Raw genomic sequence first — 51,790 nt, forward strand, 5'->3', positions numbered from 1 at the left:
TGAAAGGTTTGGCTCCTGAGGCCGTGGTGGTTGGCGAGGTCTGGTCACCTTCGGAACAGACCGCCCCTTACGTGCAAAACGGTGAGCTGGACCTGGCGTTTAACTTTCCGCTGGCCGATGAGATGATCTCAGCAGTCAGCTTTTACGACGGGCGGCGGATGAGCACAGCCTTGATGCAGCAGGCGCGAATTTACGGAGATGCCCCCTACGCGCCTTTCCTTTCCAACCATGATCAGCCCCGGGTGATGACCCGCCTGCTCGGAGATGAAGATCGGGCGCGGGGGGCCGCCAGCCTTCTGCTTACCGCTCCCGGAGTGCCTTTCCTTTACTACGGAGAAGAAATTGGGATGAGCGGCGGGAAACCCGACCCTTCCATTCGTACCCCCATGCAGTGGTCTGCTGATGAGCAGGCTGGTTTTACCACCGGTGTACCCTGGGAGCCGGTCAACCCGGACTACCCGCAGAAGAATGTAGCCGTGCAGAGCAGGGATAACGCGTCTCTGCTTGCCCATTACCGCCAGCTCATTGCCATTCGGAACCAGCATTATGCCCTGCGTAGCGGAGCCTATGTGCCCGTGAAGGCCAGCAACAGCCGCCTGTTCGCCTCGCTCCGCACCGCCGAAAAAGAAACCATCCTGGTGCTGGTTAACCTGGGGAAAGAGCCTGTCTCAGCTGCAGCGTTGAGCTGGGAAGAAAGCCCTCTGCGCGGGGAATACAGGCCAGCTCTGTTGCTGGGGAAGGGCACACCCGCCCGGCTCAGGGTGGGAGCGAAGGGAGAGGTCAGCGAGTTTCGCCCTGTTGAAGAGATCGCCCCTTTTTCAACGATCATCATCCAGTACCGTCCGTCCGAGTGATCGGGCCGGGCCTGAGGTGGCCCTTTGCACGCTGGGCGAAGGATCGGCTTTGAGGAAGTTTTGTTCAGAAAGAACATTCAACTGGAAAAAGTTGACTCATTAAGTTATGATTGACCCCGTCGTCTTTTGATCCGAAAGGGGTCTCCTGTGCCAAATCTTTCACGACGATCTTCCATTTTTATCCTCTTCTCCGTCCTCTTGCTGGTGGGGCAGGCCTGTGTGCTGGGCTCTCAGGCTTCTACCCCTGACTCTGCCGCGCCTGCAAGCCCCCGCGCTGGAACTGCCACACCGGTGATCAGGACTTTGCCCTCAGCGACAACCGATCCGGCATCGCGCTGTCCTACGCCCTCCGGTGCAACCAGCCTGTTCCTCAGCCGGGAAAACGGATTTTGTTTTCTTTACCCATCGGATTATCCCATTCAGCCCGATGGATTACGCCCTGAAGAAGCTTTTTCCATCCTTGGGCCGCACGAGCCGGGAGATTTTATGGAGCCGGTCGCACTGGTTCTGGGTATTTCTTATAATGGCCCTGCCGATGGCCTGACCAGTGCGGCGTATGCCGAACGCTGGTTTCAGCTCTATACCGCCGGGAGCGAAGCTTCTTATGAACCCTCCTCTGCCCGCATGGATGGTCAGGAGGCGGTCATCCTGTCCAACCTGCCGGGCTTTCCCGCCAGAAAAGCGGCTTTTGTGGTGGCCAACGGCATAAAGTATCAGATTTCTCTCTCCCCCCAGCCCGAGGCCTCAGCCATTCTGGCCGAAGACGCCACGCATTTATGGGAGACCGTCACCGGTTCGCTGGTGTTTTTCCCGCCTGAAAATGACCGTGTAACCGTGCGCGCCGATGAGGTGTGTCCGTCTCCAACGGCGGATACAGCGCTTTACCGCAATGATCTGGAGGGCTACTGTTTCCTTTATCCGGCAAGCTTTCAACCCGATCCGGCTTTGCCCGGCAGGGTAGAGGGTGGGCCGGTGGTGCTCAATCACCCGGACTTCGGTGAAGTGCGCATCTCGCTGACTCTGGGAACGATGGGGGTTTTCCCCGGTAAGACCCCCCGCCAGGTGATCGAAATGCGCGATGGTGGGATTGAATCGCTCAGCGAAATAACCATCGGGGGGTACCCGGCGGTGACCTTCCGCAACACCGAGGGGCCCTGGGCATCGCGGCAGGCGCTGATCCTGGTGCATGACGCGGCTTACACCATTGTGGCGCAACCCGATGAACCGGCGGCCTACGCTACGGAGTTCCCTTATTTCAATCAATTGTGGGATACGGTGGTGGGATCGCTGGCTTTTTTCACGCCCTGGCGCTAGGTGCGGAGGGTTCGGCCCCCTGCTGAAGGGCATCCCACTCGTGCAGGCGGGCATCAATGGTGGCCTGCAGTTGCACATATTGCTGGCCCAGCTCCTGCACCCTGGCGGGGTCGGGCGGGGGAGTTTCTAACAGGCGCCCTACCTGCGCCAGTTGTTTTTCCAGGGTTTCAATCTCCTGTTCGAGCTGTTGAATTCGCTGCTGGCGCTGGCGTTCGCGGTTGGTCGAGCGTCCTTCGGTGCGGCGGGTGGGAGGGGCAACCGGACGGGCGGGTTTTTCAGCGGTGGTTCGCGCGGCTTCTTCTTCGGCCAGCGTCTGTTTGTACTGGCTGTAACTCCCTTCGAACAGGCGCAGCGTGCCTGCTTCGGGGAGTACTTCCCAGATCTGCGTGGCCAGTGCATCGATCAGGTAGCGATCGTGAGACACGAGCAAAATCGTGCCTGAGAACGCCGCCAGTACGGCCTGGAGCACCTCCTGTGAGGGCAGGTCGAGGTGGTTGGTTGGCTCATCCAGGAGGAGCAGGTTGGCGTTGCTGAGCGCCAGAATGGCCAGCGCCAGGCGGCCCCGTTCACCGCCTGAAAGCACCTCCACCTTTTTAAAGACGTCTTCGCCGGTGAAAAGGAATTTTGCCAGGTAGTCACGAATTTCAGCCGGGCGCATTTGCGGGGCCGCGGCGCCAATTTCTTCCATGAGGGTTCGCTCGGGGCGTAAACCTTCGTGGGCCTGAGCGAAATAACCGATTTCCAGGCTCGAGCCGAGCAGCACCTCACCCTGCAGGGGTGGAATTTGCCCCAGAATGGTCTTCAGGAAGGTGGTCTTACCGGCGCCGTTCGGGCCAATGACTGCGGCGCATTCGCCGCGCCGCAGGGTGAGATCGGGCACGCGGAAAAGGATACGTCCCTCATCCTGATACCCCACCCCCAACCCTGAGGTGCGTAACACCAGATCTCCGGAACGCATGGCCGGGGTAAGGCGGAACTTCAGACTGCGCGGCTGAACGGGCGGGGTGATGAGCGCGGTTTCGAGCAGGCGCTCCAACCGCTTGAGGCGTCCCCGCGCCTGTTGCGTGTTTTGCCCGGCGATGTTCCGCCGGATAAATTCGTCCTCTTTTTCGATCAGTGCCTGCTGGGCTTCGTATTCTTCCATGCGCCGTCGATACCGTTCTTCTCGCTGGCGGAGGTAGGCGCTGTAGTTGCCGTTGTACTGTTCCAGCGCGGGGGTCATCTCCCAGATTTCGTGGACTACCTGGTCGAGGAAGTACCGGTCATGAGAAACGACCACCACCGCACCGGGCCAGTCGCGCAGGTAATTCTCCAGCCATTCTACGGCCTGAATATCCAGGTGATTGGTTGGCTCGTCGAGAAGGAGCAGGTCGGGCTCGCTGAGCAACAGGCGCGCCAGAAAAGCCCGGGTGCGTTCCCCGCCCGAAGCCCGGCTGAGCGGACGGTGGTAGTCGGCTTCGTCGAATCCCAGACCGGTGAGTGCCTGGCGGATGCGCGCTTCAAAGGTGTACCCTCCTGCCCGCTCAAAGGCTTCCTGCAGCCGCCCATAAGACTCGATCAGTTCATGATCGCCGGGGCGCTGGCTCATGGCGTGCTCCAGCCGGGCCAGCTCTGCCTGTTGATTAAGCAGGGAGCGGAAGGCGCTCAGGCATTCATCCCAGATGGTGCGGGTGCTCTCCAGAGTAGGGTTCTGCGGCAGATAGCCGATCTGCACCCCTCTGGCAAGGTGAACCTTTCCCTCCGAAGGCTCTTCTTCTCCGGCCAGCACGCGCAGCAGGGTGGTTTTACCCACCCCGTTGGCCCCCACCAGGCCGATGCGCGCCTGCCGGGGGATCGAGAGGTTGAGGTCTTTGAAAATATCCAGAGGGCCGTAGGATTTCCCCAGACCGGTGGCAGTTAAAAGGGACATAACAACCGACGTTGAAGGCGGGGGTTAGAAATCACGCAGGAGCACTGCTTCAGGGCCACGCCTGACCTCCCACGGGTAAACGATGTGAGCGTCGGTCACGGCGGCGTAATAATCAGGGCGCAGGGTTCCAAACAGACTGCGGTAGGGGTTGAAGTGGAGCACGCAGGTATAGGCGATCCCGGCGCTGCCGGTAATGCGATTCTTGACAGCGGTCATGGTGCGCCCCGAACCCCAGACGTCATCGACCACCAGAATGCGCCGACCACGCAGCAGGGTTTCATCGGGGAATTGCAGGAATTTAGGCCAGGCCAGCAGACGGGTTTTTTCGCGCTGTTTTTCCAGTTCCATCTCTGCCGGGAAATCTACTGAAGCCATGAAAAGATCGTTGATCTTAAGCGCTTCGGCCAGGATACCTCCGGGCACAATACCGCCATGGGTGATCACCACCATGGCTTCAAATTCCACCTCGAACTGCGGGATGAGATGATCGATTAATTGATCTACATCGTTCCAGGTTAAGATTTCTCGCCGCATGAACCGATCCTGTATGGATTGGATAAACAAATAATGGCTTTCGCAATTATAGCTTATAACAACGAAAGCGGGTCAACCTGAACATACCACTCGCCCAGGGGACGCCCGCGCAGTACCGAGGCCGGGTCGGGGCCGCGGAGGATGATTTGCCAGCGGTATTCTCCTCCCCGGCGGCTGAAGAAGCACGGCGCCGGGCCGATGATCTCGGTGGCGCGGAAGTCGCCCTCGTCGAGCCAGGTCTGAATCTGCTGGCTCATCCGGCGGGCTTCCTGCTCCAGGCGGCGTTCATCTCGATCACGCAGTTCCAGGCGCACCAGGCGCGCGAAGGGCGGATACCCCAGCTTTCGGCGGTAGGCCAGCTCTTGCCGCATGAAGCCCTCAAAGTCGTATCGGCTGGCGGCCTGGATGGCGTAGTGGTCGGGCAGGTAGGTCTGGAGCACTACCTTGCCCCCCAGCGGGCTGCGTCCGGCGCGCCCGGCCACCTGAGTGAGCAGTTGAAAACCGCGTTCCGCGGCGCGGTAATCGGGCAGTTGCAGGCCCACATCCGCGAGGATCACCCCCACCAGGGTGACGAGGGGCAAATCCAGACCTTTGGCCACCATCTGGGTGCCGATGAGCACATCGGCGCGGTGAGCGGTGAAGTGGGAGAGGATGAGGTCGTGGCTGTCTTTCTGGCGGGTGGTTTCCCAGTCCCAGCGCAGGGTGCGCACACCGGGGAAGCGCGCCTGCACCTCGGCTTCAACCCGTTCAGTGCCCAGACCCATCTGCCGAATGGAGGTGCTGTTGCAGGCGGGGCAGCGTTCGGGGAGCTTTCGGCGGTAATTGCAGGAATGGCAGATGAGGGCTTCTGGCCCGCTATGGTAGGTGAGGGGCAGGTCACAGCGGGGGCACTTCAACACGGCGCCGCACGCCCGGCAGAAAACATAGGTGGCCGCTCCTCGCCGGTTGAGGAAAAGGATGGCCTGCTGACCGTTTTCCAGCACCTGCTCCAGCTCTTTTTGCAGGATGCGGCTGAAGATGGTGCGGTTGCCGGCCTTCAACTCCTGGCGCATATCCACCACCTGCACGGGGGGAAGGTCGAGAATGGCGCGCTCCCCTTCCCGGGTTAACTCTGGCAGGGGGCGCCCCAGCTGCCGGAACTGGTGTGCCACAGCCTGGCGATGAGCCAGGATGCGCGTGGGCAGAGAAAGTACCGGCCACTGGCGTTGACGGGCACGGTAGAGCAGGTTAAGGTCTGGGGTGGCTGAACCCAGCAACACCACTGCGCGCGCCAGCCGCCCCAGCGCCAGGGCGGCTTCGACCGCGGAGTAGGCAGGGGGGAAGTCTTCCTGGTAATAGGATTCGTCGTGAAATTCATCCAGCACGATCAGCCCGGGATGAGGCAGAGGCATGAAAAGGGCACTGCGCGGCCCGATGATGATGGGGAGCTCACCTGAGCGCGCCCTGCGCCAGGTATCGTAACGTTCACCGGGGGAGAGGCGTGAGTGCACCAGCCCCACCTTGCCCGGGAAGCGGGCGGCGAAGCGCCGTACGGTTTGTGGGGTGAGGGCAATTTCAGGCACAAGCACCAGGGCCTGGCGGCCCTGCCGCAGGGTTTCGCCCACGGCCTGCAGGTAGATTTCTGTTTTTCCCGAACCGGTGATGCCGTGAAGAATGTGCGGGGGGGGCGCTTCTCCCTGCGCCGCCCGTTGAATGGCCGCTAGCACTGCTTCCCAGGCGGCTCCCTGGTCGCGCGTCAGATCGGGGGCTTCGTTGAGTACAAATTCAACCCTTTCCAGAGGGTCTCGCCAGATTTCCACTTCCTCGTAGGCGATCAGTCCGGCTTCAGCCAGGCGCTGAAGGTCAGTCGCGTTGCCGCCGCCTGCACTGGCAAACACCCAGGCTGGTTGCACCGGCTCATTCTGCCCGGCCAGAAAAGTCAAAATAGCCTTCCGGCGTGCCAGGACATGGGGCTTTTGACGGGGAATGGCCGCCAGACGGGTATCGATCTCTTCGGGAGGGATGGCCAGGCGCACCGCACGCGCCTGTTTGGGACGTGCAGTGGGCGGCAGTAACACCGCGTGAGCCACCAGCCAGCCGCGGCGCACCATGGCCTGGGCCACTGGCCGCCAGTTGACTCTGGGCAGGTGGGCATCAATCTGCCTTCTCCGCAGAGGGCCGCGTTCGCGCAGTAGAGCCACCAGGCGCGCCTGCACGGGGGTAAGCCCTTCTGAGGGGAGAGCCGGTTCGTTAAGGCGGTAAAGCAGGTCCACCTGCTGGCTGAGCCCCGGCGGGAGCATGAGGTCGAAACAGGTGGCCAGCGGGTAGAGCGTTTCATGCGCCATCCATTCGGCCAGTGCCAGCTGGATGGGGGTGAGCACGGGGGAGGGGTCGAGCAATTGCAGTACCGGGCGGGTTTCGGCCACTTCGGGATGTTCCAGGGTGCGCCAGACGATGCCCTGCACCTGTTTGTTTCCCAGAGGCACCACCACCAGACTGCCCGGGGCAACATGGTGCGCCCAGTCCTCCTCAGGCAGGTGATAGTGAAACATCCCGACGGTCACCGGCAGGTTTACCGCCACTTCAACATACACGGCCATACCTTCATTGTAATCGAAACCGCACCCTGTATTTACCCGGGATCTTCTCTGCCGGTGTTTGTCTGGCCGAATGTTTTGCAATTCCTGGTGGAGCCGTTCCACATCCATCCCATCTCCGCACCAGTGCAAGACATGGCGGCGGCTTAGTCCTGAGCCTTGTTCAATTCACCGAGCCGAAAAGGTCGGTCTTCACTGGCCGACCTTTTCGGAAGAGAGCCTGCTGAGTGATACCCGCGCAATGCGCAGGCGATCCATGCTCTCGACTCGCAGGCGCACATTTTCTTCGGGCACTTCCACCACCTCGCCCGGTTGAGGGATGTGCCCCAGTTTTCCCAGAATATAACCGGCGATGGTGTCGTAGTTGGGGTCTTCGAGGTGCAGGCCGAAGGTAGCATTGACTTCTTCGATGAGCATCAGACCGTCGAGAAGCGCCGAGCCATCGGGTTGCGGCTGAATCTCCGGCAGTTCGTGATCGAAGGGATCCTGCACCACGCCGACGATTTCTTCCAGCAAGTCTTCCAGCGTCACCAGCCCGGCGGTGCCGCCGTATTCATCCAGCACGATGGCAATGTGCTGGTGCCCTTGCCTGAATTGCACCAGTAGATCGTTGACGGGCAGGCTGTCGGGGATGAAAAGCACCTCACGGACGAGGTCACGGGCCACGCCTGAGCGTAATTCGTCCTGAAGCCAGCGCGCCATCAGGTCACGCAGGTGGATTACTCCGGTCACCTGGTCGAGGTTTTCTTCGTAAACCGGAATTTTCGTTACCCCTTCCTGTACTGCCAGGCGGATGACCTCACTGAGGGGGGTGTTCGCTTCAGCCGCCACGATCTCCGTGCGGGGAATCATCACCTGGCGCACCAGCAGACCGCTGAAGTCGATCACCGCCGAGAGCATCTCTCGTTCGGGCGGCTCAACGATTTTTTCGACTTCAGGAGAGGACACAATCTGACGCAACTCTTCCAGCGAGCTGACCGCCGCGTGGGCATTGCCATCCTGCGGCATGCCGATCAACCGCAGGATGCTCCGCGTGGCCCAGTCCAGCAGGTCGATAAACCCGCGAAAAACGACGGTAAAGACGTGCATGGGCCCGGAAGCGAGCAGGGCAAAACGTTCGGGGTTGCGGATGACGGCCACTTTGGGAACCTGCTCACCCAGCACCACATGCAGGCTGGTAATTACCACCAGCGAGAGCACGAGGGGAAGAGCCTGAATGATCCCCTGGAGGAAACGCAGTTGCGCTGGCAGGAGCAAGTTATGAAAGAAAGGGGCGAGCCAGGCTTCAAAGGCATTTTCGCCCACCGCACCCAGCGCCAGGCTGACCAGGGTGACGCCGAGCTGAGACGCGGCAATAAGCCGGTCACGTGAGGCGTCGTTTTCCAGCCATTGAGCCACCCGCCGGGCGGCGGGACTGTTGGCGTCGCTCAGCACTTCCAGCCGGGTGCGCCGTGAGGTGACCGCGGCAAATTCTACCCCTACGAAAAATCCGTTCAGGGCGATGAGGACAAGAATTAATAAAATTTGGCCTGGAGTCATTCAGTTTTTATCGAAGCACTGCGGCGGCACCGTAGCCAACCACAGAAGAGTCATCTCCGGTTTCTTCTCCGGAGTGGCTGTAATGTAAGACAACCACCTGCTTTCCCCCCAGTTCGCGGCAGGCCCAGAGTACGGCGGCCACCGCCGCCACGCCGCAGGCAAAGCCCTTTCCCTGGCGCTCGGCCTCAAAGAGAGCCTCTGGGGTGAAGCTCTCGAAGCGGCGGAGCATCTCGGCATCGAGCTGGCGGGCCACTTCGGCAGGGTAAAAATGAGAGAGATCGGTGCTTGCCACCAGCAGCGTGCGCCGCCTGCCCGCAACCCGTGCCAGGGCCTGCCCGGTGAGCTGTGCCACCCGGGGCGACTGACTGCGCAGCATCACCGGTAGCAGGCGGAAATCTCCCGTCAGCGCCGCCTGCAGGAAGGGGATTTCAATTTCCAGCGAATGCTCGGTGTCGTAGGCGACGTGCGTCAGGTCGATTTCCAGGTCACTCAGGGCTTGCTCCAGCTCGGTGCGCGCGGGCTCATCCACCCAAACCGGCCCCAGCGGTGTGGCGTAGGCGCGGTGCGCGGTGGTCAACACGGCACCAGGGTAAGGCGCGTGCATGGGCGAAACAATGATTACCAGCTCCGGGGCTTGCCCGCGCACCGCTGCGAAGGCATGCCCGGCGGTGCGCCCCGAATAACGATGCCCGGCGTGAGGAGCAATGACAGCCAGAACTTCCCCTTCCAGTGCGGGTAGCCGGGCGCCATCGAGGTAACGCTGTACCTCGCGGCGCAGGCGAGTGGCATCGCCGCTGTACCAGGTTCCGGCAATCGGTGAGGGTCGAATCTCAGCGATCGTGCTCATCGTTTTTATTTCTGCAAATAATTGTGCGGATTGACGCGTACCCCTGAGGCGTTCATCAGCTCGAAGTGCAGGTGCGGCCCCGAAGAGCGCCCGGTGCTTCCCATCGCACCGATGGTTTCGCCCTGAGATACACTCGCTCCGCAGCCGGTGTAAATTTGACTGAGATGGGCATAGAGGGTTTGCCAGCCATTGCCATGATCAATGACCACCACATAGCCATATCCCCAGTCATTCCATCCAGAATAGACCACCACACCCGAATCGGCGGCGTAAATGGGGTTGCCCAGCGCGCCGGCAATATCGATGCCCCAGTGGTTGGTTTCGGGAGAATAGTCATAGCCAGAGAGCCAGGTCTGGGTGGTCGGCCAGACGAAAGTGCCCTGCCCGATGTACCCGTCGTATTGCGTGCCACAATAACCGGGGCCGAAGATTTTCGCCTTGGCGGGGTCTGTCCGGCTGATCAGCGGGGCGCTCCAGGAAATGAAATCTCGTTTGCCACCCGGCACAAAAATGGGGGTGTCGGGAGGAATGTTGGGCTTGGAGAGATCGCCCAGGGTTTCACGGTTCAGGCGGTTGCCTGGCCAATCGATGATCACGTCCGGGGTGACGCTGAAGAATTCCGCGACCTTGTTAAGGCTATCTCCGGCATGCCATTTATAAAGCACACCATCCATGGGCAGGATGTTCAGCTTCATGCCGGGTTGGAGGCGGTGGGGGTCGTCGGCGAGCGCGTCAAAGTTACCCCAGAGGATGGTTTGCGGTTTGAGACCAAATTTTTCGGCGATGGCAAAGACGGAATCGCCTTTCTGGACTTCGTAAGTGGTGATCTCGAAGCGCGGCCGGCTCGGTCGCGAAGTGTGAATCTGCGCCAGGCGTGGAATGCCTTGATCGTATGCCAGCTCCGCCAGAAGGGTCAGCGGAGGCGCCGGGACGGTGGGGGTGGCGGTGGGCAGGGCCGCCGCCAGGGCAGCAGAGTCATGGTCATTTTCGATTTGCCCGTTTAAATACAAACTTCCCATCACCCAGATGACCAGCAGCACCAGGATAATGGAAGCCACTACGGTACCGACGCGCAGAGCCATTTCGCCGAGCCCCAGCCGCAGCAACCTTTCCCAGATTTCATTCCAACGGTTTTTGTTTTCGGCCGCTGGTTCCTGCTCGTCAGGAAGCTGGGCGGGGGAAAGACTCGAATCCTCGCTCATTGTTCTATTGAATACCTCTTTGAGCATGATAACACAGGCCGCATGAGTGGTCAAGCCGGGTTCGGTATGTTTGGATACAGGCTTCTCTCAGAAAGGGTGGAAGGTTCAGGGGAACAACCGCCTGGCTTTGATTTCGGCCACGGCATCGGGGCGGTAGCGATAAAGGCGCGCGGGGCGACCTTCGCCGGTGCGGAGGGTGCCCGTAGGCTCGATAATCTGCGCTTCAAGGATGCGCCGCCGGAAGTTGCGCTTATCCAGCTGTTCGCCAAGGATCATTTCGTAGGTCTGCTGAAGGTCGCTGAGGGTGAAGGCTTCGGGGAGCAGTTGAAACCCGACGGCGGTATATTCCAGCTTGTAACGCAACCGGCGCAGAGCGTAGGCCAGCACTTCACGGTGATCTTCAACCAGGGGCGGGAGAGCATCCACAGGGAACCATCGAATCGAAACGTCGTCTTTAACTGCAGGAGAGGCTACTGCCCCTGCGGGGAGCAGAGCGAAATACACCACCGAAATGACCCGATCCTTGCCGCCGCGCCCGGCCTCGCCGTAGGTGTAGAGTTGTTCGAGATAGGTTTCACGCAAACCGGTCAGACCATTCAATTGCTGACTGGCAGCTTCTTCGAGGGATTGATCCTTCAGAATGCGCCCGCCGGGAATTTCCCACAGCGGGGAGGGCGTGCTTCCTGCCGAAACCAGCAAGACGTGCAAGCGCTCCTCGCGCAGGCTGAAGGCGATCACCCGCACCTCAAGGTTGGGGAGAAAGCTATCCTGATCGATCATTCCTGTTCGTTTTCCCGCTTTCATTATATCCGAACTCTTCTTCCGGCGCCCCGCCCTGTCATGAGGGCGGATGTATTTGGGAGAGTATCCGCCGGGGTTGCCCATTTTCACGTATTTCGAGTTATGATACAGAAGATGCACCCTGTTTGGGGAAGGAGGATGGCATGAAGAGATCACGTCTCATGATTCCGCTGGTGGTTCTGCTGATGGCCGCCCTGGCCTGTAATTTTCCCGCTCAGGCTACGCCAACGCCGGGGGTGCTCCCCCTGGAGCTGACCGTGACCGCCCTGTTCCGTACGGCTGCCGCCCTGCCCCCCACCCAAACGCCGCTTCCACTGGTGAGTACGGCTACCCAGCCGCCCCGTGACCGCCCTGTTCCGTACGGCTGCCGCCCTGCCCCCCACCCAAACGCCGCTTCCACTGGTGAGTACGGCTACCCAGCCGCCCCCTACCCAGCCCGCTCCTACCCAGCCGCCGCCCACCCAGCCTCTTCCTACCGCTACCCAGCCGCCAGCTCCCACGGCCACCCAGGTGCCGGTGCGCCCGGGGGCCAGGGTGGAGGCGACCTTCATGAGCACTCCGCCAGTGATCGATGGCGACTGGAGTGAGTGGAAAAAGGTGGCCAGGGAGTACCCGGCCACGCATGTGGTCTTTGGAAAAGCGAACTGGAAAAATGAGGACGACCTGGCCGGGTCTTATTATGTGGGCTGGGACCTCTCCTATCTTTATCTGGCGGCCAAGGTGCGCGATGATCAATACGTGCAGGTTGCCCAGGGGCAGGATCTGTACAAAGGGGATAGCCTTGAGCTTCTGATCGACCTGGACCTGCTGGGCGATTTTTATTCTGCTCAGCTGAACGGTGATGATTATCAGATCGGTATTTCACCTGGCCGTCCCACGATTGGCGACAACAACCCTGAAGCCTATCTCTGGTATCCATCGAGCAAAGCGGGCAAGTTGAACCATGTGGCGATCGCCGCGCGGTATGAAGGGGCCATCTACCGCGTGGAGGCCGCCATCCCGTGGAGTGTTTTCGGGGTCATTCCCTATAAAGGGATGCGCATGGGCTTTGCCTTTTCGGTCTCTGATGATGACCGGCCCGGAAATGCCGTTCAGGAAAGTATGGTCTCCAGCGCAGCCGGACGCACCCTGACCGACCCAACCAGCTGGGGTGAGGTGACGCTGAAATGACCCTTTATCATATTGCTTCTGAAGCTGACTGGGCACGTGCCCGGATGGAGGGCGAATACACCGCCGACTCATTGAAAACGCAGGGTTTTATCCATTGCTCCACCCGGGCACAGGTGATCGACGTGGCCAATGCGCTTTTTAGAGGGCGCACCGACCTGGTGTTACTGCTCATTGATGAGAGCCGCCTCCACGCACCGGTGCGCTACGAAAACCTGGAAGGCGGCACCCGGCTTTTTCCGCATCTTTATGGTGCGCTTAACCTTGATGCCGTGGTGCAGGTGCTGCCCTTCCGGCCCGATGCGGAGGGGAGGTTTTTGGTAAATTCATAAGGATAGAGCAAATCAAGCGACTCTTTTTAACTTTTGGAAAAAAAGATTGTTGCGTTTATGTCTTAAAAGGGCTACTTTAGTGGTTAATGCTATTCGTGATCATTTATGGTTTGATGGTTATTTTCTTGTTGATGAAAAGTCTGCTGGCAACTTTGAAATGCACTTGGTGAGATCCAGATTCCTGGTTCTACCTTGATGTAATGAGTATCAAGATAATTAATCAGAGTTGATAAATAAGTTTTAACTGGGTAACCCCAGATTACGCCATCCAAACCTATTATAACTACTGCTTTTTTGGTAATAGATAAATCATTTATAACCTCATTCTGACCAATTTCGGCTACCCAGGGGGTCATAAAGTGGTATTTCGAAGCAGGATATCGATTTGCTATAAAATAAAATAATGGGTCAAGTGGGTAAATCAAGTAATCAAACCTATGCCCTTCACATTCATACTTAAGATAGTTATTTTTTCGTTCATAATAACTTTGAAGTTGATCTTCAAAATTTTTTTTATTTTCCTCGAAATCAAAAACAATAGTTCGTGCTGCACTGAATAAAAGAGCAATTAAAAACCATAGTAAAGTGAACTGCATTCCAATATATATAATCTGTGGAGAGAATTTACGCTTCTTGGTTTCCCAATTAGAAAATGTGAATATTGTAATTGTTGATATAGCGACCATAATAAAAGCCAAAGCTTGAAATCCTACACCTGTCCTAGGAAATAAAGTACAGGTAATGAGATATAAAAAGAAGCCTCTAAAGTCTTTCTTGATGATTACGAGTGCAATTGAAATAATAATGATTCCGAGGCGAAAATAGAACCCTCCAAATAGCCAATGATCAATCGTGGTTTGAATTGGGAGCGATAGGTCTCTTACTAATTCGTTATAATTTCTGAAATTAGGATTTAGAACAAATAACCCATTTACAAATTGGCGCAGTGCAGAGGAAAATGGGTTAAGTGAACTAATTCTTGTATAGTGGGAATATATATTAACATTAAAGAGTATTGCCTCGTTTATAAAGTCATTTAATGAACCATTTATAATAAAAACCAAGGATTGAATTCCAATAACGAGGATGAATGGGAAGAAAAGTATCGTGACGAATTTAAAGATTTCCTTTTTCGATAATGGTCTGAAATTAAAAATTATAAAAAAAGCGCTGCCTAAAAGTAAAATTCCTGATGCTGGTAAAGCTTGAGGGTCTGAAAGAGTTGTCAACCCACATAATAGACTTATCCAAAGGATTGGTGCTACAGATAATTTTTTGGACAATGATAAAAACGTAATTACTGATGCAGCCAGGAAAGTACCCGTGATAGCATGATATAAAACCAGATTCCCTAAGTAAAAAAAACTTAATCCACTCCATATAAAGACAAAAAGAGCAACGGGCAAAAAATTTTTTATTAGAAAAGCGGTGATTAAAAATATTATTATCCAAAGACCGACAATCGACATTCTGATAGCAACAAAATCATTACCAAGTAATTTAACCATACCAGCTACCCAGTAGTAAACCAAAGGTGGATGGTGAGAAAAAATGTCTGAATATAATTTAAATCCTTGGGTTATTAACCATCCAGTAGTGATATGATCTCCCTCATCAACGAATAAGATGGAATATTTAGTCAAAAGTGAAATAAAGATACCTAAAACAAATAGGACGATTCCCAAAATAGTTTTCGCAGTTTTAATTTGAGGTGACGATGATTGGGGTAAATTGCTTTGTACTTTGATATATTCAGAAAGCAGGTATAGTTCGAATAGAAAAATACTTACCCAAGAAAGAAAGGGCCATAACTTTGAAATATAAAGTGGTGATATTGAGTAGAGATAGAGAGAAGTTATTTCGGTTAATACAAATAGGGACAAACTAACAACTTTAATTAGATGATGTTTATTAAGAAGAATCTTTTGAATATTATTTTCAAATATAGAATGGTATTTAAACTGAACAAACAGCGTTAGCCCTAAAATAAGAATAGATAAAAAACAAAAGATTAATAGGGAGAATTTTTCGATCGAATATCCTAGAATAATTGGTTTCTCAATAGATTGTTCGGATAGTAATAGTCCTATACTAGCCAGGCCTTGAAGGATATTCATTATTACAAAGAGGGTTATTGCATTAGTGTTTTTTCTCATGAGTTTTCAAGTCGGGTCCAATATTTACTTTGCAATTTTACTTCGCCTTTCCAGTCTTGATCTAATGTTCCTCTCCTGAAATATGTCATGCAATTTACTGATAATTCACCAATCCGTTCAGCTCATCAGCAGAAAGTTTGATCGTTTTTAGTTTCCACTTTACTCGGCCTTTATCTCAAATATTACTATGGTGGTTGTTTTCGGAATATTAAATTCTGCTTTGTGTCATTATTCACCAATCCATTCATAAAAGTGGAATTTTTCCCAAGATTTTTAGGGCAAATACGGTCGTTGGTTCATAGGTTGACACATCAATATAACTTTTGTAAATGAAGCATAGAATTGCAAGCTCCGGGTATCACCTGTGATTGGGATTTTTCTCATACCACGGAGCTTGCAAAGTTTGGGTCGAGATTGTGTTTTGGGTTTAAAAAGTGTAAATTAATAACTCGTTAGCTTTTCCACCTTCACCACCCGGGTTGCGGTACGCCCTTCGGTGCAGACCAGTCCCACGGCGCCGCTGTGCAGGGGGTGTTCAGGGTCTTCCGCTTCGAAGAGCTTTTCGCCGTTCACCCAGGCGCTCAGATGGTTGCCGTTGCCTTCCAGGGCCAGCAGGTAGGTTTGCCCGTATTCCCACGCGAAGGGGGCTTCGGCGAGAACGCTGGTCTGGTCGTACCACTGTTTGATGAGGCGTGCCCTGCCCCCCGGAGCGAGCAGGAGGGCATAATAGCGCCGCAGGCCCTGAACGCGGATCGCCAGCCCCGCCGCATTGACCATGTGCGGGGTTACATCGGCTTCTGCGCGGTAGTTCTCCCAGTCCAGTGTGCCCTGAATAAGCAGACCGGTGCCTTCGTTCTGGATCAGCCGGAAAGGTTCATCCCAGCTCATAAAATCGGTCACGGCATTTACCCAGGCCAGTCGCCAGGCGGGGTTGGTACCCTCGGGGCGGGTGAAGAGCACCGTTGGGGCGCCTTTCCAGTCCAGATAGTCAAGATACAGTGTGCCGCGAGCTCCCTGGGGTGATTGAATTTCCAGCCCAATTTCGGCGATGGGCCAGCCACCGGTTTCGGGAATGGGCCAGGTGAAGGTATATTCCTCTCCGGCGACCAGGGTGGTTTCGGGGCCGTAGAGGCGTGTCAGCCCGCCTTCTGGTGCGTGGCATTGCAGGTAGAGCCGGCAGACGGCCGGCTGGGCGTTGTTGGCATCTGCCACTATCCCGGCGCTCACTACCTGCCCCGGGTAGAGGGTGGGGCTGGCAAAGAGTGAGTAACTGCGCATCTGAAGCGCTTCAGCGGGGAGGAAAGTTGGGGTAGCCACCCGTGCTGGCTGTCCGGGGGCTGTGTGTGCATAATGGATCGCCAGGCTGTGACGTCCGAGCCGGCTGTGGCCGATGACATTTTCGATCTGGGCCGGGCCGCGCCCCTCGACCAGTGGCTCAACGCGAAAGCCCTGCACCGCCCCGGGTAACTCAAAGTGAAAGCGTGCCCCGCGCTTGGGGTGCACCGGGGGCAGGCCAGCCAGCGTGCGGCCAATATTGGCCACCCGGAAGGCCACCTGAACAGCATCGGTAATGCATGAGCCGCCTTCAGCCGTGGGCAGGTAAAGCCTGTCAGCCACCGGGCCGCGCCAGTCGGGGCCGGCATGGATGCCCTGCAGACCATTCTTGATGCCCATCAGGCACCCCACATTCCCGCTGTTGCAATCGGTGTCCCACCCGGCGGTGTTGGTGATCATGAGCGTCTTCTGGAAATCATCTTCTCCGTAGAGCAGTCCCAGAAGGATGAGCGCATGGTTGGGTACCATGTGGCAGTTTCCACCATAACGGTCATAACCGTAATGTTGCACAATGAGCTTTCGGGCTTCACGCCAGTCGGGGGTTTTCTCACGCCAGTCACGCAGGTCGGCGATCAGGCGGTAGATGAGCGAGTCGCGGGGGATGAGAGAGGTAGCCACATCCAGCAGGCGGTTGAGGCTGGGTTCAATGAAGGCCTGGGATTCCATGGCGGCCAGCACTTGCGCACCGTAAATGGCTTCACCATCATGGCTGACCGAAGCAGCGCGGCGCGCCAGGTCGGCGGCCAGGTCGGGCTGGCCCGGGGCCACCATGGCCCAGCCATCGATGAAAATCTGTGCGCCGATTTGCTCCGCAACCACCTTGCCGTTCAAGGCTATCGACCCGCTTTGCGGGGCTGGAATGCCCTTCTTCAGGCGCAGATAGGCTGTATGCTCGGTGGAGTTACCCAGCCCACCCCACCAGAGCACGGTGCGCCCTTCGATCAGATAGTTCAGCCAGGTTTGACCGATTTGCGCCGGGGTGATGTTTCGGTCGTGGTCAAAGTCTGGCAGGGCGCGCAAGAAGGTGAAGGTGCCGGAGATATCATCATCGGTAACGACCAGGGGAACACCGCGCTTCTCGTGGACGTAATACCACACCTCGCCCAGCTCAGCCATAATTTTGTCGTACGTCCAGCCTTCAAATGGCCGGCCCAGATAGACGCCGATAATCTTTCCCAGCACACCGGCGTAGACTTTTTCTTCGTAATTTGCAGGAAGAGCCATAGTATTACTCCTTTTACCCCTTCAAGCCACCTTGGGTCAATCCTTCGATGAACCTTCTTTGCATTAACAAGAATAACACCACAAGAGGAAAGATCATCATCACTGCACCTGCGCTTGTGAGACCCCAATCACGCCCCCCGTACGCGGTGGAAAAATTATAGTAGCTGGTTACTACCGTAAAGAGTTCCTGCTTGGTTAAAAAGACCGTCGCCAACAGGTATTCATTCCAGACGCTGAGCCCTACGACCAGTCCCACAGTCAGGAAGGCCGGCCAGGCGAGTGGTACGACCACCCTTTGAAAAACATCCCACTCACCGGCCCCATCGACCCTGGCAGCATCTTCAAAATCGCTGGGTATCTGAATCATGTATGAGCGAAGCAAAAAAATGGAGAAGGGAGCATTTGTTGCTACATAAATGATGATCAACCCAAGCAGGTTGTTTACCAAACCAAGTTTTCTCCACAGGAAAAAGAGCGGCACGAGGAAGAGCTGGATGGGTAAGCTGGAAGAGATCAGCATATACATGGTAAGAATTCCTGAGCCGGGTAAATTCAATTTAGCAATGCTGTAAGCAGCCATCCCACTCAAGATGAGTGTGGCAACAACGGTACCGGCCACTAAAATTAACGTATTGGGCAGAGTCTTTCCAAACTGGCCGACAACCCACGCTCGTGGATAGTTTGAGAGGATGATCTCTCTGGGAAACCCTATGAGGTTTCGGCCAGCATCGGCAGGGGTTTTCAGTGAATTAAATACCAGGATGACAAGCGGCCCAATAGCAAAGATTACCAAGAGGAGTACAATAATGTAATTGGGTACCAAACTGGAAGTTCGGCGTGGGAACAAAAATCGCATCATATTTCCCACCCTCTCTTTCTAAGGATTTGGAATATTCCAATAATAATACCTGCGAAAAAGCTCATGGTCAGGCCGATCGCTGCGGCATAACCTGCGTTGAAACGCTGGAAGGCATTTTTGAATACAAGAATGCTCAATAACTCTGAAGCGCCTGCCGGGCCTCCTTGGGTTGTAATCCATACGTAGTCAAAGGCCAGGAAAGACCAGATTCCGGTCATGAGTAACATGAATACAAGGGTGGGGCGAATACCAGGTAATGTTACATGGATAAATTCATTCCATCGATTCGCGCCATCAATCTTTGCCGCGTCGTACAGTTCCTGCGGAACGCTTTGCATTGCGGTCAGGAACAGCACCATTAAAAATCCCCACCAGTGCCAGTTATCCACAAAGGCAGCCGCTAATAATGCTGTGTCGGTACGGCCAAAATACGCAATGTTTAAGAAAGGCATTCCCAGGCGAGCCGCCACTCCTCCCAACCCAATATCAATGTGAAGCAAATCTTTCCAAATACTTGCCGTGATCACACTGGGCAAAATATAAGGAATAAATAGGATGGCCCGGAAGAAGAGCCCTCCCTTTTTCAGGGGCGCAATCAGACTGGCTGCAATGAGAGCCATTGCAATGGGAATGGTCAGGAAGAATAATAACCAGATCAGATTATTCTGGAAAGCGTGGATATATTGCCTGTCAGTGGTAATTTTTTGGAAATTCGCGAGCCCGATAAATTTAGCGGGTCCAATTCCATTCCACTCTGTTAATGAGAAGTAAATTGAACTGATGGATGGACCAAGTACCACCGTCATGTGAATGAGGAGAATAGGCAGTACAAATAATACAGGAATTACTTTTCGATAAAAAAACTGCTTGGTTATCTTCGGTCTTGTGGGTGAGGAAAGGTCTTTCTTAATTAAGGTTCCCATAAAAGCCCCTTATCAATTTCTGTGGGCGGATATCGAAAGGATACCCGCCCACAGAAGGTTTCTCAAGTTACAGGTTACTTTCGTTCGGGAATAGGCGGGATGTTCCCTGCCTTGAGTTCTTCCTGGAAAAGATCGTTCAGGCCTTTGAGGTAATCCTGTACGGTTACCTGTTTTGCCCAAACCTTCTCGATCTCATCGTAAATATATACGTCCGATTTCGGCGGCCAGAACGTCCAGGTAGTATACCCATACTGCCCATTTGCAGCTGCTTTACTGAGCTCTTCGATCAGGCGGGCGCGTCGTGGATCAATACCCTTCAGCTGTTGGGTGGTAAGGTTAATGGGGGCTGGAGCGATACCGCATTGAGTGATGCTAATAGATTGGGCTTCAGGAGAGAAGTAATAGGTAAGGAACTGGGCTGATTCTTTAGGGTATTTGGTCGCTGCATTGATCGAGTATGTAGAACCGATCCCTAAGGTGAATAGGGGAGAGCCATCTGTGGTTGGGAAGGGCACCCAATCCCAGTCATTGGAATTGTTGGCTTTTTCACCAAAATAGTTGCCGATGGTTCCCATCCACCAGGTTCCAGATGGCGCCATGGCAGCTTTTCCATCACCCAGAGCTGTTAGGAATTCAGTGGATTTTGTTGTGTAGTATCGGTCCAGGCTTCCCATGAAATCGCCATTCATAAACAGTTGATTCATGGTATCGATTGCTTTTTCAAAATCTGGATCCGTCCATGGGATTTTTCCGGTCAGAGCATCATAGACTTTCTGGGGACCAGCCATGTGATTGACGAAGATACTCCAGTAGTGTTCATCAGCGGGTTTCCAATCGGAGTTACCCGCAGCATTGGGGATTAAACCGGCCGCTTTGATATCTTCGACGAGTTTGAGGTATTCGTCAATGGTTTTTGGCGGTTTCCACCCATGCTGTTCAAACACTGTTTTGTTGTAATAGAGTACCAGGGTTTCAATTTCATGAGGGATGCTGTAGAGTTTACCATCCACCTTACCAAGGGAAAGCGCCCATGGTAAGAATTGTTTATCCCACCCGAATTCCTGGGCATATTGATCGAGGGCGAGCAACTGACCGGCTTTTGCCATCTCATAAGCAAAAGATGGGCCTGGGGTAATCACAATATCAGGGCCACCGCCTCCTGTGATAGCAGTGCGGGTTGCATCCCACGAGTTCGCCAAAGGCTGGGCTTCCACAGTGAAGCTGTTGCCTTTTTTGTTGAAATTGCCCACAATGTTATCAATCATGCATTGCAATTGTGTGGCGTCGCCCCCGGAGTCTAGCCACAGGGTAATGGTGGGTTTTTTCTCAGAGGTTTGCCCGGATTCAGTCGTCCCGCCGGTCTGTTGCGAAGCCGGTGCCTGGGTGCTGGAAGGTGCACACGAAGCCAGGAGTAACGTGGCAACAACGAGCACAATGACGAAGCGTCTCATAAGGTTCATTTCTCCTCCTGTTGAGCAGGTCAATACAAAATGGCTGATTGATCTGAATGATTTACCGGTTAAGCTGCCGGTACATCAACAAAAAAAGATGGTTACTTCCTGATATTCATCACCTCCAATTTCTCAGGCTGATTCTCTTATGACTAACTCATAGGGCATTTCCACCACTCTTCCCCCCGCTGGGGCATGACCGTTCAGGCGCTCAATCACCAGCTGTGCGGCGCGGGCTCCCATCTCATGCTGGAACTGACGAATGGTTGTGAGTGCAGGGGTAACTAAAGAAGCGGCGGGAATGTCGTCAAACCCAATAACACTGAGGTCATCGGGCACGCGTAGTCCGGCCTCGCGGATAGCTTTCATAGCCCCAATGGCCATGAGGTCGTTGGCGGCAAAAATGGCTGTAGGGCATTCACCGGGGGGGCGTTGTAACAATCTGTGCATTCCTTCGTAGCCCCCACGCTCATCGTAGGTTTCCACTTCGATGATGTCAGACTCGAGGTGCTCTTCAACCAGGCGCAGTGCCTGTAAAAAGCCTTCGCGGCGGGCTTCACGTGGGCCGAAAAAGCCGGTGATCATCGCCAGCCGTCGATGTCCCTTGCGAAGCAGATAGGTTGTGGCGTCTCGTGCGGCGGCCTGATTATCGACATAAATATTATCCAGGGGAAGTTCTCCCGCAGAATGCCTGCGAACTTCCAGGCGAGCTACGGCGATGTTTTGCTCGAAGAGCGATTGCAGGTCTCGCGCGTGGAGGTGGAAGAAAACACCCACCACCCCATCTGCCCGCCCCTGTCGTGCCAGATGGATGACTTTGGCTTCCCGGTTAGCATCAGCCTGGGTGTTGTAGATGATGATCTCGTAGCCATTGGCTTCGGCGGTATTTTGCACCCCGCTTACAAATGCCGGGTAAAACGGGTTGGTGATAGAGGGGATGATGCAGGCCAGAGTATGCGTGCGGGTGGTGCGCAGGGTACGAGCGGCGCTGTTGGGAATATACCCCAGTTGCCGGATGGCCTCGAGGACTTTGGTACGTGTCTCTGGAGGCACGGATTGGGTATCAGGGTTGTTGAGTACCAGCGAGACGGTGGTTTGAGACACTCCCGCAACCCGTGCGACATCAAATTGAGTGGGTTTCCTCTGTTTCATTCTGGCTGACCGGGGTTCGGAAGGGGCCTGCTTCAAGAGATAATACGTAACACTAATACGTATTATAACGAACTAAAAAAAAGAGTCAAGCGTTTTGGGTCAATGTGTCTGTCCCAAAAATGGTGGGCGACTTTTGAAACCCCACATATGGGGGCAAATCCACCTGATTTACAACTTTTTATCACCATATGTGGCAAGCAATCAAAAACCAACCAGATATGGGACAAACACGGGTCAATGGATGAGCCCATCCACACGAATGGCATGAGTGGCCAGATGCCCTTCGAAAACCGTCAGGGCAATCCCCCCTTCCAGCAAGGGTCGGTCGGAATCAATCTCATCAAAAAAGAGCGTATTTTCAACCCAGGCCTGCAGGCGGGGACCCGCCGCTGTGAGAGTCAGCCGGTATGGATGCCAGATTTCCCAGTCGAATGGCATTTCTGCCAGAATATGCTCTCCATCCCGGTATTTGCTCAACCGCACTTTTCCCCCCCGTATCAACTCCAGTGCGTAAAAACGTTCCAGCCCCTGGACCCGCACGGCAATTCCACCTCGCTCAAACAGGGCTGAGGTGATCACCGAACTGGTTGTGTAATCTCGCCAGCTGCGTGTTCCGGTGATGATCATTCCCCGTCCGCGGTCCTGGATGATCCGAAAGGCGTGGTGAAAACGATTTTCCCAGTGATCCACGGCCTGCACCCAGGCTCGTCGCCAGATCTCAGGGTATTTACTATCAGGGCGCTGCGGGCGGCGGAATTCCACCCGGGGGCACCCATCCCACCCCAGGCGGTCCAGCGTGATCCTGATGGAAGTGGGGTGCGCGGGCAAGGCCTGCCCTGCGGGTACCCTGGCCTGAAGGCCAATTTCAAAGATGGGGCAACCGTTAAGTTCAGGAATCGTCCAGAAAAGCTCCACCTCTTCTCCGGGGGGCAATGGAGCCAGATCTCCAGCGAGAAGTTCTGGTTGATCCAGTGCGTTGTAAAAACGCAGAAACAGCCCAACTTCCAGGGTGCACACGTTGGCAGGGTTAGCTGTTACCAGAGCCACCACCTTTTGCCCCGGGTAAAGGGCGGGTGAGGCCAGTAAGGGATAATTTCCGGTGAGTTGAAGATCCTCGGGCAGAATAAAGGTTGCTGTAGATGCACGAGACCACACGTCGGGCCGGGCAGGTGTAAAGTGAACCTCTAATCCTTCCCCCAGAGGATTGGACAGACGTGCATTCTCTGCCCGAAACCCCTGAACACTCCCGGGCATACAAAAATGAAAGTGTGCCCCTTCTTTTGGAGAAATTGGGGGCAGGTGTTCCAGAGCTCGCCCTATGTTCACCACATGGAGGGCTTCCGTCAGAGCATCGGTGATAGCCCGGCCACCATCGGCTGTAGGGAGGAACAAACGATCGGCAACCGGTCCCCTCCAGTCTATTTGGCCATCAAAAGCAGATAACCCATTGCGGATGCCCAGCAGGCAGCCCAGGTTCCCGGCGTTGCAATCGGTATCCCAACCGCAGGAACAGGTTACGCTCAGTGATTGTGAAAAGTCGCCCCGCCCGTATAGCAAACCGAGCAGGAAGAGAGCGTGGTTCGGGATGATGTGACACCCCCCGATGTATTTTTTGTATCCGTAATTTTCAGAAATTCGCCTGTACGTTTCACGCCAGTTGCCATCTTGAGCAACCCAGCGTCGCACGTCCTGAGCCAGTTTACTGATGAGGGATTTGGGTGGAATAAAAAGGAGACCTGAATCCAACAGGTGATCGATGTCTTTTTCGACAAAAGCCAGCGATTCCATCGCGGCGATCAACCGGGCGGCGTTGATGGCCTCATCATCATGGCTGACCCGCGCCGCGCGCTCGGCAAAATCTGCTGCCAGTCTGGGGTTACCCGGAGCAATCATGGCCCAACCATCGATGTAGATTTGAGCGCCGATCTGGTTGGCAATGACTGGGCCATTCAACTCTATCGAACCGCTTTTGGGGGCCGCGATGCCCCGTTTGAGATTGAGATACGCTGTATGTTCGGTAGAATGGTATAACCCGCCCCACCAGAGGATGGTGAGGTTTTCAATGATGTAGTTCAACCAAGTTTGGCCAATTTGAGCGGAAGTAATGGCAGGGTCATAGTCATAATCTTCGATGGCTCTCAAGAAGGTAAAGGTTCCAGCGATATCATCATCGGTAACCACGATGGGTTTTCCCCAGCATGGGCTCAAATAGGAGTGTATCTCACCGACCTTCTCGACAATTTCCTGGTAACGCCAGTTTTCTACGGGCCGGCCCAGATAGACGCCGATAATCTTTCCCAGCACACCGGCGTAGACACGTTCGAGGTAATCGGGAGGAAGACTCATATTCACCACCGGAAAATATAAAACTAATGGGCGATTCGCGCCAGCGGATGCGCAAAGACGGTGTACGCCAGCCAGGTGGGGTCACCCGCGGGCTTGATGGCCAGCCGCGCCTCGCGCACAGCCCGCCCAACCGGCAGACCGCCGAGCAGGCGTGGGTACAGCTCGCGGGCGAAGAAATAAGCCGTGCGGTCGTAAATAGCCCAGTGAGCACCGATGAATGCTCCGGCCCCGGCGGCGAGAAATTGCCTTGCCCATCCACCTGCATCGGTCAGCGAGATGCCCCCCTGGCCAATCTGGCAGGCATTCAGGAAGACGAGCGGAGAGGTACGCCCAAGGTTGGCGGCTTCACCACTGAGGCGAATGGGGGTGAGTGTTTCCTGTTCGTCCAGGATCATTTCTGCCTGGTTGGGGTCTTTGCCGCGCGCCGCGCCATGCCCGCTGAAGTGCCAGCCATCATAGCTTCCGGTGCTGAAGGCTTTAAACAGATCAAGATAACGTGCCGGGATGGGTTCCACCTGCCGCCCGTTACCGGCCAGGCTGAGTAAAAATTGTAATTCAGCGGCACTGTAGGGCAACCCTGAGGAGGCAGGCACTACCACGGCGAGCCTGCTCAAATGCAGGGCCGGTTTGATGCCCGTCCCCGGGAGCCAGCGGGTCATCTCGAAAGCCTCACAGAAGAACGCTCCCTCGGTTTTTCTTCCATGTTCCATGCCGGTCAGCCGGCACAGCTCCCACGGCACCCACGGTTCGGCAGATTGAATGAATACCGTACGAATGCGCTCCCTCAGCGACCAGAGCAGTTCCTGCACCTCAGATGGAAAGAGATGTTCAAAGAGGAAAACCCCCCATCCTTCAAGTTCACGAGAAGCGCGGGATTGTTCATCCACAGAGGTCAGGGGCAGGCCTTCGATTTTTCGGTAGAAATCACTGAAAAACGCCCCCGGCTCAGACTGGAAGAGCACCGGCCCGTACTTTTTCAGGTTGAGGTTAAGGGAGGTGTCGCTGGCGCTCAGATACATCACGAACCCGCTCCGCCCGGTTCCATCACGGGTTTCTTCGATGTGCAATGAAAGGTCCGGGGTCTCTACCTGTACCTCGGCCAGAGGTTGGCCGAATTGCACACGTTCTCCCCCGGGAGGAGCTTCAGCCGGGGCAGGCACCACCTGCGGGTTCAGGCGCAGATACCCGATCACTGCTCCCTCGCGAAAGACGATCACCCGCAAATCGCCTTCGCCCGGCTCGATGGCCCGCAGAGTGAAGCGTAAGGGAAGGTACTCATCAGGGCTTCCCACCACCAGCCGACCGCGCGGCTCTCCTTCTACCTCAAGGCCGCGGCGGGCCTGAACAATCACGTCCAGCACACTGCCTGCCGGTTGCTCCACTTCAAGCCCGGGCCCACCAGGGCGGCCTCTCCTGCGAGAGAGCTTCACCCTGAGCACGGCTCTGGTGCCGAGGGCCAGGCTGGCGGGAAAATCAGCCTTGAGGTAGCGCTGCAACAGGCGTGCCCCCCGGGGACGCCCGCCTTCCAGAATTTCGGCGCGAAGAGCGCCTGCCAGCGGATGTACATATCCTACCGGGCGCCCATCTTCAAGGACCACCGCTGGCTGGTTGCCTGTGGTTGCTTCTCCCGCGCCAAGCACCGGGCTTGCGCGCCACTCATGCAGGTCGAGTACAACCTCTACCGGCATCTCCGGTGGGGCGGTGCGCAGAAAGTCTTCGGCTTCGTGCCGGGTGTAGAGGTAATAATAATCCTGATCTCCCTGGAGCCGATGCACCACTACAGCCACTGATTGACCGGCCTCCAGGAGGGCCAGGCTGAATCTGACCGACCAGTTTCCCTCCAGGAGGATGAAATCGTCTCGCGAGAGCTCGCGCGCAGATTGCATGGTTGGTTCTGCCTTCTGAAGGCTCAATGTTCGCGGGTCATTCGGCGCAGTTCTTCAGCGCCGGCGGCCCATGCCTGCAGGGCCTGACTCATATCAGCCTGGGCGCGAGGAGCAGGGGCGGCCTGCATCTGGCTGGCCAGCTGGTTGGCCTGCTCAGCCAGTTCCCCGATGCGCTCTCCCATTCTTTTGCTTTGCGCTATGGCCTGTTCCCCTTTTTGAATGGCCTGTGCCGCCTGTTCCTGAGCCTGGGCGGCGCGCGCTTCTGCCGGGATGCGCCCAAAGTAATATCCGAGCACCACCCCAAGCAGACCGGTCATCACGGTAAGAATATCTTTAGCCTGGTTGAAGCGCGCTTCATCGCCAATGGTGCCGATCAGGGTCCTTACCAGGGAGATGGTCGTCCATACCAGCAGGATGGCGATCAGCGCAGTCACGGCTTCTTTAAAAATCTGGATAAAATCCTCGGTTTTGAAACCCCGCGGTGAGGGTTCAGCAGGGGCGGGCTGAGGAACAGGGGTAGCAGGGGGCATAGGTGATTCTCCTGAAGGGGCAGAGGGTGGGGTCTCGGTTGACGGCTGGGAAAGAGCGAAAGGATCAGGTTCAAGAAGGCGGGCAACCGCCGGAAATTCCATCACCAGCTGGCGCAACTGCCCGGCGACCTGCTCCGGGTCATCGCCCGCAGTGAGGGCATCGGTCAGGGCAAAGTAGCGTGCCTCAAAGGTTTGCCAGCCTTCGGGGGTGAGCACCTCTCGGATTTGCGTGCGGTGCGATTCGATTTGTTCAATCCATTCTCTGGCAGTGGTCATGCTTTTAGTGTAGAGAGTCGGGAAGGAATTGTCAATCGCCGGGGGCGTGGAATCAACCCATCATACCCGCAACGACACACCGATTTCGACCGGCCATTTTCGCCTGATACAGGGCATCGTCTGCCAGACGGATGAGTTCTTCTGCATCCCTGGCCTGGGCTGGGAAGGCGGCCAGCCCCAGCGAGAAAGAACCCCGAATTGTGGCATCCTTATAGCGAAGTTCACTTTCGGCAAACGCCTGACGCCACCCCTCAGCTCTGTGTCGGGCGGTCTCAATGTCCACCGAAGGGAGTACCACCAGAAACTCGTCTCCCCCCATGCGCGCCAGGATGTCTCCTTCGCGGGTTTGGGAGGACAGAATCTGGCAGAGGTTTACCAGCATCATGTCTCCGGCGGGGTGACCGTAAGTATCATTCAGCCGTTTAAAGCCATCCACATCGATCATGGCCAGGCTGAGGGGCTTTTGTTCCCTCTGTGCCCGGGCCAGCTCACGGGGCAGAGTCTCCTGCACATAGCGCAGGTTGAACGCGCCGGTGAGCGGGTCGCGAATGGCCAGCTCCCTCAGGCTCACCTGCAAGGCCTCGATCTGCCTCAGGCGGGCTTCGGCATGTAATTGCGAAAGCTTTTGCTGGGTGATGTCGTGACAGATGATCAACCTGCCTGTAAGGTGCGAGATCGGATCTTGAATGAGGCGGATCTGGACTTCCAGATAAACCGATTTCTCAGATTGAAGGTTTAACTCAAAGGAAGCTTCGCCTTCGAGCGTCAGGTAAGCCAGCAATCTGGGGAGGTGAGCCAGCACATCCTCGATGGGCTGGCCAATTTCTACCTCAGGACCAAGGCCCAGGAGGGTACGAGCGGCGGGGTTGAAATCGAGCAGGAGCTGACGGTCATCCACCAGCAACATGGCTTCGTTCATATTTTCCACCAGCACGTCACGCCCGATAGGCACCAGATCCAGCAGACGGTAATAAACCAGCCCCATCGCCAGGAAGATTCCCGTGAGGGTGAAGGCTATGGGGGTGAGGTCCAACCCCGGAAAAGGTTTGAACCCCAGGAAAGTCGCAAGGTTGATGATTGCCGGAGCAACGCATCCCAGCAGGAGCAGTCGGGTCTGCATGCGATGAATAGAGCGACTCCTGCGAAGAGTATCGGCAAGTAACCCGATAGCCACAGCGATCAGGCTGTAGGAATAGATCACGTTGACCCAGAACCACGGGCCGCCGTCATAGATCAGACTCTGGTTGGCCAGACGTTTGCCGCCATAAAAAAGGCCGTGCAGGGGATCTGTCCACATCAGCAGAAGGGTAACGATGGGTTCAATGGTCAGAAGGGCAATTCGCCACCCGCGGAAGAAACGTCCGCGGCGGGTAAACTGCACCAGAAACGCCAGCATGGCCCCCGGGGTAATCACAACGCCAATGTATGTCATATCCAGCCAGAAACGCTTGGCCGTCGAAGTCAGAGAAACCCAGTGCAGGGCATACGTCAGTGACCAGATCAGTGTGCCGAACAGGAACAGAGCCAGGGCGCTGGCACCGGGTGCCGACCAGCGGCGTAAAATGATGCCCCCGGTAAAAGCAGAAACAGACCCGGAAAGGAATAAAAAGATAGCATAAAGCACGTCAATGGTGTGCATGAAGCCGGTGCCGTTCCTTAAGTGAGCCGAAACAGGGTGGTAGAAACGCCGGGTGGGATGGGGTGAATCGTTGTTGCCCCTCAGTGGACCCCGAATCAACGGATATAATTTTATCAAGAAAGTACATGGTTCGCCGACCAATTTTTTCTCGTCTGACGGGGATCATCCTCCTGATTCTCTCGCTGGCCTGCAACCTTCCAGCGCTGGGTGGTTCGCGGTTTTCCAGTCCAGGTGGTGAGGTGCATTCGTCGCCGGTTCCCTTTCCCACGGCTTTCTCCGGAGGAAGCGCGGGAGCCATTGGCGCTGCCCCTCTCCCTGGTGCCGGGAATCAGCCCGGGCAACCTTTTGCCGGCCTGACACAGGCGGTACCCGGGAATGTACCGCCCCTTCGATCTGCCGACCCACCCGGCTCGTTGCTTCAATACCTCACCCAGCCCGGGGATACGCTCGCCGCCCTGTCTCTGCGTTTTGCGGTACAGCTTCCGGGTTCCTCGCTCCCTGCGGGCACCTCCCCTGAAGCGCTCCTCCCTGCCGGTATTCCTCTTACCCTGCCCTCGCCTTCCGTGGAAACCCTTCCGGCACTGGCGTTGCTGCCCGACAGTGAGGTCATTTACGGCCCCCCTGCCGCTGCTTTTGATCTACAGGCTTTTATCAATGCGTCTGGCGGGTATCTGAGCACCTTCCGGGAGACTATCGATGGCGAAGAAATGAGCGGAGCGCAGATCGTCCGCCGCATTGCTCTGGAAACGTCGATCAATCCCCGGCTGTTGCTGGCCGTGCTTGAATGGCGCTCTGGCTGGGTGACCGGCTCACCGCGTAACCCTGACCCCGACTATCCGATCGGTTTTGGCGCTCCCTCGCATCGCGGTCTTTATCGCGAACTTGCGCTGGTGACTCGCCTGCTCACCCAGGCGTATTATGGGTGGCGAAGCGGTACTTTTTCGAAGATAGAATTTCTGGACGGTACCACCCTGCCGCCGCACCCGGCGCTCAATGCGGGTTCGGTGGCGGTGCAGAATCTTACTGCCCGCCTCAACTCTCCCGTTGACTGGCCCACTGCCGTATACGGGGAGAATGGTCTGCTGGCTGTGTATGATGCTCTGTTCGGTGACCCCTGGAAGCGCGCGGCGCAGTACGAACCGCTCTTCCCGCCTGATCTGTCTCAGACGCAACCTCACTGGGAGCTTCCCTTTGCTCCCGGTGAGGTCTGGAGTTTTACAGGCGGGCCACACATGGCCTGGGGAATAGGCAGCCCCGCAGGAGCCCTGGATTTTGCCCCTGCCGATGAAGCTAAAGGGTGCACGCCATCGGTGCGCTGGGCCACAGCTGCGGCCGACGGGGTGGTCGTCCGATCGGAACGCGGCCTGCTCGTTCTGGATGTAGATGGTGACGGGTACGAGCAGACGGGCTGGTCGCTCCTTTATCTGCATCTGGCAAACGAAGGACGCCTGTCGGTGGGCACACGGGTAAAGCAGGGTGAGCCGCTGGGGCATCCTTCCTGTGAAGGAGGCCCGGCTACCGGCAGGCACGTACACATTGTCCGCAAATACCATGGAGAATGGATCGGCGCCGGGGCAATCCTGCCCTTCATTCTCAGCGGCTGGCTGGTTAAGGCGGGGGAGCTCCCCTATCAGGGCCAGCTCCTCAAAGAAGGGCAGGTCATCGAGGCACGCCCCGATGGTTCAGCCCCGGCGCGCATCGTGCGTTGATTTACAGCACCGAGTCGTCCAGAGGCAGGCCCAGGGCTTCATACATCTTCCGCCGTGAGGCCTTATCGCTGCTCATTTCCTGATGGGCGTATCTGGCTACCTCTCGCGCCAGGGCGCGTGGCACCACCACCACCCCGTCACCATCGGCTACCACCACATCTCCAGGGTATACCGTCACCCCGCCCACTTCTACTGGGATGTCCTGAGCATCGAACTGAAGCCGCCCCTGTACCATGCTCTGCGAGCAAAAGCGCGACCAGAAAGGAATTTTCTGCAGGATCAGTTCGTCTGTGTCGCGTACCCCGCCATTCGAGACCAGCCCCCTTGCTCCACGCCGCAGGCATTCCAGTGTGTTGTTCGAGCCGCACAGGCCTACGTTGCTGTTGCTCTGATCAATGACAATGAAATCGCCGGGCTGGATGGCTTCGACCCACGGGTAGGTGCAAACGTGGTTGTAGTACCAGCCCACCCATTCGGTGTACTCCTGTGGTGAGAGTTTTGGAATGGGCTGATTATAAGGAAGGTAACGCGCCGTGCGGGCAATGCCCACCGCCCGCGTGCGCCAGATGGGACGGATATCCGGGCTCATGGAACCCTGAAAGTGAAGCATATTCCAGTCCATGCCGTCGCGTACATCGGCCACACGCAGGTCCTTAAAGAGGTTCAACAGTTCTTCTCGCTCGGTTGGGTTCATATTCACAGGTTGGTTTCCTCCTTGGTTTCGGGTTTTAATCAACGGATTTTCCCCGTACAGCCTTTGATTTGCTTAAAACCATTCTATAATAGGTTTGAGCATCTACAGGCTATGCCGGGCGGGTCAATCGGCGATTCTATGGATGTAATTCTGGAGGAAGACTATGCAATATCGACCTTTAGGCCGAACGGGCTGGAATGTTTCTGCAATTAGCTTTGGGGCATGGGCCATTGGCGGTACCTGGGGAACCGTACAGGATGAAGAATCGCTCGCGGCACTGCATCGTGCGGTGGATCTGGGGGTCAATTTTATTGACACGGCCGATGTTTATGGCGACGGGCGTTCAGAGCGGTTGATTGCCAGTCTGAAAAAATCGCGCAAGGAAGAGATCATTGTGGCCACCAAAGCCGGGCGGCGGCTCAACCCGCACACCGCTGAGGGCTATAACCGGGCTAACCTGACCGCTTTTGTGGAGCGCAGTCTGAAAAACCTGGAAGTGGAAGCACTGGATCTTTTGCAGTTACACTGCCCACCCACCCAGGTTTACTACATGCCAGAGGTTTTTGGCATATTAGATGATCTGGTTCAGGTGGGTAAGCTGCGTTATTACGGCGTGAGTGTGGAGAAGGTCGAAGAGGCGTTAAAAGCCATCGAATACCCCAACGTCCAGAGCGTGCAGATCATCTTCAATATTTTCCGAATGCGCCCCACCGAGCTGTTCTTCCCTGAAGCCAAACGGCGCAAAGTGGGCATTCTGGCACGGGTGCCGCTCGCTTCGGGGCTGCTCACCGGTAAGCTTAAGCCCGATACGTCCTTTGAACGCGATGATCATCGCGCCTTCAATCGCAGTGGCGAGGCCTTCGACCGGGGAGAGACCTTCTCTGGAGTGGATTATGAAGTGGGTCTGGCGGCAGTGGAAGAACTGCGCCCGCTGGTCCCCCCCGGGATGACGATGACACAGTTTGCTCTGCGCTGGATTTTGATGTTTGATGCGGTCACCTGCGCTATCCCCGGTGCCAAGCGGCCTGCCCAGGCCGAAGAGAATGTGGCCGCGGCCGATCTGCCGCCGCTCTTGCCTGATACCATGGAAAAGGTGAGAGCCATTTACGAAGCGCGTATTAAACCTCTGGTGCATCATTACTGGTAAACCTTGCTGCGAACGTTTCTCTCGGCTTTTCGTCTGTTTCGAAAGTTCTTCCCTGTCCTCGCTGTGTTGCTTGGTGCGTGCAACACGGCGAGGACGACTCCTTCCCCCACGGCATCGCCGGTGGCGCCAACCCTGCCACCGCCGGTGATGTCTTCGGAGGTTGAGCCTTCTTCAGCGCCGCAAATCACCAGCACGCCAGCCGCAATCGATCTGCCCGCTCCGGCTTATACCCTGACCGCGGTATATGATGACGCGCGTCACACCCTGAGCGCGCTCGAGGAAATCGCTTATACCAACCGTAGTGGTGAATCGATTGCCGAAATACTGCTGGTGGTGGATGCCAGCGTGTATCCGGGGGTCTTCCGGCTCAATGCCATTGAATCGAGCCAGGGGCCGGCTGTCACCCGGACAGGCTGGGAACGCATCTGGCTGCATGTGGGTCTCGACCGCCCCCTTGCACCGGGTGAAGTCATTCGTCTGAGCCTCGATTACGAGTTGATTTTACCGGCGCGGATTGCTGATGCTTCTCTGCGCCCCATGGTTTTCGGCTGGTCAGAGCGGCAGATTAACCTGGTAGACTGGTATCCCTATCTACCACCTTACCGGCCCGGCCAGGGATGGCTGGTGCATCCGCCGGGATTTTACGGAGAGCATCAGGTGTATGAGGCCAGTGATTTCACGGTGAATCTGCAGGTGATACATGCACCGGCAGAGCTGGTGGTTGCGGCCAGTGCACCTGAACGCCGCGAAGGTGAATGGCGGCATTATCAGCTTCTTCAGGCGCGCACGTTTGCCCTTTCTCTCAGTCCGCTGTACCAGACGGTTACCCGTCAGGTTGGTGGCGTGGCGGTGAATGGTTATTTTTTCCCGGCTCATCGCATCGCCGGGGAAGCGGCCGTTCAAACAGCAGCAGAGGCCCTCGAGCTGTTCGGGAATCTGTTTGCTCCTTATCCCCGCGAAACCCTGGCCGTTGTCGAAGCAGACTTCCTGGATGGCATGGAATACGACGGCCTGTTTTTCCTCTCCAACGGTTTTTACAACCTTTACAGTGGCGCCCCGGGCGATTATCTGGTCGCTCTGGCCGCACATGAAACCGCGCATCAGTGGTGGTATGGGCTGGTGGGGAATGATCAGGCTCTGGAGCCCTGGCTGGACGAGGCGCTTTGCACCTACAGTGAGAAGCTGTATTACGAATCCCGCCATCCCGAAGCGCTTTCCTGGTGGTGGGAGGTGCGTGTGCGTTATTATCAGCCGCGCGGTTTTGTTGACGATTCGATCTACAACCCTCACAGCGAGGCACAGGCCTACCGGACATATCGAGATGCAGTTTATCTTAATGGGGCAATCTTCCTTGATCGACTCCGTCAGCAGGTGGGGGATGAGGCTTTCTTTGCCTTTCTCAAAGATTATGCCGGTCGCTTCTCAAAGCAGGTTGCTACCGGAAAAGATTTCTTCAGGGTGTTGAGGGCGCATTCCAGTGCAGACCTTTCGGGCTTGCTGGGCGAGTACTTTCAGTCCACTCCCTGACCGCGCATTCTGTTAGGCTCCTGTAAGGTGAAAGTTATTTCTTTTTTGTGGATTTTATCTATAATGATGTTCAGAGATTCCATTCAGGAATTTATCCATCATCATTTTTCAGAAAGGGGTTATACCATGTTATTCGCTCCGAAGGAAAAAGGTCAAGGTCTGGTGGAGTACGCGCTGATCCTCGTACTCGTGGCTGTGGTGGTGATTGTCATCCTGGCCCTGCTCGGCCCGGCCATCGGCAACATCTTCAGCAACATCGTCAACCAAATTTAGTCATCTCGCTTTCGCCGTTGCAGAAAGGCGCCCGCTGAGGGCGCCTTTCTGGTTTATACTTAAAGGGTGGAAATTCGGGGCAAGACAGCACTCATCACCGGTGGTGCGGTACGGGTAGGCAGGGTGATCAGCCTGGCTCTGGCGCAGGCCGGGGCCAATATTGCTGTCCATTACCATACTTCCAGGGAAGAAGCTGAAACCGTGGTCGCCGAGGCGCGTTCACTAGGGGTGCAGGCGGCTTCTTTTCAGGCAGATCTGGCAGAAGCCGGACAGAGTGTGGCGCTGGCCGAGCAGGTGCTGGCATTCTTCGGCGGGGTGGATATTCTGGTTTACGGGGCGTCGCTCTTTCAGACGACACCCTTTCCTGCCGCTGACCCGATGCTCTTTCGGCGCATCACGGCGGTATCCATTGATGGGGCGTTTCACCTGGTTAATGCTTTGGCTCCCGCGATGCGCGAACGGGGTGCGGGGTGTATCATTACCCTGATCGATTCCTCTGCCTGGAAGCCCTGGCATAATTTCACGGCCCATGCCGCAGGCAAGGCTGGTTTGCTCGCCCTCACCCGGCAGTTTGCGCTGGAGCTGGCCCCCACAGTGCGGGCGAACGCCATTGCCCCCGGGCCGGTGCTCCCCCCGGCGCATTACACGCCGGAGAAGATTGCCCGCGATGCCAGCCGCAACCCGCTGGGACGCTGGGGCAGCCCGCAGGATGTGGCGGATGCGGTTCTTTACCTGGTGAAAGCAGATTTTCTCACGGGTGTGGTGCTCCCTGTAGACGGCGGCGAGTCCCTGCGTTGAACCAGGCTCGATGAAGATGGGAAGGTATAATACGAAGGTGAAACCGGAAATTTCACGTCGATTTCCAGGCGTGTTTTGGAAACAGATATGTCCTTTTTAGAAAAGAAACAATTCGCGGCCGCGCTTTCGATGTTTAACCTTTATCGTGATTTCTCTCCGGCGTATCTCATGCGGGGGCAGGAATATGTCGAGGGTGGTCTTCTTACCCTGGTAGAGCATGGAGATACCTTTCTTCTTTGCGAGTTTAAGGGAGATTCCGCGCACCGCATCCGCCTGGAATGGCGAGACCAACGGCTGGTCGGTCGGTGTGCCTGCCCGGTGGCTGCGAGGAATGTTTTCTGTGCCCACCTGGCCGGTGCGGCCATCCTGGGGCGGAATATTCTGAATGAAGAAATTAAGAATTCCTGGCAAAACCAGCTGGTTTTTATTCAGGAAACTCCCCTCAAACATGAGAAAAAGGCCCCGGCAACAGGCGGCGACTACTTTTTACTCTTCATGCTCATCGAAAGCGATCATGAATGGTCGATTCGTCCGGCCATCGCCGCGATGCGTAAATTGTCAGGTGCACTTCCAGATGAGATTCTTTCCTCTCCGCAGGAAATGCCTGCCTTTCTGGGAGAAAATCCTGAGCTGTTGAATCAATTCACGATGCGCCCCAATCGCTCCCTGGACGCAGCGCATTGCGTCAACCTTCCGCCTGAGGCGGTGAGGCTGGCAAAGTTACTTCAGGCGGTTCGTTCTGTTCAGGGATATAACCCCTACGCTTCTACCAATACCCTGCATCAGGTGATGATCCGGGAAGCCCTTGTCCTTCTGCGGCAAACAGGCTGGCCGCTTTACTGGGTGGAAGAAAGTTTCAACACCCTTCATCTGGTTGCGGGTCCACTGCGCCTTCCTGCGGATAAACTTCAAGTAGTGCTGGATGCTCGAAAAAAAGAGAACGGCGATCTGATGGTGCGTTTTGCTTTCCACCTCAACCGTCAACCGTGGAAGAGCCGCTCTAAACCCCGGGTTATTCTGGAATCACCGCTCTGGCTGTTGAGTGGGGATATGCTGGCCGAAGTGGAATCGACGGTGGAGGCAGAACAGCTGGATAACCTTCTTAAGACCAGAGAGTTACTCATCCCCGCCGCTGAGACGCCGTTATTCATGGAAGAATATCTTCCAAGACTGGCGGAGCAGTTCCCGGTAGTGGGAGATGGCATTCGTCAGGTGCTGGTTTGCGAGTCGCCATTACCCCGTCTGTATCTGGAAGAGAAAAAAGGCCAGTTGAACGTCTGGCTTCGGTTTGGTTATGGCGAGTATGAGCTACCCTATGAGGATGCATCTCCGGAAATACACACCCGGTTTGATCTGGAGCAGAACGCCTACGTAAAGATCCAGCGCCAGCTTGAGGCCGAACAGGAAGCGTTCAGGAAGGTGTCTCAATACGGGCTCAAACGTGCCGCCGGATCGAATGGCCTGTTCAATCTGCGCGCCCGGGTTGACGTGGTGGACTTTCTGATGAAGTACCTGCCCCGCGCTGTGCAGGATGGCTTTGAAATTTACGGCGAGGAAAAGATCAAAAGCGCACGGGTCAATCGCCTGAAGCCGACCCTCTCATTTTTCATTTCCTCGAATATCGATTGGTTCGATCTTCAGGTTTCGGTCAGGTTTGGCGATGTGGAGGCGGCCTTTGGTGAAGTCTACCGGGCGCTGAAAAACAATCAGCGTTACGTCAAGCTGGCCGATGGTTCCATCGGGGAGCTGCCGGAGGAATGGGCTGAGCGTTACAGGCATCTCTTTGGCCTGAGCAAGGAAACTGCCGGTGGCTTACGCTTCGAGAAGAACCAGATTTCTCTGCTGGATCAACTGTTGAGAGAAGAACCTGAACTGACAACCGACGAGGAATTTCAACGCCGCCGCGAGCGGCTGCGGGCGGTATCCTCGATTGCCCCTCAGCCACTGCCCCGGGGTCTGCAGGGTGAATTGATGGCTTACCAGAAAGCCGGTTACGACTGGTTGCACTTTTTGCATGAGGTGGGTTTCGGTGGTTGCCTGGCTGATGATATGGGGCTGGGAAAAACCCTGCAGGTGCTGGCTTTTCTGCTTTCTCTCAAGGAGCAGGGGGCCTCGACCCATGCCAGCCTGGTGGTGGTGCCGCGCTCTCTGCTTGCGAACTGGCAACGGGAGATTGAAAAGTTCGTGCCATCGCTGCGCGTCCTGCAATATCACGGTCAGTTGCGCGTCAAAGAGGTGTCCCTCTTCGATCAATACGATCTTATCCTGACCACGTACGGAATTGTCGTGCGAGACATCAAAGAATTGCGCGGATACACCTTTCATTACGCTATCCTCGACGAATCGCAGGCCATCAAAAACCCGCTTTCGCAGGCGGCCAAAGCCTGCCGACTGCTTAAAAGCGATCACCGCCTGGTGATGACCGGCACGCCTGTCGAAAACAACACCTTTGAGCTGTGGTCGCAGTTCGAATTTATCAACCCTGGCCTGCTGGGGAGCATTCACTCTTTCCGTGATCAGTTCAGCCGTCCCATTGAGGCTCAGAAGGATGAAGCCAGCGCACGCCTGTTACGGCAAACGGTTTATCCCTTTATCCTGCGCCGAACCAAGGAACAGGTGGCTCCATATCTGCCGCCCCGCAGTGAGGAAGTGGTTTACGGCGAGATGGAAACGTCGCAGAAACGGCTTTATCATCAGGTGCGCGAGGAATACCGCAACCAGTTGCTTAACCTGATTGAGGAAGAGGGCCTTCAGGATTCGCGGATGAAGATTCTTGAAGGGTTGTTGCGGCTTCGGCAGATTTGCATCCATCCCCGGCTGGTGTTCTCCAATTTCCGCGGCGAATCGGCGAAGTTCGAGCTGGCGCTGGAACACCTCACCACACTTCAGGCCGAAGGCCATAAAGCGCTGGTCTTCTCGCAGTTTGTGGAGAGCCTCAGGCTGCTGCGCGCCGAACTGGATGCGCGGCAGATTCCGTATGCTTACCTGGACGGACAGACCAGTGACCGGCAGGGGCAGGTTGACCGGTTTCAGAACGATCCGGCGATTCCGTTTTTCCTCATCAGCCTGCGAGCGGGCGGGGTAGGGCTGAACCTGACGGCGGCCGATTACGTCATTCACCTTGACCCATGGTGGAACCCGGCGGTTGAGATGCAGGCCAGTGACCGCACGCACCGCATCGGGCAGGATAAGCCGGTCTTTATTTATAAATATATCCTGCGCGATACCGTAGAAGAGAAGATCCTTCTTCTTCAGGAACACAAACGACAGCTGGTGGAGCAGTTGATCCAGACCGATGGCTCCATCTTTAAGAATCTGGGCGTGGAAGACGTGCAGTATCTCTTCAGCTGATTGCCCCCTTTGATACCTCCATCCTTGACGCTTTCTTGATCTTGAACCTCTTGACATTCATGACCAGCTCTCATACAATTCATTCAATGATACAATGATACATTGTATGGAGGTCAGACGTTGACCGTTGAACTGCACTTTCAGCTGGATTTTCGCTCTGGAACTCCGATTTACGAGCAGATTGTAGAGGAAGTGCGTCGGCGTATCCACGGCGGGCAATTGAAACCAGGCGACCAGCTCCCCACGGTGCGTCAGCTGGCGCTGGAATTGCGGGTCAATTTCAATACGGTGGCGCGTGCTTACCGCATTCTCGACGAAGCGGGGATGATTTCTACCCAGCAAGGGCGCGGCACGTATATCCTTGCCCCGCCGGATGCCGATCATGGCGAGCGCCTGCGGCAGGTCACGTTAGAACATCTGGCTGAAGATTTTGCGCAGCAGGCACTGCGATTGGGATACTCCCCCCGAGTCATTCGGGAAGCCTTTGAGAAGGCGCTTCTCAGAGGGTTATCAGATGAGTCGAATGGTTGAGCAAAGTGAGGGTGATATGGCAAAAACAATGACAACTCCGTCTGGAGAGGGTCAATCTTCCCGGTTGACGGCGAAGAAAAGTGTCGATGAGCATATGAATCCGGCGGCGCTGGCGCTCTTTATCATTCTGTTGATAGCCGGGGTGCTGGTTGCCATTCTTATGGATACGGCCGGAGTGCCTGACGGGTGGACCGGGTTGACCTTCGCACTCTTTCTACTACTGGGCACCTATATTTTGTTTGCCTTTAAGGTGGCACGTCAGTGGGAGAAAGCCGTGGTTCTGCGGCTGGGGAGGTTCCATTCCCTGCGCGGGCCGGGAGCCTTCTGGATTATTCCGGTCGTCGACAGCATTTCGAACTGGATCGATCAGCGCGTGCTGGTAACCCCCTTTTCTGCCGAGAAAACCCTCACCCGTGATACTGTGCCGGTAAATGTGGATGCCGTCCTCTTCTGGGTGGTGTGGGATGCCGAGAAAGCGGCACTGGAAGTGGAGGATTACCGGACGGCGATTGCCTGGGCGGCGCAGACGGCCCTGCGTGAGGTCATCGGGCAGATGCCCCTGGCCGATATTCTCATCGGGCGGGCGCGGATGGACGCCGAATTGCAGAAGATCATTGACGAACGCACCACCCCCTGGGGAATCACCGTGCAATCGGTGGAGATTCGGGATGTGATCATTCCTCAGGGGCTGGAAGAGGCGATGAGCCGTCAGGCGCAGGCCGAACGTGAACGGCAGGCGCGCGTCATCCTGGGCGAGTCTGAAAAACAAATTGCCGAAAGCTTCGCTGAGGCTTCACGGGCCTATCAGAATAATCCCACAGCTCTGCACCTGCGCGCCATGAACATGCTCTTTGAAGGGCTTAAAGAGAAGGGCGCGCTGGTCATCGTGCCATCCAGCGCGGTGGATACGATGAACCTGGGCGGCTTAAGCGGGATGGTTTCGCTGGCGCAACAGAACCTCTCTCCCGAACCCGGGGAGTAAGCCTTCTCGTCGGGAAGCTTAATCTTGAAGAGGGCAGCGTTTGGGCTCCCCTCCAACTTCGATCTGTTATGGAGGAAAACAATGACCATTCGAAGGACGTTGCTGATTCTTGTGGTGTTGACCGTACTGGGGCTGGCTGGCAGCCTGCTGGCGGCCCCGCTTCTGCCTGAGAGGGTGCCCTCTCACTGGAATGCCGCCGGGGAGATTGACGGTTATTCTTCCCGAAATACCGCGCTCTACCTGATGCCCGCCTTGATGTTCGGGTTGGGGGTGATGATCCTTTACATTCCGCAAATTGACCCGCTGCGTGCCAATGTAGAGAAATTCCGTACCACCTACAACTGGGCGGTGGTCGGTTTTGCGGTCTTCATGCTTTACATGCACGCGCTTACCCTGCTGGCGGGTCTGGGAGTGGCGTTTAACATGTCGTCTGTGATGCTACCGGCGATGGGAGGGCTGTTCTTTGGGCTGGGTTTTCTGCTCGATCATGCCCGGCGCAACTGGTTTATTGGCATCCGCACCCCCTGGACGCTCTCCAGTGACCGCGTGTGGGAGAAAACCCACCGGCTGGGCGGGCTGTTGTTTAAGGTCGCCGGTCTGCTGGTGATTGGCGGGGCGCTTCTGCCCGGAGAAATCAGTTTCTGGGTGATGTTCGGCCTGATTATGGTGGCGAGTTTCGTGCCGGTGGCTTATTCGTATGTGGCCTTCAGGCAGGAACAACAGAGGGGCGGGTAAATGTTTCACGTGAAACAACCTGTCCATTTCAGATGGGTTCTGGGGGTCAAAGGCCCCGTAGCAATCCATGTTTCACGTGAAACGATGCAAGGAGTACCCTCAGGGAGGGAATGATGGAAGCCATGGTCTCGGTTCAAAACCTGGTGCACACCTTTGGCGAGCGCCGGGCCGTCGATGGGCTGACCTTTGAGGTCGGACGGGGAGAAATTTTCGGCCTGCTGGGCCCCAATGGTGCCGGAAAAACCACGACCATCCGTTTGCTCAACGGGCTTTACCGCCCGCGGAGTGGAACGATGAAGGTGCTGGGATTGGACCCGGTTTCGGAGGGGAGCCTTGTGCGCGCCCGTACCGGTGTGCTCACCGAAACTCCCGCCCTCTACGAACGCCTGACCGCCTGTCAGAATCTGGAATTCTTTGGCAGGCTGGCGGGTATGGAACCCGGGCTCCTGAAACAGCGCATGGAAGAGCTTTTAACGTTTTTCGAGCTGGATAAACGCGCTCACGATAAGGTGGGTTCCTTCAGCAAAGGGATGAAACAGCGCCTGGCTCTGGCACGCGCCCTGCTTCACCGGCCAGAATTGATCTTTCTGGATGAGCCCACTTCAGGCCTCGACCCGGAATCGGCGCTTCAGGTGCGTGAATTGATCGAATCCATCTGCCGCCGTGACGGACACACCGTCTTCCTTTGCACGCATATTTTGAGTGAAGCCGAACGCCTTTGTTCGAGGGTGGCGATCCTGAATCACGGGCGGCTGGTGGCGCTGGGGAGCCTGGATGAACTAAGTCGGCGGCTCCAGGAGGGCCTGAAGGTGCGGATTACCTTTCTGAAAGAGTTCACCCCGCCGGTTGATCTTCTCCGCCTGCCCGGGGTTCGGCGGGTTGAAAGCGAACCAAAAGGATTGAATTTGGAAGTGGAGGGAGAGTCCGCCATCGCCGGTGTGGTCACCGGCCTGGTGCAGGCAGGAGCGCAGGTTGTGCGAGTAGAGCCGGAAAAGATGACCCTTGAGGATATGTATTTCAAGCTGCAAGAGCAGTCCCGCGAAGGTGAAGTATGAACTGGAAAGCGATTTTCACGATTGCCGAGAAGGACATCCGTGAGGCCAGCGGTAACCGGGCGGTCTGGGTGCCGATGATCGTCGTTCCGGCGATTTTTATCGTCATCATGCCGTTGGCGTTGATTATCGGTGCCATTGCCGCGCCACAGGCCACGTCTTCGGCGCTCAACGACCCCGACCTGGCCACATTTCTCCAGCGCATGCCAGCCTTTATGGCCGAACCGCTGGCCAGAATGAGCGGACTGCAGGGGATGATCTGGCTGATGCTGGGCTATTTTTTTGCCCCCTTTTTTCTGATTATTCCGCTCATGTTTGCCACGGTGATCGCGGCCGAGTCGTTCGCGGGTGAAAGGGAGCGCAAAACCATCGAGGCGCTTCTCTACACCCCGGCCAGTGACGCCGAATTGTTCCTCGGTAAGGTGCTGGCGGCGGGTCTACCGGCGGTGGGTATCTCGTGGGCATGTTTTCTGGTCTATGCTCTGGTGGTGAACATTGCCGCCTACCCGATCATGGGGGGCATCTGGTTCCCGCTGCCCACGTGGTATGCACTGATCTTCTGGGTGTCTCCGGCGCTTTCTCTGCTGGGGATTTCAGCCACCGTTTTAATTTCGTCGCGGAACCCTACCTTTATGGGGGCGTACCAGTCGAGCGCCTCGCTGGTGCTGCTGGTTGTGGCCCTGCTGGTGGGGCAGGCCACAGGGGTGCTTTACCTGAGTGTTGGGGTTGGACTGGCGCTTGGGCTGGTGATCTGGCTGGTTGCGGCCGGGTTGACGGTGGTGGCCGTACGCACCTTCAACCGCGCCTCTTTGCTGACCAGCGTACAATAGGGGCTTATTTTCAGGGTTACTGGATTTATCGTCCCCGTCCCCGCCCTGAAGGGCGGGGATTTTTTATGGAACGTGAGATTTCGCAGGAAAATCGTTTTTCCTCTCCCGGGCAACAATTGCCCGTGAAGAGAAGGCCTGGGTGGAGAGGCAGGGTGGAAAATACCCTCTCAAAATGTAGAGGCGCTTCTCCCGACGGGTTTTACCCCTTCTCATGGCTTCGCTCTTCATAAAACTGGACGATTTGACGGGCATAATCGAGGACACTCTTGCGCAACGGGAGGGGATCGATCACTTCGGCGGCGCGCCCCAGAGATAGAATACGGCCACGAGCTTCGGCAGGATCGCTGAACCAGAGGGTAATTTCGCGCCAGCCCTCTGCATCGGGCGCTCCGGCGCGGCTAAGCGCCCCGGCGGCCTGTTCTCCCAGGTGCCAGGTCAATTCACGCGCCAGGTCAGGGGAGATGCGCAACCGCACCCCGTAGATGCCGCGTTCGGCTTCTACCCGGGCACAGTAGGCTTCCCAGAAGGCTACCAGGTTGAAGTCTGCCGGGCGTTCGAAGGCATCTTCCAGCATCTCAACTGCTGTCAGGTCTGCCACCCGGTAAACATGCGGGCGGCCACTGCGCAGGGCAACCAGGTGCCATTCACTGGCTTTGGCCACCAGCCCCAGGGGTTCGACGATTACGTCGATCTCTCCTCCGAAAAATGTCCGTACTGCCACCCGCAGACGGCGTTCCTGCCAGATGGCCTGCTGGACGGTGGCCAAGTGCGGGAGCACCTGCCCCGGTTGCCCCCACCAGCTTGTATCCAGATAAATGCGCTGGCGGGCCATCTCGCGGTCAGGCAGCCGGGAGGGAGGGAGGGCCGCCGCCAGTTTGCGCAGAGCGGAACGCAAAGTCTCGCCCACCCCAAGCTGGAGCAGGGGCGAAGGAATGCTGAGCATGAACAATGCCTGCACTTCATCGGCGGTGAGGCCGGTGAGGTTCGTGCGATATTCCTCTACAAGGGCAATACCTCCGCCCGGGCCGCGTTCGGTGTACACGGGTATGCCTGCGGTGCTGAGCGCCTCAAGGTCACGGTAAATGGTGCGTTCGGAAACTTCCAGCTCTGCGGCCAGATCACGGGCGGTCATCCTGCCGTGCGTTTGTAATAACATGAGGAGAGAAAGGAGGCGGTCGGCGCGCATGGGAAACCCGGTGGGGAAAGATACATCCAAGTATAACATAATACATGACAGGAGATGTCAGGTATTTCAGGTATGATCAGGCAGGATCGATCCGCAGATTCAATAACAGGAGAAAACAAATCATGCACGACGAAGAATTGCCCGTTCGCATTGTTCGGCTGGAGCCTTTGCGGGTGGCGTGCCTGAATGGTTATGGTGCGTCGCCAGAACGAACAGCCTTTGAGCTGCTGCGTGCTTATGTACGGGAAAAGGGTCTTGACCGGGATGGGAAACCCCACCGCTATTTTGGGTACAACAACCCGAACCCTTCACCCGGCAGCCCGAATTACGGTTACGACGTCTGGGTGACGGTCGACGAAAGCATCCAGTCTGAAGGGGATGTGCGGGTGTTTGACTTTCCCGGGGGGCTGTACGCAGTGATGCGCATCCATCCGAAGGATGGCGACGACATTCACCGGAGCTGGATGAAACTGGTGGCATGGCGCGAACGCAGTCCGTATCGGATGGGAAGCCACCAGTGGCTTGAAGAGCACTTCGGCGATCTGGAACAGGGCTTTCCAGACCTGGTGCTCGATCTGTATATGCCGATTGCCGAATAACCCCGTTGGTTGAGGGCTCTGACAACCTCAGCGTTCAGAGAGGGGCTGTCCGGACAGGGGCAGCCCCCTTGATGGTATTTTTCGCTGGATTAGCGATTGCGCGGAGGATCGGCCTTTTCAGATTCCAGGTAAGCTACGGCCTGGCTTTTCTTGTCGCTCATGACGATGCGCAGGTAGGCGCCGGGGCGAAAATCCTGCACGCGGATGAGCCGCAGGGCCGGTTTGAGGCGCTCATCGATCTGAATGAATTCTTCCACGCGGTTGGGGGTGCCTTCAAAGAAGGACCGGTTGAAGATGGACGCCGGGTCATCCAGGTAAATGGCCAGGGGGTAAATCTGCGATTCGAGTAAATCCTGGAAGAAGTGCGTCCCGAGGGAGGGTTCGGGCACGTCACCCACGCCCTGGCCGGCCAGTTCCACCAGGGCGCGGGTGTTGTAAATATCTCCATAGTTAACCGGCACACCCAGGTCGGCATTGGCGCTTCCCCAGCGGCCCGGTCCAACGCAGATGAAGAGGTACCCCTTGAGGGCGGCGTTCAGGCGTGCTATGGCCTGTACGAGCCGCGAACGCAGTTCCATCGTTTCGAGGGCAAAGTAGGCCCTGGGAGGAATGTACACCACATAATCCACCCGCGGCACCACCCCTTCGGGCACCACGAAGCGGGTGGAGAAAATAATGTCTTCGTGCACCAGGTTGATGGGCAGGCTCACGGCTTCTACCGGCAGCAGGCTGCTCTGGGGACGGCACTGCAGGAGGGTGATGTGCAGGCGGGGTTTGCCCTTCAATGCATCTTCCAGCTTGAGGGTGAACTCTACATCCACGGGGGTGTGGTAATTCTCTTCCAGGACGTGCAAAATGTGGCGCATCTTCTCGGCAAAGGGGGTGCGCAGAATGAGATCCTCAAAGGTCAACACCAGGTCCTGTGTGCCGCCGGGAAGCAATGCCGAACGCAGCGACTCGAAGTATCCCTCGCGGTAGATTTGCGCCAGATAACGCAATGGAGGATAGGAAGGAGAAAGGACCTCGTGCACTGGGAGCGTCTTGAACTGATTGTCTTGCAGATCAATCAAGTCCACGTACTGCTGGGCGTAACGGCGCATCATTTTGGGGTCGGTGGAGGGGCGCAGGTTGGGATGACTCAGGGCGATGAGGCGGGGGTAATCATTGCCGACGCGTTCCACGGCGCGGGTGCCCAGCCCCCACACCAGCCGGACAAACCCATCTTCGCGGCGGATCTGCGGCGCCCAGCGGTAGAGGTTGCGGCTGAAGGCCACACCTGCCGCGTGGGGCAGGTAATAACGCCCAAAAGGCTCTCCCTCGACTACCTGAATGAGGATGGCCATGCGCTCATCGTAATCCTGCAGGCGTTTACTGCGCCGGTAGAGGAGCGCGGCGGGGTTGACGGTGGAACTGTATACCCGGGCAATGGCACGTGTGAGCTCGCGCAGGTTGCGGGAGGGGTTCCCCTGGTTGGGGCAGAAGACGCTCTCGTATTTCCCGGCAAAGGAAGTGCCAAAGTTGTCTTCCAGCAGGCTGGAGGAACGCACAATGAGGGGTTTTTTCCCCACGGTCTCCAGCAGGCCGCGGAGCTGGTCGAGAATATCTGGGGGGAATTGCCCTGCCTCGAATTCCCGAATCACGGTGGGGTAATCGGCGCGCATTTCTTCTTCGGTCTTGTACTTCTGGTCGTTCCAGTGCACCAGATTGTTGATGGTCATAAAGGTGTAGAACACATCTGAACCGATGAAGAAGGATTCGGGGGTTTTAATGCAGTCGACAAGCTCCGGGTCTCCGGCGCTTTGCAGAATGCGCAGAGCCAGGAGCATCCCGGCGGCCTTGCCACCGATGCGCCCGGTGCCGATCTTGCGGCGGCGGATCTCTACCAGATCGGCGACGGTGAACCACTCCTTGGCCACCTCAAGGTAGCCGAGCTGGTCGCTGATCATGGTGCGAATGATCACCACTTTGGATTCTTTGAGGCGGGCTTCCAGAGGGGCGCGTTCCTGCGGAGGCATGCGCTCCATGGCGATGGCCTGCTCGAAGACCATTTCCAGGGGGGCTATTTCGAGGTTGATGCCCAGCGTCTGGTCAGAAAATTTGATGCCGCGTTCACGCAGCACTTCCCAGACGAGCTGTTCAAACAGTTCGTAGCTGAGAAACTGGCTGAAGAGAAAATCGGTATGCTGATCGCGGACGCGCGACAGGCGCACTTCCCAGAGATCGGAGGGTTCCTCGCTAAACGGGTTGCGCAACCCTTCCCATTCCTGGGTCTGGATGGCCAGCTGGCGCACCTGGGCCTCGAATTCGGCCTGGGTGATCACTCCGCGTTCGAATAACTCGCGCCGCATCCGCGCGCGGATGCGACTGCTCAGGATGGGATACTGGCTCAGGGCCAGATAGATGCGAAACTGGCGACCTGGATGGGCACCTGCCTGCGGCATTTCAACCTAAGTGCATGGGCATAATGATATGCTGGAAGCTCTCATCACCCACCGGTTGAACGCGCGCCGGAGATTTCTGGTCGTTGGTATCCAGTACCAGGTTGGGGGTTTTGATCACCTCCAGCACTTCGCGCAGGAAGCGCACATTGAAGGCGATAGCCAGGGTGGGCCCTTCGATATTGGCTTCCACCTTCGCTTCGCTTACCCCGGTTTCTTCGGTCTGCGCGGATACCTCAATTTCACCCGGGCGGTCTTCGTGTTTTTCCAGGCTCAACCGAACCACATTGTTGCCGCCCCTGGCGATGATCTCGGCCTGCCTGCAGGCTTTGAGCAGGGCCTGGGTGGAAACAATGGTGTGCGTTTTGTAAGCGCGCGGCAGAATCGCCCTGTAATCGGGAAAGTTGCCATCGATCAGCTGTGAGACGAGTTCGGCATTATCGAGGCGGAAGATGATCTGCCCGCGCCCCGGGGGAGCACTGAGGGTGAGCATGGCCTCGCCATCCTGGGCGATGCGGGCCAGTTCCGAGAGGGCGCGCGCCGGAACGATGACCGAAATGGGCCTGGAAACAGGCTCTGGAAGTTCGGCTTTGCGCACCGAGATGCGGAAGCCATCTGTGGCGGCCAGGGTGATCTCGCGCTCGGCGAGGGTCATTTGAACCCCCTGAAGTACCGGGCGCGCTTCATCGGTAGAGGCGGCAAAGGCCACCTGGCTGATCATTTCTTTGAAATCGGCCACTTTCAACTGCACGCCGTCGGAGAGGTCTCCGGCGGGCATGGGCGGAAATTCCTGCGCGTCGATGCCCTTAATTTCGGTGGAGGAAGTTCCGCAGCGAATCGAGAGGGTGAAGGTGTTGGGGTTGACCCCCAGGGTTACCGTATCGTTGGGCAGAATGTTGACCAGGTCTGAGAACAGGCGCGCCGGGACGGTGATGGAGCCTTCGTCTTTGATCTGCGCGCCGATCCAGCAGGAGATGCCCAGCTCAAGGTTGGTAGCCGCCAGGCGCAGACGGCCTTCGTCGGTGGCCAGCAGAACATTCCCCAGCACCGGCAGGGTGCTGCGTGGGCTTACTGCCCGCGAAACGATACTGAGTCCGTGCGCCAGCTGCTGCTGTGAGACCGATACTTTCATGACACCCTCGCGTTTGGAGAAAGTAGTTAAAAGTATATCATGAAACATGCCCGGTACATGATCGCCTGGGGATGACGTTTCTATGGAGCGGGGGCAATTCCCCGGAAAGGGGATGCCCCCGGTGGTGAGCACACGCGACGCGGTTGATTCAGGTAGCGTCGTTCATCAGGACGACCCGTTCGGTCAGGTCAGGCCGGGTTTGCTCGCGAAAGCGAAGGACATCGATGCGGCTCAACATGACCAGTGAGATGCCCAGGAAAACTACCTGCGTGAGGAAGACCAGGGTGTAACCCATCACGGTGTTGCCTGTAACCAGGGTGAGCAGATCGCGGAAGATGCCGGCCGTGAGGGTGCCGATGAGGCGTGAAAGAGCGTTGGCCACGCCCCAGGCCCCAATGAAAAGGCCCACCTGCGCGGTGGTCATATCCAGCATGAGTGAGAGGTTAGAAACAGTAGAAAGCCCTGTCCCCAGCCCCAGGAGCACCACACCCCCGTAGAAGATCCCGCGCTGGTCAAGCCAGCCACCGCCCACAATGGCCAGCAATCCGGCCATGGCGGTCAGAGCGCCGATGCGGGCCACGCCTTTTTTGCTCAGGCGTGCTTCCAGCAGGTTGGCCAGCAGAAACGCCAGCAGTACGCACCCGCCCCAGATAGAGGTAATGCGGGTGGTCTGCTCCACGCTCAACCCCAGGGCTTCACCGGCAAAAGGCTCCAGCAGTACGTCCTGCCCCAGAATAGCCGCCAGCAAGATCACCAGATAGAAGAAGAAGCGGCGCGCCTGCGGGTTGCCCAGCACCCCGCGCAGGAGAACGCGCCAGTCGGTGCGGGAATCGTCCATGGCGGAAGGTGCAGGCGGAAGGGTCGCGGAATGGCGCGGTTCCAGCCGGGCCAGGCCCAGCACGCCCAGGCCAAGCGCGGCCAGGGCGATGATCTCAAAGGCAGTTTGCAGGGCCTCGGGTGAGTACGCTCTCAACAGGTGGCTGAGGGTGGCCGCGGTGACAATTATCCCGACGATCATAAAAAACCACATGATCCCGATGGTGCGTGAACGCCCGCCTTCGCCCGAGAGTTCGGCCGCCAGAGAAAGATAAGCCACACTGGCCAGGTTATAGCCCATTCCCCACGCCATGAAGACCAGCAGGCTCAACGCAAGGCCGGGGAGCGGCTGCCGGGGAATGAGAAACACCGCCTGCGGAGCCAGCGCCACCCCCGCGGCGCACAGCCCCAGCCCCAGGGTAATATAGGGCGTACGCCGCCACCCCAGGATGGGATGACGGTCAGAATAGGCGCCGATGAGCACCTGCAGGGGGGCAAAGAAGTAAGGCAAGGAGGCCAGAACCGCCACCAGTGCGGCGGAGAGGGTGAGCTCTTTGATCATGATCCGGTTCAGGGTGCTGTTGATGGGCACCAGGGTCATGGCTACGGCGGTGTGGATAAGGGCGAGTTGCAGTCGTTTGATCAGCATAAAAATTACCTGTTTTCTCGATCTTGATTGTTCCACCGGCAAGTATACGCGGTCAGGAGGGGTTTTTCAAATCATCCAGAGAAAGAGTTTTTTAATCTGGAGGATGAAGGTCATCGTACCGGTAAACCGGTTGCCCACGGACGGCTTTTCCTGCCCTGCCCGGACACCAGTCAATGCCGGTGAAGCGTGAAATTCATGGGATAGAATTTTCGGCAGGATTAGGTCAGATCGGGTACAATCAGGGGCTGGGTTTCCGGCATGGCATCTTTTTCGCTCCCATTTACCCGCACACGCACTACCTGGCTTGGGTATTTTCTCCTCGGCTATCATACGCTGCTTCAGGCGCTGGTAAGTGCAGTGGTTCCCTTCCTGCGCAGTGAATTGCAATTGAATTACACCCGGGCCAGTCTTTACATGAGTGCCAACGCGCTCGGTATGGTGCTGGCAGGCATCACAGGCGCGCGGCTGGCTGATCGTCTGGGAAGGCGAACGGCGCTGTGGGGAGCGGCTGGCGGCACGGTGCTGGGACTGCTGGCCCTCACCCTGGGGCAGGCGCAGGCCATGACCCTGGCGGGAGCGCTGGGGTGTGGTTTTGCTGGCAGTCTGTGTATGGTTATGGTGCAGGCCATCCTCTCGGATGAGCATGGCGAGCGTCGTTCGGTGGCCTTGAGTGAGGCCAATGTGGCCGCGGGTCTGGGTTCTCTGGTTGCACCCCTGCTGGCCAGTGGTGCGGTGGCCGCAGGCCTGGGCTGGCGTGCCGCTCCAGGGTTATTGCCCGGCCTGTTAATCGTGGCGGGGTTGAGCTTCGGGCGGGCACCCATCCCCACCCCGGTTTCTGCGGGCGGTGTTCACCCTGAGCCTCAGCGACTGGGGCGGGTTTTCTGGATGCTCTGGGGGGTGCTTTTCCTCTCGGTGAGTGTGGAGTGGGGGGTTATTTTCTGGAGCGCCGATTTTCTGGAAAAGATTGCTGGCTTTCCACGTGCGGTTTCTGTATCGCTGCTGGGGGTGTACTTTGTGGCCGCGGTGCTGGGCAGGTTCCTGGCCAGCCGGCTGGTACGGCGGTGGGAAGCCTCTTCTCTTTTGTTTGGAGCCATGAGCCTGGCGGCGCTGGGGATTCTGACCGTGTGGCTTGCACCGTGGCCGTTGATTCGCCTGGTGGGGTTGTTTCTCTGCGGGCTGGGCACGGGCAACCTTTTCCCTCTCGGAGTGATCGAGACGGTGAGCGCGGCTTCACGGGCGGCCAACCTGGCCAGCTCGCGCGCTACTCTGGCGGCTGGTCTGGCCATCTTTTGTTCCCCGTTGATTCTGGGGCTGGCGGCGGATGAGGTGGGCATTCGCCTGGCTTTCGGGCTGACGTTACCCCTCCTGGTTCTGGCGGCGGCCCTGGCATTCTGGGCTTTTCGGCAGCGCGGTGATTGCTGACCCTTCCCGGAAGATTCAATGCGAGTCAGCCTCGCAGCGGCTCCACCACACCCGGGCCGCGCCCAGCAGGCCGGCCTGCCCGCCCAGCCGGGCGCGTTCCAGGCGCACCTGCGTATGGGGTACCATACGGCAATTTTCGTGAATGGCTGCCTTCACCGTGGCGGCGAAATCATCCCAGCGCTCCATCAGCCCTCCGGCCAGGCCGATAACCTCCGGGCAGAACATCGTGATGAGGTTTGAGATGCCCAGCCCGAGGAAGTGCGCGGTGCGCTCAATGGCCTCGCGTGCCTGCGGGTTGCCGGCATCGGCGGCGGCAAAAATCCGTCGGCCATCCCACCAGGATTCTTGCGGGTGGTTCTGGTTGAACCAGGTTTCCAGAGCCGGGCCGCTGGCGTAGGCTTCCCAGCAACCGTGTGCCCCGCAGGTGCAGGGGGTGCCCTGCGGCACCAGGATGAAATGCCCGATTTCGGGGTGGGCGCCGCCTGCTCCGCGGTAGAGGTGGCCATCGACAATCAACCCGCCGCCGATGCCCGTGCCCACGGCTACAAGCAGAAAACTTCCCGCCCCTTTGCCCACCCCAAAGGCGGCCTCGCCGAGGGCGGTGGCGTCAGCATCGTTTTCTACCACGGCCTGCAGGCCGGTGGCGGCGGTGAGTGCGGCCGTGAGGGGTTTACCCTGCCAGCCAGGCAGGAGATTGACCTCGCCGAGCACCCCGGTGAAAGGGTCAACCGGGCCGGTGCACCCGATGCCGATGCCCGCCGGGCGGATGGATAACTGCTGGGTGCAGTGCTGGAGCATGGCGGCCATCCGGTAGATGGCGGCCTCGAACCCGGCCTGAGGCTCGGTGGGGGCCGTCTCAGAGACGAGGATACGCCCGTCTTTTGAGACGAGTCCCACGGCAATTTTGGTCCCGCCGATATCTATGGCGGCGGCAATTTCTTGCGACTCGTTCAACATGCGCGGTTCACCCCTGATTTGAAAAATATTTAACGTGAATTCGGGATAAGACGAGGATCTCCAAAGGGAGTAAACTTTTGTCACCACAACAGAAGTCGAAACCCAAGGAG

41 protein-coding genes (1 of these 41 only partly in view) are annotated in these 51,790 nt (G+C 56.9%); 17 read left to right on the plus strand and 24 right to left on the minus strand.

Annotated features, from left to right (window positions below):
• Together ATHL_RS15810 and ATHL_RS15815 are read left to right on the plus strand one after the other, a co-directional pair.
• Positions 1-854: the 3' portion of an alpha-amylase family glycosyl hydrolase gene (locus tag ATHL_RS15810; RefSeq protein WP_062195816.1), read on the plus strand. 781 nt of this gene lie to the left of the window's left edge; the window shows 854 of its 1,635 coding nt (coding positions 782-1,635); its start codon lies beyond the left edge, outside the window; the stop codon is at positions 852-854.
• A gap of 147 nt (positions 855-1,001) precedes the next feature.
• Positions 1,002-2,168, plus strand: a complete 1,167-nt coding sequence (locus ATHL_RS15815) for a hypothetical protein (RefSeq protein ID WP_062195818.1) — start codon at positions 1,002-1,004, stop codon at positions 2,166-2,168.
• On the opposite strand, the gene ATHL_RS15820 is transcribed toward ATHL_RS15815, so the two are convergent.
• The 8 genes from ATHL_RS15820 to ATHL_RS19000 form a co-directional block, all read right to left on the minus strand.
• The gene (locus ATHL_RS15820; RefSeq protein WP_062195820.1) at positions 2,152-4,077 is read right to left on the minus strand and encodes an ABC-F family ATP-binding cassette domain-containing protein; all 1,926 of its coding nucleotides are present in this window, start codon (positions 4,075-4,077) and stop codon (positions 2,152-2,154) included. The genes ATHL_RS15815 and ATHL_RS15820 overlap by 17 nt on opposite strands.
• A gap of 24 nt (positions 4,078-4,101) precedes the next feature.
• Positions 4,102-4,611, minus strand: a complete 510-nt coding sequence (locus tag ATHL_RS15825; RefSeq protein ID WP_062195822.1) for a phosphoribosyltransferase — start codon at positions 4,609-4,611, stop codon at positions 4,102-4,104.
• Positions 4,612-4,664: 53 nt separating this feature from the next.
• Entirely contained in the window at positions 4,665-7,190 is a 2,526-nt protein-coding gene (priA, locus tag ATHL_RS15830) for a replication restart helicase PriA (RefSeq protein ID WP_162787765.1), read from the minus strand.
• Positions 7,191-7,379: 189 nt separating this feature from the next.
• Positions 7,380-8,726, minus strand: coding sequence for a hemolysin family protein (locus ATHL_RS15835; protein WP_062195825.1), 1,347 nt, complete (start codon positions 8,724-8,726; stop codon positions 7,380-7,382).
• Positions 8,727-8,733: 7 nt separating this feature from the next.
• Positions 8,734-9,573: an AmmeMemoRadiSam system protein B gene (amrB, locus tag ATHL_RS15840; protein ID WP_062195827.1), complete on the minus strand. Its 840-nt coding sequence runs from the start codon at positions 9,571-9,573 to the stop codon at positions 8,734-8,736.
• A gap of 5 nt (positions 9,574-9,578) precedes the next feature.
• The gene (locus ATHL_RS15845; protein ID WP_062195828.1) at positions 9,579-10,775 is read right to left on the minus strand and encodes a peptidoglycan DD-metalloendopeptidase family protein; all 1,197 of its coding nucleotides are present in this window, start codon (positions 10,773-10,775) and stop codon (positions 9,579-9,581) included.
• Positions 10,776-10,880: 105 nt separating this feature from the next.
• On the minus strand, positions 10,881-11,579 hold the full coding sequence (locus ATHL_RS15850; protein WP_062195830.1) for an NUDIX hydrolase: 699 nt from the start codon (positions 11,577-11,579) through the stop codon (positions 10,881-10,883).
• A 149-nt stretch (positions 11,580-11,728) separates the two neighbouring features.
• The gene (locus tag ATHL_RS19000; protein ID WP_162787766.1) at positions 11,729-12,127 is read right to left on the minus strand and encodes a hypothetical protein; all 399 of its coding nucleotides are present in this window, start codon (positions 12,125-12,127) and stop codon (positions 11,729-11,731) included.
• Here ATHL_RS19000 and ATHL_RS15860 point away from each other — a divergent pair.
• Both ATHL_RS15860 and ATHL_RS15865 read left to right on the plus strand, forming a co-directional pair.
• A complete protein-coding gene (locus ATHL_RS15860) occupies positions 12,126-12,746 on the plus strand; it encodes a sugar-binding protein (RefSeq protein ID WP_062195833.1) in 621 nt (206 codons plus the stop codon). The two genes, ATHL_RS19000 and ATHL_RS15860, sit on opposite strands and share 2 nt — an antisense overlap.
• Positions 12,743-13,075 (plus strand): DUF952 domain-containing protein, encoded by a 333-nt coding sequence (locus ATHL_RS15865; RefSeq protein WP_062195834.1) that lies wholly within the window; start codon positions 12,743-12,745, stop codon positions 13,073-13,075. Before ATHL_RS15860 ends, ATHL_RS15865 begins: the two co-directional genes overlap by 4 nt.
• Positions 13,076-13,164: 89 nt before the next feature.
• Here the strand turns inward: ATHL_RS15865 and ATHL_RS15870 are convergent, their stop codons facing one another.
• From ATHL_RS15870 to ATHL_RS15915, 10 genes are all read right to left on the minus strand, one after another.
• Positions 13,165-15,192: an ArnT family glycosyltransferase gene (locus ATHL_RS15870; RefSeq protein WP_201798012.1), complete on the minus strand. Its 2,028-nt coding sequence runs from the start codon at positions 15,190-15,192 to the stop codon at positions 13,165-13,167.
• Positions 15,193-15,672: 480 nt separating this feature from the next.
• Positions 15,673-17,790, minus strand: a complete 2,118-nt coding sequence (locus ATHL_RS15875) for an ADP-ribosylglycohydrolase family protein (protein ID WP_062195837.1) — start codon at positions 17,788-17,790, stop codon at positions 15,673-15,675.
• Between the two features lie 13 nt (positions 17,791-17,803).
• A complete protein-coding gene (locus ATHL_RS15880; protein ID WP_201798013.1) occupies positions 17,804-18,649 on the minus strand; it encodes a carbohydrate ABC transporter permease in 846 nt (281 codons plus the stop codon).
• Positions 18,646-19,572, minus strand: coding sequence for a carbohydrate ABC transporter permease (locus ATHL_RS15885; RefSeq protein WP_062195841.1), 927 nt, complete (start codon positions 19,570-19,572; stop codon positions 18,646-18,648). The genes ATHL_RS15880 and ATHL_RS15885 overlap by 4 nt, the downstream gene beginning before the upstream one ends.
• A gap of 74 nt (positions 19,573-19,646) precedes the next feature.
• Entirely contained in the window at positions 19,647-21,032 is a 1,386-nt protein-coding gene (locus ATHL_RS15890) for an ABC transporter substrate-binding protein (RefSeq protein ID WP_062195842.1), read from the minus strand.
• A gap of 123 nt (positions 21,033-21,155) precedes the next feature.
• Positions 21,156-22,175: a LacI family DNA-binding transcriptional regulator gene (locus ATHL_RS15895; RefSeq protein WP_062195844.1), complete on the minus strand. Its 1,020-nt coding sequence runs from the start codon at positions 22,173-22,175 to the stop codon at positions 21,156-21,158.
• Positions 22,176-22,409: 234 nt separating this feature from the next.
• On the minus strand, positions 22,410-24,521 hold the full coding sequence (locus ATHL_RS15900) for an ADP-ribosylglycohydrolase family protein (RefSeq protein WP_062195846.1): 2,112 nt from the start codon (positions 24,519-24,521) through the stop codon (positions 22,410-22,412).
• A 23-nt stretch (positions 24,522-24,544) separates the two neighbouring features.
• Positions 24,545-26,407, minus strand: a complete 1,863-nt coding sequence (locus tag ATHL_RS15905; RefSeq protein WP_062195847.1) for a CHAT domain-containing protein — start codon at positions 26,405-26,407, stop codon at positions 24,545-24,547.
• Positions 26,408-26,430: 23 nt separating this feature from the next.
• A complete protein-coding gene (locus ATHL_RS15910; protein ID WP_062195849.1) occupies positions 26,431-27,213 on the minus strand; it encodes a hypothetical protein in 783 nt (260 codons plus the stop codon).
• Between the two features lie 52 nt (positions 27,214-27,265).
• A complete protein-coding gene (locus ATHL_RS15915) occupies positions 27,266-28,852 on the minus strand; it encodes a histidine kinase N-terminal 7TM domain-containing diguanylate cyclase (protein ID WP_062195850.1) in 1,587 nt (528 codons plus the stop codon).
• Positions 28,853-28,977: 125 nt separating this feature from the next.
• Here ATHL_RS15915 and ATHL_RS15925 point away from each other — a divergent pair, with 125 nt between their 5' ends.
• Entirely contained in the window at positions 28,978-30,561 is a 1,584-nt protein-coding gene (locus tag ATHL_RS15925) for a M23 family metallopeptidase (protein WP_062195852.1), read from the plus strand.
• Between the two features lies 1 nt (position 30,562).
• Here ATHL_RS15925 and ATHL_RS15930 read toward each other — a convergent pair whose 3' ends face one another.
• Positions 30,563-31,255, minus strand: a complete 693-nt coding sequence (locus ATHL_RS15930; RefSeq protein ID WP_062195854.1) for an RraA family protein — start codon at positions 31,253-31,255, stop codon at positions 30,563-30,565.
• A gap of 163 nt (positions 31,256-31,418) precedes the next feature.
• Between ATHL_RS15930 and ATHL_RS15935 the strand changes: the two genes are divergently transcribed.
• The 10 genes from ATHL_RS15935 (at position 31,419) to ATHL_RS15980 (ending at position 42,481) form a co-directional block, all read left to right on the plus strand.
• Positions 31,419-32,402 carry an aldo/keto reductase gene (locus ATHL_RS15935; RefSeq protein ID WP_062195856.1) on the plus strand — a complete coding sequence of 328 codons (984 nt, stop codon included), beginning with the start codon at positions 31,419-31,421 and terminating at the stop codon, positions 32,400-32,402.
• A gap of 3 nt (positions 32,403-32,405) precedes the next feature.
• Positions 32,406-33,929 carry a M1 family metallopeptidase gene (locus ATHL_RS15940; RefSeq protein ID WP_162787767.1) on the plus strand — a complete coding sequence of 508 codons (1,524 nt, stop codon included), beginning with the start codon at positions 32,406-32,408 and terminating at the stop codon, positions 33,927-33,929.
• A 126-nt stretch (positions 33,930-34,055) separates the two neighbouring features.
• Complete coding sequence (locus ATHL_RS15945; protein WP_062195883.1) at positions 34,056-34,202, plus strand: Flp family type IVb pilin; 147 nt, start codon at positions 34,056-34,058, stop codon at positions 34,200-34,202.
• 66 nt (positions 34,203-34,268) lie between these two features.
• The gene (locus ATHL_RS15950; RefSeq protein ID WP_062195859.1) at positions 34,269-35,000 is read left to right on the plus strand and encodes an SDR family NAD(P)-dependent oxidoreductase; all 732 of its coding nucleotides are present in this window, start codon (positions 34,269-34,271) and stop codon (positions 34,998-35,000) included.
• 87 nt (positions 35,001-35,087) lie between these two features.
• Positions 35,088-38,351 carry a DEAD/DEAH box helicase gene (locus ATHL_RS15955; protein ID WP_062195861.1) on the plus strand — a complete coding sequence of 1,088 codons (3,264 nt, stop codon included), beginning with the start codon at positions 35,088-35,090 and terminating at the stop codon, positions 38,349-38,351.
• Positions 38,352-38,471: 120 nt separating this feature from the next.
• Positions 38,472-38,882 carry a GntR family transcriptional regulator gene (locus ATHL_RS15960; protein ID WP_062195863.1) on the plus strand — a complete coding sequence of 137 codons (411 nt, stop codon included), beginning with the start codon at positions 38,472-38,474 and terminating at the stop codon, positions 38,880-38,882.
• Positions 38,883-38,976: 94 nt separating this feature from the next.
• Entirely contained in the window at positions 38,977-39,864 is an 888-nt protein-coding gene (locus ATHL_RS15965) for a slipin family protein (RefSeq protein ID WP_062195885.1), read from the plus strand.
• 81 nt (positions 39,865-39,945) lie between these two features.
• The gene (locus ATHL_RS15970; RefSeq protein WP_062195864.1) at positions 39,946-40,599 is read left to right on the plus strand and encodes an SdpI family protein; all 654 of its coding nucleotides are present in this window, start codon (positions 39,946-39,948) and stop codon (positions 40,597-40,599) included.
• A 110-nt stretch (positions 40,600-40,709) separates the two neighbouring features.
• Positions 40,710-41,654, plus strand: a complete 945-nt coding sequence (locus ATHL_RS15975) for an ABC transporter ATP-binding protein (protein ID WP_201798015.1) — start codon at positions 40,710-40,712, stop codon at positions 41,652-41,654.
• On the plus strand, positions 41,651-42,481 hold the full coding sequence (locus tag ATHL_RS15980) for an ABC transporter permease (protein ID WP_062195868.1): 831 nt from the start codon (positions 41,651-41,653) through the stop codon (positions 42,479-42,481). The genes ATHL_RS15975 and ATHL_RS15980 overlap by 4 nt, the downstream gene beginning before the upstream one ends.
• 199 nt (positions 42,482-42,680) lie before the next feature.
• On the opposite strand, the gene ATHL_RS15985 is transcribed toward ATHL_RS15980, so the two are convergent.
• Positions 42,681-43,697 carry a helix-turn-helix transcriptional regulator gene (locus tag ATHL_RS15985; RefSeq protein WP_162787768.1) on the minus strand — a complete coding sequence of 339 codons (1,017 nt, stop codon included), beginning with the start codon at positions 43,695-43,697 and terminating at the stop codon, positions 42,681-42,683.
• A 92-nt stretch (positions 43,698-43,789) separates the two neighbouring features.
• On the opposite strand from ATHL_RS15985, the gene ATHL_RS15990 reads away from it, so the two are divergent.
• Entirely contained in the window at positions 43,790-44,266 is a 477-nt protein-coding gene (locus tag ATHL_RS15990) for an AraC family transcriptional regulator (protein WP_062195871.1), read from the plus strand.
• An 89-nt stretch (positions 44,267-44,355) separates the two neighbouring features.
• Here ATHL_RS15990 and ATHL_RS15995 read toward each other — a convergent pair whose 3' ends face one another.
• The 3 genes from ATHL_RS15995 to ATHL_RS16005 form a co-directional block, all read right to left on the minus strand.
• The gene (locus ATHL_RS15995; protein WP_062195873.1) at positions 44,356-46,707 is read right to left on the minus strand and encodes a PEP/pyruvate-binding domain-containing protein; all 2,352 of its coding nucleotides are present in this window, start codon (positions 46,705-46,707) and stop codon (positions 44,356-44,358) included.
• 1 nt (position 46,708) lies between these two features.
• Positions 46,709-47,836 carry a DNA polymerase III subunit beta gene (gene dnaN / locus ATHL_RS16000; protein WP_162787769.1) on the minus strand — a complete coding sequence of 376 codons (1,128 nt, stop codon included), beginning with the start codon at positions 47,834-47,836 and terminating at the stop codon, positions 46,709-46,711.
• A 148-nt stretch (positions 47,837-47,984) separates the two neighbouring features.
• Positions 47,985-49,301 carry a BCD family MFS transporter gene (locus ATHL_RS16005; protein WP_062195876.1) on the minus strand — a complete coding sequence of 439 codons (1,317 nt, stop codon included), beginning with the start codon at positions 49,299-49,301 and terminating at the stop codon, positions 47,985-47,987.
• A gap of 258 nt (positions 49,302-49,559) precedes the next feature.
• Between ATHL_RS16005 and ATHL_RS16010 the strand changes: the two genes are divergently transcribed.
• Complete coding sequence (locus ATHL_RS16010; protein ID WP_062195878.1) at positions 49,560-50,723, plus strand: MFS transporter; 1,164 nt, start codon at positions 49,560-49,562, stop codon at positions 50,721-50,723.
• 15 nt (positions 50,724-50,738) lie between these two features.
• On the opposite strand, the gene ATHL_RS16015 is transcribed toward ATHL_RS16010, so the two are convergent.
• Entirely contained in the window at positions 50,739-51,680 is a 942-nt protein-coding gene (locus tag ATHL_RS16015) for an ROK family protein (protein ID WP_062195880.1), read from the minus strand.
• Positions 51,681-51,790: the final 110 nt, after the last annotated feature.

Origin of the sequence: Anaerolinea thermolimosa (assembly GCF_001050195.2) — a bacterium.
In the GTDB taxonomy this organism is placed as follows: domain Bacteria; phylum Chloroflexota; class Anaerolineae; order Anaerolineales; family Anaerolineaceae; genus Anaerolinea; species Anaerolinea thermolimosa.

Excerpts from the sequence above, each read along its gene's own strand:
- ATHL_RS15930 (WP_062195854.1), bottom strand. The coding sequence starts at position 31,255 with ATGAACCCAACCGAGCGAGAAGAACTGTTGAACCTCTTTAAGGACCTG.
- ATHL_RS15980 (WP_062195868.1), top strand. The coding sequence starts at position 41,651 with ATGAACTGGAAAGCGATTTTCACGATTGCCGAGAAGGACATCCGTGAG.
- ATHL_RS15935 (WP_062195856.1), top strand. The coding sequence starts at position 31,419 with ATGCAATATCGACCTTTAGGCCGAACGGGCTGGAATGTTTCTGCAATT.
- ATHL_RS15945 (WP_062195883.1), top strand. The coding sequence starts at position 34,056 with ATGTTATTCGCTCCGAAGGAAAAAGGTCAAGGTCTGGTGGAGTACGCG.
- ATHL_RS15900 (WP_062195846.1), bottom strand. The coding sequence starts at position 24,521 with ATGAGTCTTCCTCCCGATTACCTCGAACGTGTCTACGCCGGTGTGCTG.
- ATHL_RS15865 (WP_062195834.1), top strand. The coding sequence starts at position 12,743 with ATGACCCTTTATCATATTGCTTCTGAAGCTGACTGGGCACGTGCCCGG.
- ATHL_RS15820 (WP_062195820.1), bottom strand. The coding sequence starts at position 4,077 with ATGTCCCTTTTAACTGCCACCGGTCTGGGGAAATCCTACGGCCCTCTG.
- ATHL_RS16015 (WP_062195880.1), bottom strand. The coding sequence starts at position 51,680 with ATGTTGAACGAGTCGCAAGAAATTGCCGCCGCCATAGATATCGGCGGG.
- ATHL_RS15860 (WP_062195833.1), top strand. The coding sequence starts at position 12,126 with ATGAGCACTCCGCCAGTGATCGATGGCGACTGGAGTGAGTGGAAAAAG.
- ATHL_RS19000 (WP_162787766.1), bottom strand. The coding sequence starts at position 12,127 with ATGAAGGTCGCCTCCACCCTGGCCCCCGGGCGCACCGGCACCTGGGTG.
- ATHL_RS15915 (WP_062195850.1), bottom strand. The coding sequence starts at position 28,852 with ATGCACACCATTGACGTGCTTTATGCTATCTTTTTATTCCTTTCCGGG.
- ATHL_RS15910 (WP_062195849.1), bottom strand. The coding sequence starts at position 27,213 with ATGACCACTGCCAGAGAATGGATTGAACAAATCGAATCGCACCGCACG.
- ATHL_RS15925 (WP_062195852.1), top strand. The coding sequence starts at position 28,978 with ATGGTTCGCCGACCAATTTTTTCTCGTCTGACGGGGATCATCCTCCTG.
- priA (WP_162787765.1), bottom strand. The coding sequence starts at position 7,190 with ATGGCCGTGTATGTTGAAGTGGCGGTAAACCTGCCGGTGACCGTCGGG.
- ATHL_RS15905 (WP_062195847.1), bottom strand. The coding sequence starts at position 26,407 with ATGCAATCTGCGCGCGAGCTCTCGCGAGACGATTTCATCCTCCTGGAG.
- amrB (WP_062195827.1), bottom strand. The coding sequence starts at position 9,573 with ATGAGCACGATCGCTGAGATTCGACCCTCACCGATTGCCGGAACCTGG.
- ATHL_RS15825 (WP_062195822.1), bottom strand. The coding sequence starts at position 4,611 with ATGCGGCGAGAAATCTTAACCTGGAACGATGTAGATCAATTAATCGAT.
- ATHL_RS15965 (WP_062195885.1), top strand. The coding sequence starts at position 38,977 with ATGAATCCGGCGGCGCTGGCGCTCTTTATCATTCTGTTGATAGCCGGG.
- ATHL_RS15880 (WP_201798013.1), bottom strand. The coding sequence starts at position 18,649 with ATGATGCGATTTTTGTTCCCACGCCGAACTTCCAGTTTGGTACCCAAT.
- ATHL_RS15890 (WP_062195842.1), bottom strand. The coding sequence starts at position 21,032 with ATGAACCTTATGAGACGCTTCGTCATTGTGCTCGTTGTTGCCACGTTA.
- ATHL_RS15835 (WP_062195825.1), bottom strand. The coding sequence starts at position 8,726 with ATGACTCCAGGCCAAATTTTATTAATTCTTGTCCTCATCGCCCTGAAC.
- ATHL_RS15850 (WP_062195830.1), bottom strand. The coding sequence starts at position 11,579 with ATGAAAGCGGGAAAACGAACAGGAATGATCGATCAGGATAGCTTTCTC.
- ATHL_RS15995 (WP_062195873.1), bottom strand. The coding sequence starts at position 46,707 with ATGCCGCAGGCAGGTGCCCATCCAGGTCGCCAGTTTCGCATCTATCTG.
- ATHL_RS15845 (WP_062195828.1), bottom strand. The coding sequence starts at position 10,775 with ATGAGCGAGGATTCGAGTCTTTCCCCCGCCCAGCTTCCTGACGAGCAG.
- ATHL_RS15970 (WP_062195864.1), top strand. The coding sequence starts at position 39,946 with ATGACCATTCGAAGGACGTTGCTGATTCTTGTGGTGTTGACCGTACTG.
- ATHL_RS15975 (WP_201798015.1), top strand. The coding sequence starts at position 40,710 with ATGATGGAAGCCATGGTCTCGGTTCAAAACCTGGTGCACACCTTTGGC.
- ATHL_RS16010 (WP_062195878.1), top strand. The coding sequence starts at position 49,560 with ATGGCATCTTTTTCGCTCCCATTTACCCGCACACGCACTACCTGGCTT.
- ATHL_RS15875 (WP_062195837.1), bottom strand. The coding sequence starts at position 17,790 with ATGGCTCTTCCTGCAAATTACGAAGAAAAAGTCTACGCCGGTGTGCTG.
- dnaN (WP_162787769.1), bottom strand. The coding sequence starts at position 47,836 with ATGAAAGTATCGGTCTCACAGCAGCAGCTGGCGCACGGACTCAGTATC.
- ATHL_RS15885 (WP_062195841.1), bottom strand. The coding sequence starts at position 19,572 with ATGGGAACCTTAATTAAGAAAGACCTTTCCTCACCCACAAGACCGAAG.
- ATHL_RS16005 (WP_062195876.1), bottom strand. The coding sequence starts at position 49,301 with ATGCTGATCAAACGACTGCAACTCGCCCTTATCCACACCGCCGTAGCC.
- ATHL_RS15955 (WP_062195861.1), top strand. The coding sequence starts at position 35,088 with ATGTCCTTTTTAGAAAAGAAACAATTCGCGGCCGCGCTTTCGATGTTT.
- ATHL_RS15895 (WP_062195844.1), bottom strand. The coding sequence starts at position 22,175 with ATGAAACAGAGGAAACCCACTCAATTTGATGTCGCACGGGTTGCGGGA.
- ATHL_RS15870 (WP_201798012.1), bottom strand. The coding sequence starts at position 15,192 with ATGAATATCCTTCAAGGCCTGGCTAGTATAGGACTATTACTATCCGAA.
- ATHL_RS15990 (WP_062195871.1), top strand. The coding sequence starts at position 43,790 with ATGCACGACGAAGAATTGCCCGTTCGCATTGTTCGGCTGGAGCCTTTG.